Source organism: Mariniflexile sp. (assembly GCF_052728615.1).
In genome coordinates, this window is record NZ_JBFVFE010000031.1 from 1 (window position 1) to 49,507 (window position 49,507).

43 protein-coding genes and 1 pseudogene are annotated in these 49,507 nt (G+C 36.2%); 26 read left to right on the plus strand and 18 right to left on the minus strand.

Annotated features, from left to right (window positions below):
- Positions 1-26 precede the first annotated feature (26 nt).
- The 3 genes and pseudogenes from ACU1LP_RS12190 to ACU1LP_RS12200 all read right to left on the minus strand — a co-directional run.
- Positions 27-644, minus strand: a pseudogene (locus tag ACU1LP_RS12190) (FeoB small GTPase domain-containing protein); the annotation flags it as partial.
- An 83-nt stretch (positions 645-727) separates the two neighbouring features.
- Complete coding sequence (locus tag ACU1LP_RS12195) at positions 728-1,759, minus strand: metal-dependent transcriptional regulator (protein WP_445736391.1); 1,032 nt, start codon at positions 1,757-1,759, stop codon at positions 728-730.
- A gap of 1 nt (position 1,760) precedes the next feature.
- Positions 1,761-2,414 (minus strand): metal-dependent transcriptional regulator, encoded by a 654-nt coding sequence (locus ACU1LP_RS12200; RefSeq protein ID WP_445736392.1) that lies wholly within the window; start codon positions 2,412-2,414, stop codon positions 1,761-1,763.
- Positions 2,415-2,683: 269 nt separating this feature from the next.
- On the opposite strand from ACU1LP_RS12200, the gene ACU1LP_RS12205 reads away from it, so the two are divergent.
- The 3 genes from ACU1LP_RS12205 to ACU1LP_RS12215 all read left to right on the plus strand — a co-directional run bounded on the left by ACU1LP_RS12205 (position 2,684) and on the right by ACU1LP_RS12215 (position 5,568).
- Entirely contained in the window at positions 2,684-3,520 is an 837-nt protein-coding gene (locus ACU1LP_RS12205) for a TdeIII family type II restriction endonuclease (protein ID WP_445736393.1), read from the plus strand.
- 99 nt (positions 3,521-3,619) lie between these two features.
- On the plus strand, positions 3,620-5,158 hold the full coding sequence (locus ACU1LP_RS12210; RefSeq protein WP_445736394.1) for a DNA cytosine methyltransferase: 1,539 nt from the start codon (positions 3,620-3,622) through the stop codon (positions 5,156-5,158).
- A gap of 50 nt (positions 5,159-5,208) precedes the next feature.
- A complete protein-coding gene (locus tag ACU1LP_RS12215; RefSeq protein WP_445733667.1) occupies positions 5,209-5,568 on the plus strand; it encodes a YraN family protein in 360 nt (119 codons plus the stop codon).
- Between the two features lie 88 nt (positions 5,569-5,656).
- Here the strand turns inward: ACU1LP_RS12215 and ACU1LP_RS12220 are convergent, their stop codons facing one another.
- From ACU1LP_RS12220 to ACU1LP_RS12230, 3 genes are all read right to left on the minus strand, one after another.
- Positions 5,657-6,985: a TlpA family protein disulfide reductase gene (locus ACU1LP_RS12220; RefSeq protein WP_445733666.1), complete on the minus strand. Its 1,329-nt coding sequence runs from the start codon at positions 6,983-6,985 to the stop codon at positions 5,657-5,659.
- Positions 6,986-7,096: 111 nt separating this feature from the next.
- Positions 7,097-10,444, minus strand: coding sequence for a transcription-repair coupling factor (gene mfd / locus ACU1LP_RS12225; RefSeq protein WP_445733665.1), 3,348 nt, complete (start codon positions 10,442-10,444; stop codon positions 7,097-7,099).
- Between the two features lie 191 nt (positions 10,445-10,635).
- Positions 10,636-13,086, minus strand: coding sequence for a helix-turn-helix domain-containing protein (locus ACU1LP_RS12230; RefSeq protein WP_445733664.1), 2,451 nt, complete (start codon positions 13,084-13,086; stop codon positions 10,636-10,638).
- A gap of 313 nt (positions 13,087-13,399) precedes the next feature.
- On the opposite strand from ACU1LP_RS12230, the gene ACU1LP_RS12235 reads away from it, so the two are divergent.
- Positions 13,400-14,431, plus strand: a complete 1,032-nt coding sequence (locus ACU1LP_RS12235) for an aldo/keto reductase (protein ID WP_445733663.1) — start codon at positions 13,400-13,402, stop codon at positions 14,429-14,431.
- 246 nt (positions 14,432-14,677) lie between these two features.
- The gene (locus ACU1LP_RS12240; RefSeq protein ID WP_445733662.1) at positions 14,678-15,949 is read left to right on the plus strand and encodes a DUF2254 domain-containing protein; all 1,272 of its coding nucleotides are present in this window, start codon (positions 14,678-14,680) and stop codon (positions 15,947-15,949) included.
- 93 nt (positions 15,950-16,042) lie between these two features.
- Here the strand turns inward: ACU1LP_RS12240 and serS are convergent, their stop codons facing one another.
- A complete protein-coding gene (serS, locus tag ACU1LP_RS12245) occupies positions 16,043-17,314 on the minus strand; it encodes a serine--tRNA ligase (protein ID WP_445733661.1) in 1,272 nt (423 codons plus the stop codon).
- Positions 17,315-17,549: 235 nt separating this feature from the next.
- Positions 17,550-18,482, minus strand: a complete 933-nt coding sequence (locus ACU1LP_RS12250) for a bifunctional riboflavin kinase/FAD synthetase (protein ID WP_445733660.1) — start codon at positions 18,480-18,482, stop codon at positions 17,550-17,552.
- Between the two features lie 156 nt (positions 18,483-18,638).
- Between ACU1LP_RS12250 and ACU1LP_RS12255 the strand changes: the two genes are divergently transcribed.
- Positions 18,639-21,692, plus strand: coding sequence for a reprolysin-like metallopeptidase (locus ACU1LP_RS12255; RefSeq protein WP_445736395.1), 3,054 nt, complete (start codon positions 18,639-18,641; stop codon positions 21,690-21,692).
- A 117-nt stretch (positions 21,693-21,809) separates the two neighbouring features.
- Here ACU1LP_RS12255 and pth read toward each other — a convergent pair whose 3' ends face one another.
- A complete protein-coding gene (gene pth, locus ACU1LP_RS12260; protein ID WP_445736396.1) occupies positions 21,810-22,376 on the minus strand; it encodes an aminoacyl-tRNA hydrolase in 567 nt (188 codons plus the stop codon).
- Between the two features lie 915 nt (positions 22,377-23,291).
- On the opposite strand from pth, the gene cyoE reads away from it, so the two are divergent.
- The 15 genes from cyoE to ACU1LP_RS12335 all read left to right on the plus strand — a co-directional run bounded on the left by cyoE (position 23,292) and on the right by ACU1LP_RS12335 (position 35,488).
- The gene (gene cyoE / locus ACU1LP_RS12265) at positions 23,292-24,185 is read left to right on the plus strand and encodes a heme o synthase (protein ID WP_445736397.1); all 894 of its coding nucleotides are present in this window, start codon (positions 23,292-23,294) and stop codon (positions 24,183-24,185) included.
- Between the two features lie 2 nt (positions 24,186-24,187).
- Positions 24,188-24,769: a cytochrome c oxidase subunit 3 gene (locus tag ACU1LP_RS12270; RefSeq protein ID WP_445736398.1), complete on the plus strand. Its 582-nt coding sequence runs from the start codon at positions 24,188-24,190 to the stop codon at positions 24,767-24,769.
- A 139-nt stretch (positions 24,770-24,908) separates the two neighbouring features.
- Complete coding sequence (locus ACU1LP_RS12275) at positions 24,909-25,892, plus strand: cytochrome c oxidase subunit 3 (protein ID WP_445736399.1); 984 nt, start codon at positions 24,909-24,911, stop codon at positions 25,890-25,892.
- Between the two features lie 64 nt (positions 25,893-25,956).
- Positions 25,957-26,337 (plus strand): cytochrome C oxidase subunit IV family protein, encoded by a 381-nt coding sequence (locus tag ACU1LP_RS12280; protein WP_445736400.1) that lies wholly within the window; start codon positions 25,957-25,959, stop codon positions 26,335-26,337.
- Positions 26,338-26,485: 148 nt separating this feature from the next.
- Entirely contained in the window at positions 26,486-27,202 is a 717-nt protein-coding gene (locus ACU1LP_RS12285; protein ID WP_445736401.1) for a hypothetical protein, read from the plus strand.
- Positions 27,203-27,347: 145 nt separating this feature from the next.
- Positions 27,348-27,584 (plus strand): hypothetical protein, encoded by a 237-nt coding sequence (locus ACU1LP_RS12290; protein ID WP_445736402.1) that lies wholly within the window; start codon positions 27,348-27,350, stop codon positions 27,582-27,584.
- 2 nt (positions 27,585-27,586) lie between these two features.
- Positions 27,587-27,904, plus strand: coding sequence for a type II toxin-antitoxin system RelE/ParE family toxin (locus ACU1LP_RS12295; RefSeq protein ID WP_445736403.1), 318 nt, complete (start codon positions 27,587-27,589; stop codon positions 27,902-27,904).
- A 294-nt stretch (positions 27,905-28,198) separates the two neighbouring features.
- Positions 28,199-28,942: an SCO family protein gene (locus ACU1LP_RS12300; protein ID WP_445736404.1), complete on the plus strand. Its 744-nt coding sequence runs from the start codon at positions 28,199-28,201 to the stop codon at positions 28,940-28,942.
- On the plus strand, positions 28,935-29,474 hold the full coding sequence (locus tag ACU1LP_RS12305; protein ID WP_445736405.1) for a DUF420 domain-containing protein: 540 nt from the start codon (positions 28,935-28,937) through the stop codon (positions 29,472-29,474). Before ACU1LP_RS12300 ends, ACU1LP_RS12305 begins: the two co-directional genes overlap by 8 nt.
- 7 nt (positions 29,475-29,481) lie before the next feature.
- Entirely contained in the window at positions 29,482-29,703 is a 222-nt protein-coding gene (locus ACU1LP_RS12310) for a hypothetical protein (RefSeq protein WP_445736406.1), read from the plus strand.
- 90 nt (positions 29,704-29,793) lie between these two features.
- Positions 29,794-30,495, plus strand: coding sequence for an ABC transporter ATP-binding protein (locus tag ACU1LP_RS12315; protein ID WP_445734957.1), 702 nt, complete (start codon positions 29,794-29,796; stop codon positions 30,493-30,495).
- Complete coding sequence (locus ACU1LP_RS12320; RefSeq protein WP_445733319.1) at positions 30,488-31,717, plus strand: ABC transporter permease; 1,230 nt, start codon at positions 30,488-30,490, stop codon at positions 31,715-31,717. The genes ACU1LP_RS12315 and ACU1LP_RS12320 overlap by 8 nt, the downstream gene beginning before the upstream one ends.
- Before the next feature lie 2 nt (positions 31,718-31,719).
- Positions 31,720-32,964, plus strand: coding sequence for an ABC transporter permease (locus ACU1LP_RS12325; RefSeq protein ID WP_445733318.1), 1,245 nt, complete (start codon positions 31,720-31,722; stop codon positions 32,962-32,964).
- Positions 32,965-33,018: 54 nt separating this feature from the next.
- Positions 33,019-34,143: an efflux RND transporter periplasmic adaptor subunit gene (locus tag ACU1LP_RS12330; protein WP_445736407.1), complete on the plus strand. Its 1,125-nt coding sequence runs from the start codon at positions 33,019-33,021 to the stop codon at positions 34,141-34,143.
- A 16-nt stretch (positions 34,144-34,159) separates the two neighbouring features.
- Positions 34,160-35,488 carry a TolC family protein gene (locus tag ACU1LP_RS12335; RefSeq protein WP_445736408.1) on the plus strand — a complete coding sequence of 443 codons (1,329 nt, stop codon included), beginning with the start codon at positions 34,160-34,162 and terminating at the stop codon, positions 35,486-35,488.
- An 80-nt stretch (positions 35,489-35,568) separates the two neighbouring features.
- On the opposite strand, the gene hemL is transcribed toward ACU1LP_RS12335, so the two are convergent.
- The 4 genes from hemL to ACU1LP_RS12355 are packed head-to-tail and all read right to left on the minus strand — an operon-like array spanning position 35,569 to position 39,110.
- Positions 35,569-36,855 carry a glutamate-1-semialdehyde 2,1-aminomutase gene (hemL, locus tag ACU1LP_RS12340; RefSeq protein WP_445736409.1) on the minus strand — a complete coding sequence of 429 codons (1,287 nt, stop codon included), beginning with the start codon at positions 36,853-36,855 and terminating at the stop codon, positions 35,569-35,571.
- A gap of 5 nt (positions 36,856-36,860) precedes the next feature.
- The gene (locus ACU1LP_RS12345; protein WP_445736410.1) at positions 36,861-37,871 is read right to left on the minus strand and encodes a glucosaminidase domain-containing protein; all 1,011 of its coding nucleotides are present in this window, start codon (positions 37,869-37,871) and stop codon (positions 36,861-36,863) included.
- The gene (locus tag ACU1LP_RS12350) at positions 37,871-38,782 is read right to left on the minus strand and encodes a 1-aminocyclopropane-1-carboxylate deaminase/D-cysteine desulfhydrase (RefSeq protein ID WP_445734927.1); all 912 of its coding nucleotides are present in this window, start codon (positions 38,780-38,782) and stop codon (positions 37,871-37,873) included. Before ACU1LP_RS12350 ends, ACU1LP_RS12345 begins: the two co-directional genes overlap by 1 nt.
- A complete protein-coding gene (locus tag ACU1LP_RS12355; RefSeq protein ID WP_445734926.1) occupies positions 38,760-39,110 on the minus strand; it encodes a hypothetical protein in 351 nt (116 codons plus the stop codon). Before ACU1LP_RS12355 ends, ACU1LP_RS12350 begins: the two co-directional genes overlap by 23 nt.
- A gap of 117 nt (positions 39,111-39,227) precedes the next feature.
- On the opposite strand from ACU1LP_RS12355, the gene ACU1LP_RS12360 reads away from it, so the two are divergent.
- The 3 genes from ACU1LP_RS12360 (at position 39,228) to ACU1LP_RS12370 (ending at position 42,305) form a co-directional block, all read left to right on the plus strand.
- The gene (locus ACU1LP_RS12360) at positions 39,228-39,398 is read left to right on the plus strand and encodes a DUF5522 domain-containing protein (RefSeq protein ID WP_445734925.1); all 171 of its coding nucleotides are present in this window, start codon (positions 39,228-39,230) and stop codon (positions 39,396-39,398) included.
- Positions 39,399-39,489: 91 nt separating this feature from the next.
- Positions 39,490-40,077, plus strand: coding sequence for a DUF4136 domain-containing protein (locus ACU1LP_RS12365; protein WP_445736411.1), 588 nt, complete (start codon positions 39,490-39,492; stop codon positions 40,075-40,077).
- A gap of 467 nt (positions 40,078-40,544) precedes the next feature.
- Positions 40,545-42,305: an aromatic amino acid hydroxylase gene (locus ACU1LP_RS12370; protein WP_445734758.1), complete on the plus strand. Its 1,761-nt coding sequence runs from the start codon at positions 40,545-40,547 to the stop codon at positions 42,303-42,305.
- Positions 42,306-42,388: 83 nt separating this feature from the next.
- Here ACU1LP_RS12370 and ACU1LP_RS12375 read toward each other — a convergent pair whose 3' ends face one another.
- Positions 42,389-43,141 (minus strand): enoyl-CoA hydratase/isomerase family protein, encoded by a 753-nt coding sequence (locus ACU1LP_RS12375; protein WP_445736412.1) that lies wholly within the window; start codon positions 43,139-43,141, stop codon positions 42,389-42,391.
- Positions 43,142-43,411: 270 nt separating this feature from the next.
- Here ACU1LP_RS12375 and ACU1LP_RS12380 point away from each other — a divergent pair, with 270 nt between their 5' ends.
- On the plus strand, positions 43,412-43,723 hold the full coding sequence (locus tag ACU1LP_RS12380; RefSeq protein ID WP_445736413.1) for a rhodanese-like domain-containing protein: 312 nt from the start codon (positions 43,412-43,414) through the stop codon (positions 43,721-43,723).
- Positions 43,724-43,761: 38 nt separating this feature from the next.
- Here ACU1LP_RS12380 and ACU1LP_RS12385 read toward each other — a convergent pair whose 3' ends face one another.
- The 3 genes from ACU1LP_RS12385 to ACU1LP_RS12395 all read right to left on the minus strand — a co-directional run bounded on the left by ACU1LP_RS12385 (position 43,762) and on the right by ACU1LP_RS12395 (position 45,171).
- A complete protein-coding gene (locus ACU1LP_RS12385; RefSeq protein WP_445733190.1) occupies positions 43,762-44,376 on the minus strand; it encodes a DUF4230 domain-containing protein in 615 nt (204 codons plus the stop codon).
- A gap of 113 nt (positions 44,377-44,489) precedes the next feature.
- A complete protein-coding gene (locus tag ACU1LP_RS12390) occupies positions 44,490-44,645 on the minus strand; it encodes a hypothetical protein (protein WP_445736414.1) in 156 nt (51 codons plus the stop codon).
- Between the two features lie 340 nt (positions 44,646-44,985).
- Positions 44,986-45,171, minus strand: coding sequence for a hypothetical protein (locus ACU1LP_RS12395; protein ID WP_445733188.1), 186 nt, complete (start codon positions 45,169-45,171; stop codon positions 44,986-44,988).
- A gap of 1,343 nt (positions 45,172-46,514) precedes the next feature.
- Between ACU1LP_RS12395 and ACU1LP_RS12400 the strand changes: the two genes are divergently transcribed.
- Positions 46,515-48,809 carry a TonB-dependent receptor gene (locus ACU1LP_RS12400; protein WP_445736415.1) on the plus strand — a complete coding sequence of 765 codons (2,295 nt, stop codon included), beginning with the start codon at positions 46,515-46,517 and terminating at the stop codon, positions 48,807-48,809.
- A gap of 131 nt (positions 48,810-48,940) precedes the next feature.
- Here ACU1LP_RS12400 and ACU1LP_RS12405 read toward each other — a convergent pair whose 3' ends face one another.
- Positions 48,941-49,405 (minus strand): hypothetical protein, encoded by a 465-nt coding sequence (locus ACU1LP_RS12405; RefSeq protein WP_445733083.1) that lies wholly within the window; start codon positions 49,403-49,405, stop codon positions 48,941-48,943.
- Between the last annotated feature and the right edge of the window lie 102 nt (positions 49,406-49,507).

Sequence of the window (49,507 nt, forward strand, 5' to 3'; positions counted from 1 at the left end):
GTTTTAACCGCATTTTAAATATTGTTTGGAACGCTTTTGATGCGATGCGGTTTACACACAATGTTTCCATTGGCTATGTCGCTAATGGTATGGATCAATTCAGGAATTCCTTGACTGAACCTGGCACTGGTAGCAACCACAGGAATTCCTAGATCGCGTGCCAAAGTCCGTTCGTCTATAGTGATGTGGTTGCGTTTGGCTTCATCCATTAAATTCAAACACAACACCGCTTTATCGGTAATTTCAAGAATTTGAAGCACCAAATTTAAGTTGCGTTCCAATCGGTTGGCATCAGCAACAATAACTGTTACATCAGGTTTTCCGAAAAGGATAAAATCCCTTGCCGCCTCTTCATCTTCAGACGTTGAAAGCAATGAATAGGTGCCCGGTAAATCGACCAACTTGAATGTTTGTTTGTTGTATTCAAAACCACCTTCGGCCCGGGCAACGGTTTTCCCTGGCCAGTTTCCTGTATGTTGCCGCAAGCCCGTTAACGCATTAAAAACCGTGCTTTTTCCTGTATTGGGGTTGCCCGCCAAAGCCACCACAAAATCGACATTCGTGGTATTGATGCCCAGTCTTTTTAAGCCATCGGCATTAAAATGGGCGCAGGTTTCGCAAGCACTTTTTACTTTTGTATCCATGGTTTAATTTTCATTATTTTGTATTACTTATTATGCTTTATTGCCAAGACCTGTCAGGTTTTAAAAACCTGACAGGTCTCACTTCAATTTACTAAGTCTTTTTTAATCAGAATTTTAGCCGCTTGATCTTTTCTTAAGGCAATGGAAGTTCCCTTTATTAAATAGGCATGGGGTTCTCCTAACGGGTTCATTAGATCTATTTTGATGTTGGCGCCTTTTACAAATCCCAAGTCCAATAAACGCCTTCTGCTTTCTCCTCTGCTTTCTCTGGACATGCCTATTATTTTGGCAGATTCATTTTCTTTTAAACTCGATAATCTAGCAATATTATCTTCCATAACCACTTCTTTTTCAATAGGAGCGACCGTTAAATTGGCTGCAACAATAGGAGCGAGTCTAAATTCTTCACCTTCCGATTGAAATACAATGCGGGTGGCGTTATTTTCCACCACTTTAATAAGGGAACCAATATGAATGTTTTCAGCTAAAATCTGTTTGTAGATAATTTCTGGCTCATCTTCAATATGGGTAATTCTTCCCAACGAGTTTACTGGCAATAAAGGCAATTCAACCCCATTAACTGGTGCTATTTTACCCGTTTTTGTGGGTATCGGGTCGCCATGTGGATCAAATTTGGGATTTCCCAATCGCGCAGCCAAGGTATTGGTTTCGTCATGACTTAGTTTATGCTCCATCATTTCCGCTCTATCGTGCCATTCTTCTTTGCTAAAGCCTGTTTTATCGGCCAAATAGCGTTCCCAAAGCCTGTGGATACGAACAATTCTTAAGGCATAATCGCGTCCGGCATCTGTTAGTTTCAACACATCCGATTCAAAATAAATCAAGTTATTGATGGTCATGTTTTTTATGACTTCTATAATTTGATGGTTGCTGAATTTCAACACTTGAAGCAGGGTTTTTGTATTCACTTTATTGCCAGAATCTTCAAAATGGTACAATTGCTTTAAAATATCTTCGGTAATTACTTTTTCGTTGCCTTTAAAATTGTTTTTTATAATCCAGAACCAGCCTTTTGTGGGTCTGAAAAGCACAAAAATAATACCTGCTATTATAAAAAACAGCACGAGCGCGTTTATGGGATTATAGGTGTTCATATTACTGGCTTAAGAATAAATTTTTTGCAACTTCTTTAGAGATAATGATTTGTTTGGTTTTTGTTTGAATGGTGACCGAATCATCAAAAGGCTCAAAATCCAATACTTTTATGGTGTCGCCCAAAGCCAAATTGTTTTTGTTCAAATATTTTAGGAATATATCGGATGAATCTTTAACTTGAGCTAACACACCTTCGTTACCCGTTTGCATTTCCAGTATATTAACACTTTTTCTCAAAGCATAGTTCCCATCTCTATCTGGAATGGGATCGCCATGTGGGTCGTGCGTCGGGAATCCTAAAAAAGCATCCAATTCGTTTACCAATTTCAAGGATTTAATATGCTCCAATTGTTCGGCAACATCATGCACCTCATCCCACGAAAAGTTAAGCTTTTCTACTAAAAACACTTCCCAAAGGCGGTGTTTTCTAATAACGGATGCTGCGGTTAATCGTCCTTCGTTCGTTAAACTAACCCCTTGGTATTTAATGTAGTGGGCCAAATTTTTATCTGCTAACTTTTTAACCATATCGGTAACCGAAGATGCCTTGGACTCAATTTTTTCAGCAATGGCGTTGGTACTAACAGCATCGGTTCCTTGTTTACCCAAATGGTAAATGGCTTTTAAATAATTCTCTTCGGATAAGGTTGTCATACGTTAACTTTAGGCTACAAAGATACTTAAATTTACTTAAAAGTAAATATTTTTTTAGGGATGGCTAAAAATAAAAATGAAGTATAATTTATGTATTTTTGTTTTAGATAAAGATTGGTATATCAAAAACGGAACGAACTCGATAAAATGAGGACAGTTATTGGATGATTTCTATAGAAAAACGTTTACATTAATGTTGAGTTCGATTATAATTATGAGAAAGCAGAAGTTATTTTTTTTGAATATCTTACACCAAGTTAAAACCATTTATGAATAAGCAAGAACGCATATCTTTGGCAATAAAAGAGGTGATTTCCAACTTAATGGAAAGAGTTATGGATAGAGTTTTAATAACAGATCCATTTATAAAGGAAAAGCATCATTCCAGAAAACCGCTTTATGCAGCCTTAGTTCCAGATGAAATATTTAAAGGCTCTCATTTTGAAAGAAGATTTGTTACACCATTTGGAAGTGTTTGGGAAGAATTGGCAAAAGTAGTTGCTTTTGAAGCTCATGGAAATTGCACAATAGGGCATACTATTCATGGTACTGTTGGGCATGAAAGTTTAAGACGAATTCAAGAAGTATTGAATAAGTTGGAACATAGAGGAAAAGGGAAAGAAAGAATTTTACCTGATTGGAAAACAGAACTTGACTATATAAAAAAAGGAGGTGGAGCATTAATACCAGTAAGTGTAATTTGCGATGTTTTCATTAATAATGAAGACACAAATATAAAATACGCATTTGAATTAAAAGGACCTTTGCCTAATAGTGACCAAACGAAAGTGAGTAAAGAGAAAATGTTTAAATTATTAGCAATGAGTCCCAAACAAGTTGACTTTGCTTATTATGCTTTGCCTTATAATCCTTTCGGAAAAAGAGAAAATTATAAATGGGGTTTCCCAATGAGATGGTTTAATATGCACACCGATGAATCTGTATTAATTGGAGATGAATTTTGGGAACTTATCGGAGGAGTTGGTACATATAATAATTTTATTAAAGAAATAAATTTATTAGGGAAAGAGTACCGAGAACGTATCTATAGAGAATTTTTACAAATTGAACCACCTCAAAATTTTAATGAAAACCTCCTTAAATAATCCAACAATGAAACATCCATGACTAGATTTTTGTCACACAGAGAAAATTATTATATGGATGTAACATCTGACCGATGAAAAATCAATAAGTATAAACAGATGAAAAACAACAAATTTACTTTTATAGACTTATTTGCTGGTATTGGAGGTTTTAGAATGGCTCTCGATAATGTTGGGGGTAATTGTCTTGGTTTTAGTGAAATTAATAACGATGCTATAAATACCTATTGTCAAAATTTTAGCGAAAATCCAGATAGTAATTTTGGAGATATAACAAAGCTACAAAGTTTACCAGAAAGTGATTTGATTACGGCAGGAGTTCCATGTCAGAGTTGGTCTATTGCTGGAAAAAATTTGGGCTTTGATGATGATAGAGGTCAACTTTGGAATGATACTATTTACCTGTTAAAGCAGTCAAAACCTAAAGCTTTCATTTTTGAAAACGTAAAGGGACTTGTTGACCCAAGAAACAAAAAAGCATTGCTTTATATTTTGGAAAGGATTAAGGAAGCTGGTTATTATGCAAAATATTATGTGATTAATTCATTTGATTATGGAGTGCCACAAAATAGAATTAGGATATATATAATTGGGTTCAAAGAAAAATTGTATTTAGATAAATTTCAACTTCCAAATGCACTAAACAATAACACAAAACTTGGAGATTTAATCTTTGAGACCAATATTAAAACAAAAAATGACAATCAATTTTTGGATAAAGATTTATTCGGTGAAATTTCTACACAAAGAAGCATGAGTTTGTCTAGTAAAAATGGCTTTAATGACTATTTTTTATTTAATGATTTAAGAAATGGTCATTCCACAATACATTCTTGGGATATTATCAACACTTCAAAAAAGCAAAAAGAAATTTGTTATCTATTGTTAAAAAACAGAAGAAAAAGTGCCTATGGAAAATTAGATGGTAATCCATTATCCTTAAAACATTTTAAAAATCTGGATGCCACTATAAGTAAAGAAGAACTTGATGATTTAGTAAATCTTGAAATATTAAAAGAGGTAGAATATTCTTTTTCAATCAATAAATTTGACAAAAAAGATTTATCAGATTATGAAAACGACTTATTGGAATTAACCGATTATAAGAAAATAGATTTTGATGATTTAAAAAATAATCGTGTTTTAAAATTGAAAAAAATCCCTTTAACAAAAACATTAGAATCACTAAAAATTAAAAATATTATCGAATGTACCGAAATTCGATATGACTTTAAAAACACTAAAATTAGTACAGGATTATTTGGCATTAATAGGATTTTTCTACCTACCTCAAGCATTTTCCCAACATTAGTTGCCAGCGATACGAACGATTTTATATCAACAGTAGAATTAGAACCAACAGATATGGAAAATTATAAAAGTCAATTCATAAAAGAAATTTATAACAAAAAAAACTATCGGAAAATCACGAAGGAAGAGGCTTGTGCTATTCAAGGTTTCCCTAAAGATTTTATTCTGCCCGAATCTCGTAATAGATGGATGAAATTAATAGGGAATAGTGTTTCTGTTCCAGTTATCGAAATGTTATCTAAAGCCATATTAAAAACAGATGTTTTTAAAACCAACCAAGATTTGAATCAGCAATCTAAAAGAATGGACTTGCAAACTTATCGCTAAATCAAGAATGTTTTATTCAAATCTCTGTACAGGCGAAAAAGCATGATGTTATGGCAAAACACAACGAACTCGGTAAAAAAGGCGAACAATTGGCGGTTGATTTTCTGTTGAAAACCAACTACGAGATTATGGAACGCAATTATCGTTTTGAAAAAGCTGAGGTGGATATCATTGCCAAAAAGGACGGCTTTTTAGCCATTGTTGAAGTAAAAACACGATCGACCATAGATTTTGGCAATCCCCAGGATTTTGTAAAACCCAAGCAAATTCAACGCCTTGTAAAAGCAGTTGATGAATATGTAAATGCCAACGGTTTGGATTTAGAGGTGCGTTTTGATATTATTGCTATTGTAAAAACAGGAAACAAATTTGTTATCGAGCATCTGGAGAATGCTTTTTATCATTTTTGACATTTATGTCATCCTGAACTTGTTTCAGGATCTCATCTTAATTTTAATCTAAATATGTGAGATGCTGAAACAAGTTCAGCATGACAGATTACCTAATTAATAAAGCCTTTAAAGCTTCAATATCATCAGGTTTTCCAATAATGTGCTTGTCTTTATCGAGTACAAAATAAGTAGGTGTTGCTGTAACACCATACTTATTGCCAATTTTGTTATCCCACTTGCCCAAACCAAGCACATGGATAAATTCTGGATAGCTTTTAATTTTTTCTTTCCAAACTTTATTGTCATCTTCAAGTCCGACGGCAATGACCTTAATTTTCTCCTTTTTATAAGATTTTAAAAACTTTTGCAATTTCGGGATTTCATCAAGGCAATGCGAACAGCCACTGCTCCAAAAAACAATGATGTATTTTTCTGCATTCCCTAATTCACTTAATTTTTTAGTCAGTTTCTTGTCGTCTTTTATTATTTCAAAAGAAAAATCGGGTGCTTTACTTCCTATTGAAAGGTTTTTGTATAATGTTAAAGCATCTACAAGTTCGTTGTCTTTTAAAGATTTCGCAATCTCAATCAACTGTTTTTTGGAAATATAATTGGCGACTGCTTCATAATCCAAATCGACCATTTGCTGCCATAAACTGACCAGTAAAATACGCTTAATAGCTACAGGTGCGTCTTTCATGGCATTGCAAAATACATCGATATTGTTTTTGTAGTTGGTGGTTTCATCGACTCCTTCAGAGGACATCCCAAAAACATAATTGTTCATGCGTTCCTCTAAAAAACTAGAGCTTTGAAGTGTTTTGTTATTAAAATCGACGTAATCAAAATAATGCTTTTTTAAATTGCTGACATAGGTTTTTACGTCTTCATATTTTTTGGGGATGTAGGGTCTGTTGGCTTTTATAAATTGAAGTGCGATGGTCTTTTCAGCTAGTTTTTCAAAATTGGATTGTGCTTCCCGTTGTGTTTTAAAAATGGCATTTAACGCCATGGTGTCTTTTTTGTTTTCCCTAAAATAATTACTGATGCTTTGGGTAACGGCAGACATACTTTTGGTATAGGATTTCAATAATTTATTTTCGGAAGAGGACTTGAATTCAACGCCTGTTTCTGTGTTGAACGAAAGCATAATGTCTTCCTTTCCGTTATAAATAACATCAAAATTATAGTCTTCTTGTGGTACCGCATAAACAATTCTGTACATGCCACTGGTTACGGCCGAATCCAATTGAAATTGAAAACTTCCATCCTTTTGTACTTCGGCATTGGCAATATACTCCGATACCGTTGGCGTTACTTTATACAACAATGCTACCTTATAATCTTTAGGCGGAGAAAACATGCCCGAAATAGTATGTTGCGCTAATAGAATGTTTGGTAATACTATTAGTAAAGAAATTAGTTTAAATAACATGGTTTTAAAGTTCAAAAGTTTAATGTTTCAGTTTTTTTACGCAATTATTTGGTTGTAAGTTTATCAGGCTATGGGTTTATAACCTCATTACCTTATAAACAAATAAACTTTTTACCCCACAAGCGGTTGCAACACTTTTAAGGCCTGTTTTACCGATTTGATATTCTCGAAAGTCAGCAAAAGCCGTAAGCCGTTACGGGTTTGCTTCTCTTTCATTTTGCAAGTGTTTGGGTTGGTTTGTACAAACTGCAGCACTTTGGTAAAGTTACTACTTTGATAAAAACGACTTTGTTGGTCGTTAATAAAATAACCTATCAGCTTGCCTTGTTTCATCACAATTTTTTCGAAACCGGCTTTGGTGGCAATCCATTTTATTTGAACGCTGTTCAACAAATCGGCCACTTGTTTGGGCAATTCGCCAAAGCGGTCTATTAATTCGGTTTCAAATTTTTGTAGCTCTGCTTCGTTTTTTAATCCGTTAAGTTTGGTGTATAAACTTAATCGTTCGGTAATGTTATTTACGTAATTGTCCGGGAACAGCAATTCAAAATCAGAATCAATCGTTACATCTTTAACATACACTTTATCTTCTTCATTTTCGTCATACAACTCTTTAAACTCATTTTCCTTGAGTTCTTCAATGGCTTCATTCAATATTTTTTGATAGGTATCGAAACCAATATCGTTGATGAATCCGCTTTGTTCGCCACCCAATAAATCGCCGGCACCACGAATTTCAAGATCTTTCATGGCAATATTGAAACCGCTGCCCAATTCAGTAAATTGCTCTAAAGCCGTGATACGTTTTCTGGCATCATCGGTCATTGTGGAATGTTCCGGTGTTATAAAATAACAAAATGCTTTTTTATTGCTTCGCCCCACACGACCGCGCATTTGGTGCAAATCACTCAATCCGAAATTATTGGCGTTATTGATGAAAATGGTGTTGGCATTCGGCACATCGAGCCCGCTTTCAACAATGGTGGTACTTACCAACACATCAAAAGTGCCGTTTATAAAAGCCAGCATGAGTTCTTCCAACTTTTTGCCTTCCAATTGCCCATGACCGATACCTATTTTAGCATCGGGGACCAACCGCTGGATCATGCCTGCCACTTCCTTGATATTTTCTATGCGGTTATGAATGAAGAAAATTTGTCCGCCACGTTCAATTTCATAACTCACAGCATCGCGAATGGTTTCTTCGCTAAAACGAATGACGTGACTTTCAATGGGATACCTGTTTGGTGGTGGTGTGGTAATAACCGATAAATCGCGCGCCGCCATCAAGCTAAACTGAAGGGTTCTGGGTATGGGTGTTGCGGTCAATGTCAACACATCTACATTGTCTTTCAACGTTTTTAGTTTTTCTTTTACTGCGACGCCGAATTTTTGCTCTTCGTCAACAATAAGCAATCCTAAATCCTTAAACTTTACGTTTTTGTTTACCAGTTGATGCGTGCCGATAATGATATCAACAGTACCGTTTTCCAACCCATCCAAAGTGTCGCGTTTTTCCTTGGCGGTTCTAAAACGGTTCAAATAATCTACCGTAACAGGAAAATCCTTTAAACGGTCCCTAAACGTTCTGGAATGCTGATATGCCAAAATAGTGGTTGGCACCAAAACGGCCACTTGTTTCCCATTATCAACCGCTTTAAACGCAGCACGAATAGCGACTTCGGTTTTACCAAAGCCCACATCGCCGCATACTAAACGGTCCATGGGGCGTTCGCTTTCCATATCGGCTTTGATATCGGCGGTGGCGGTACTTTGGTCGGGCGTATCTTCATAAATAAAAGAGGCTTCCAATTCGTGTTGCATATAACTATCGGGGTTGTACTGATAGCCTTTTTCGGTTTTACGTTTTGCGTAGAGTTTTATAAGGTTGAAGGCAATATGCTTAACCCGTGATTTTGTTTTTTCTTTTAAAGTTTTCCAAGCGGTGCTGCCCAGTTTGTAAATTTTAGGCGGCTTCCCATCTTTTCCATTAAACTTGGTGATTTTATGTAACGAATGAATACTTAAATACAGCACATCGCGCTCGCCATAAACCAATTTAATGGCTTCTTGTTTTTTGCCTTCAACATCTATTTTTTGAAGGCCGCCAAATCGCCCTATACCATGATCGATATGGGTTACGTAATCGCCAATATCTAAATTGGTAAGTTCTTTTAAGGTTATGGCTTGTTTTTTAGCATAGCCATTTTTAACATGGAATTTGTGGTAACGTTCAAAAATTTGATGGTCGGTGTAGCAAACTATTTTGTTATCGTGGTCTATAAATCCCTGATGCAGCGATAATACAATGGTTTTATAAGGCTTTACTTCTAGGTGCGAATCATCAAAAATATCGTGAAAGCGTTTAGCTTGTTGTTCGCTAACACAGGCTATATAAATAGAATATCTTTTCTCGTAATTGGCGTTTATATCTTCAATTAATAAATCGAATTGTTTATTGAAGGCGGGTTGGGGCGTGGTGTTAAAGGCAACAGTATTGCCCGATGGATTATTGAAAAATGCTGTAGTACCAAATTCAATAATTGAAAAATCGAGTAATTGTTTTTTTAAGGCTGTTGAATTACAAAACAGTTCATTGGGTTCGGCATGTTTTATTTCTGAAGAAAGTGTTTTAAAAGCATCCTCGGCTTTGGAATAAAAATCGTCTATTCTTGAAAAGAACAAATCGACATTTTTAAAACATACCAGCGTTTTTTGAGCCATGTATTGCAAAAAACTTTGTCGGCTGTCTTGCAATAGTTTATTGGCAACATTGGGAATGATGTTGATTTTTTTAATCTGCTCGATGGAAAGTTGGGTTTCCACATCAAAAGTTCTAATACTATCCACCTCATCGCCAAAAAATTCAATTCTGTAAGGTTCGTCGTTTGAAAACGAAAATACGTCCACTATACCACCACGTACCGAAAATTCACCGGGTTCGGTAACAAAATCGACGCGTTTAAATTGGTATTCGAACAACACTTCGTTTACAAAATCGATGGATAATTTATCGTTTACCGACACTTTTAAGGTGTTGCGTTCCAACTCTTTTCTGGTTACCACTTGCTCGAACAACGCATCGGGATACGTAACGATGATGGCGGGTTTTTTACGGGAATTGATGCGGTTTAAAACCTCGGCACGCAACAACACATTGGCATTATCGGTTTCTTCAATTTGATATGGTCTGCGGTAACTTCCTGGGTAAAACAGCACGTCTTTATCGCCACAGAGTTGCTCTAAATCGTTTAAATAGAATGCTGCTTCTTCCTTATCGTTAAAAACCAGGAGGAAAGGCAATTCGTTTTGATTAAAAATACTTGAAATTACAAAGGAAAATGACGAGCCTACAAGGCCTTTTAAATGTATTCTCGCTTCATTTTTGGCAATGGCAATTTGCAGAATTTGCGTTTGCAAAGTCTGTGCATAGGTTTGAGACAGGATTGATTTACTCACCTAAAATTCGGTTTTGAAGTGCAAATATAAGCCTTAGAATTGTTTTTTAATATGGAGATCATTTAAACTTTTTCAATTGGCTAAAAACAGGAACTTTTATTTTGATGCGTTTGCCCTGTCAGTAAAGTAAAAATTAAAATGGATTAAGTATTTTGGATGATTATGCGGCGAACACGGGAAGCAGGTTTTTTTTATGTGTTCATTTCAAGCGTGTTGGCTACCAATCGTATTTCATTATACGAGAATTTCGCATCAATTTTACTTTTAAGCTCAGAAAAACTCTCAAAAGTTTCTTTCTGCATGATGGTTCTAAGCTCCTCGTATTTTTCTACAGGGATGATGTCGGTAACTTTAATGGCGCCCGTGGGAATAAAATGGGCCAAATGCCCTTCAATAGTGCCTGTTGTAAAATTTCGTTCTTTGGCAATTTCAACAATGGACAATCCATTTTTAAACAGTTGGAGCGATATGTTTTTGGTATCTTCTTTATTCGATTTTCCTTTTTGGGGCTTTTCTTTTTTACGGACAATGGCGTTTGGATCAATGGCGTTTTCGGCACAATAATTTTTTATGATATCAATAATTTCGGTACCATATTTTTCTGCACGTACTTTTCCCATGCCGTTTACAGCGAGCAATTGTTTTTCGGTTACAGGTAACATGTCGCATAAATCGTATAATGATTTTTGGTTAAAAATAATGTAGTGCGGCAGGTTTTCCGCATCGGCATAGGAGGCACGTAAGGCTTTTAATCGTTCAAAAAGTATGGGATGCTCGGTGGTATCCTGGCGTTCTTTTTTAACGGGAGTTGTTTTGGTTTTTTGTAAAACCGCTTTGGCACGAAGCTCTAAATACTTTAAGCTGCTATAGGTGTTTTTCAAACCATTCAAACAGTATAATTTAGTCGCCAGTTGCTCTTCAAGTATATCTAATTGTTTATTGAATTCTTTATCTACTTCTTTATTTTCTGTGGCAAATGTTAAGGCATCAAAAGGGGCTTTTATAAAATCTGAAGTGTGTTTTATAAAATATTCCAAAGCCTTATGGATCCTTTCTTGAATTGGAGGACTTTTTTCTGGCGCCATCACATCTGCACTCATCATTTTTAACTGTGCCATAAAACTGGTATTTAGCTTTAACAACTTGGTAATGCCTTCTTCTTTTATGGTGGTTAAAGGCTCCAGAATGTTTCCTTTTAAACTGCTAGGGTTTTTGTAATAAAGATCTAAAAGCCTATTTACAGGTTGTAATAATGCATAATAATTAAGAAGTTCTTCAATTAAGTTTAGCTGATATATTTTTTGCGATTCATTTAAAACAGTTTCATTGGGCGGGTTGTTTTCAACCGATTGGTTAAAGGAGGTTACGCGCATATCGTTAATAATACTGTTTCCGCTGATCGGGTTTTTTAAAACAATGCCTTCAAGGGTTCTGCACCTGCTTAACGCCACATACGTTTGCCCATGTGCAAAAGACGCTTGTGCATCAATAATGGCTTTATCGAACGTAAGTCCCTGGCTTTTATGTATGGTTATGGCCCAAGCCAATCGAAGTGGCATTTGCGAAAACGCGCCCGCCACATGTTCTGATATTTCCTTGGTTTGTTGGTTGATGCTGTAATTTATATTCTCCCAAATTTCGGGCACCACGGTAATATCAAACGCATCGCCTTGGCATCGAACGGTGATTTCCTTTTTATCCAAATGAATTATTTCGCCTATTTTCCCATTAAAATAACGTTTTTCCGGGGCGCTGTCATTTTTAACAAACATTACCTGTGCACCTTTTTTTAATTCCAGTTTTTCATGGGTTGGATATGAATACTCCGGAAAATTGCCTTCAACTTCCGCTTTATAGAAATAACTTTTGTCTTTAATTTTTTGCAACTCCAAATCGTTCATTTGGTTGGCTCTGTTGTTATGTGTGGTAAGGGTGATGTAACCATCATTTTTAGCAGGGGAAAAATTGGTAAGATAGCGTTCATTTAAGAGTGCCGCCGAACCATTGTACAGTTTATTGTTTCTAATTTCATTCAGAATTTTAATAAAAACCTCATTGTCTTGCCTGTAAATATGCTTTAGTTCAATACTAATAGCGTTACAGCTTTGAAAGACCCGGCTACTAAAAAAGTATGGCGTTTCATAATAAGGTTTTAGCAATTCCCATTCGTTGTCTTTTACCACGGGCGAGAGTTGTTGCAAATCGCCAATCATCAACACTTGCACGCCACCAAAGACCTTGGTTCGGTCTTTATAACGTTTTAAAACCTGATCGATACCGTCCAATAAATCGGCACGGACCATACTGATTTCATCAATGATCAATAAATCCAACGACTTAATAATATCGATTTTTGTTTTATTGAATTTTCTCTGAAACCCAGATTCTTTATTCTGAAACCCCGCTTCCTCGGGTAAAACCGGACCAAAAGCCATTTGGAAAAACGAATGGATAGTAACGCCTTTAGCATTAATGGCCGCCACACCCGTGGGCGCAACAACTACCAATCGCTTAAACGATTTTTGTTTTAAACTATGTAGAAAAGTGGTTTTTCCGGTGCCTGCTTTTCCCGTTAAAAAAACATTTCTGTCTGTTTTTTCAACAAAATTCCAGGCTAACTCAAGTTCTTGGTTTTTGGGCATTGGGTTTTTCAAATCAAAATATTACTCAAAAACAAATATAGCAAAAACCTTTAAAATCATTAAGCCTATTGCTGCACCAAAGCGAACCAGTGAAATTAAGATTTAGTTTATGGGGAGCGAATACAAATGGCTGTTCCCAATGCATTAAAAACATTTAAAAGGTTTTACAGCTATGAAAGTTTTTTATCTTTAACGTTTAATTAAATGATTTTATGAAACATCCATGACTACATTTTTGTCACACAGCAGAAATGATTATATGAAGTCCCGATAGCTATCCGGGATGACCATTAAAAAAAATAGAAATAAACAGATGAAATACACAACATTACCAAATACCGATATTAAAGTTAGTAAAATATGTTTGGGCACAATGACTTGGGGAAACCAAAACACGGAAGCTGAAGGCCATGCGCAACTGGATTATGCCATCGAAAAAGGCATTAATTTTATCGACACCGCCGAAGCATACCCTGTGCCGGCCAATGCCGAAACACAAGGTAAGACTAGTAAAATTATTGGTACCTGGTTAAAAAAAACAGGCCATAGAGATCAAGTGGTATTGGCCTCCAAAATTGCTGGACCGGGCGATTATACAGCCCATATACGCACCACAGGGTTTAGTAAAAGTGCCATACAGGATGCCGTAAACAATGAATTAAATAGATTGCAGACCGATTATATCGATTTGTTCCAACTGCATTGGCCAGAGCGCGATACCAACAGGTTTGGCGTACGGGATTATAAATTGGACACAAAATGGCAAGATAATTTCAATGACATTCTCCATAGCCTAGGTGAAGTAATTAAGACCGGTAAAATTAGAAACGCCGGCATATCAAACGAAAATGCTTGGGGCACGATGCGGTATTTGGAAGAATCGAAACACCATAATCTGCCAAGGATAAAAACCATCCAAAATGCGTATTCATTGATAAACAGGGTTTTTGAAAATGATTTGGCCGAGGTTGCTTTACGCGAAAACGTTGGGCTATTGGCGTATTCGCCCATGGCCTTTGGAGTCCTTTCGGGGAAATACATAAAAGGCACTGCAGCAGATGGTTCCAGACTAAAATTATTCCCAAGGTTTTCAAGGTACAGCAGCGAACCCTGTACCGAAGCTACAAAAAAATATTTAAAAATAGCAGAGGGGCACGGAATGGCCTTGGCACAGATGAGTTTAGCATTTGTAACCCTGCAACCTTTTGTAACCAGTACCATTATTGGCGCTACCAATTTAGAGCAACTTAAAGAAAATATTGGAAGTATGGATGTAACGTTGAGTGATGAGGTGTTGACGCAGATTAACGAGGTGCATAGTTTGATTCCTAACCCAGCGACTTAATAGTCCATTTAGTTATTATTTTTTGTGATTTGCTAAACGTTATGTTCTAAAATTGTTGGTTAGCAATACACCCGCAATAGCGATTGAAACGGCATCCTTTTTTGCCATTAAAAGCAAAAAAGATATAGTGGAAAGCGCGGTGCTTTAGCAATTGCCCAACTTCTCTATGTGATTGTTATAACCATCGGAGTTGGTGGAAAATTGGTTGTTAAACGGCCTTATCATTCATCTGAAAAAATCAATTATATGAAAGACAAACTGCTTTTTTTCTTCAGAAAAATGTATCGCCTAAAAGATAAAATTGCATTCTATCCGTCGCTTTTAGCTGTTTTAGGTTTTGTTTTCACCTATGTTATGGTTTATTTAGAAGAAAGAGGCATTTCCAAATACCTTCTCGAATCATTTCCTGCACTGGTTATAAATAATACCGAAACGGCAAGAAGCCTTTTAACAACCTTTATTGGCGGCCTTATTTCCATTATGGTTTTTAGTTTTTCCATGGTAATGATATTGCTCAACCAAGCATCGAGTAATTTCTCCCCTCGACTGTTACCAGGTTTGATAAGCAATAGAAGGCATCAAATGATTTTGGGCTTTTACATTGCCACGATACTGTATTGCACCTTCATTTTAGTTTACATAGAACCAGACGGCGACAAATACCAATTACCGGGTTTTGCCGTTCTTTTTGCCATCTTCTTCATGGTAAATTGTCTTGCGGCCTTTATCTATTTTATCCATTCCATTTCCCAGGAAATACAAATCAATAACATCATGGATAAGATTTTCAATATCTCGAAGCAGCGCATGCTGTATTTAATTGATAACGAAAAATATAATAAAGATGATTTTCCGGAAACCGATATATGGAAAAAACACTCATCGAAACAATCAGGTTACTTGCAAAATGTTTCATTAGAAAACATTGCAAAAATAGCCAAGGAACAAGAAGTAAAAATAGACGTAGTTGTTATTAAAGGCCTGTTTGTTTCTGAAGGCATCACGCTTTTTAAAAGTGAAAAGGCATTGGATGATGAGGTTATAGATAACATTACGGAACACTTTGATTTTTCTAAAAGTGAACTGATTGAAGACAACTATGTGCTGGCATTCAAGCAAATTACGGAAGTTGCCGTAAAAGCGATGTCGCCGGGCATCAACGACCCTGGAACAGCTTTAAATGCCATTGATTACTTGGCCCAATTATTTTCTTTGCGTATTAAGAAGAACGATAAAAGCCTTATTTATATAGACCATGTAGCGTATGTTTCCATGGCGACCATTGATTTTAAGACCTTGATTTTTCAGGTAATGGCAGAATTAAGAACCTATTGCAAGCAGGATGTGGTTATTGTAGAAAAGTTGGTAATGATGCTTTTACATTTAAAAAACGTTGCAAAGAAAGAAAACAAAAAGTATCATGATATTTTAGATGAAGAAATAACAAACTTAATTTTAGACGCCGAAGAGGCGATTACCAACAAACGTGATATAAATTTTATTAAATCCATTTCTTAAAATGGATTATAAGGAAAAGCACTCGTTGCAAACGAGCGCTAGCGGAGGTTTTAAATGTAGATTAGAGCAATTCGTGTCTAAAAGAAATACTGATTAGTCAATAATTTTAAAACCTGTATATGCCTGTAAAACTTCAGGAATTACAATGCCATCCTCTGTTTGGTAATTTTCTAAAATACCTGCCAAAACCCTTGGCAACGCTAAAGAACTTCCATTTAAAGTATGTGCCAATCCGTTTTTACCTTCGCTATTTTTAAAACGCAGTTTTAAACGGTTAGCTTGAAAGGTTTCAAAGTTAGATACCGAAGATATTTCCAGCCATTTATCCTGGGCGGTTGAGAACACCTCAAAATCATAAGTCAATGCCGAAGTAAAACCTAAATCGCCACCACAAAGTCTTAAAATTCTGTATGGTAATTTCAATTCTTGCAAAATGGTTTTCACATGTTCTACCATACCATCCAAAGCTTCATAAGATTTGCTAGGATGCTCCACCCGTAAAATCTCCACTTTATCAAATTGGTGCAACCTATTTAATCCGCGAACATGCGCACCATAACTTCCAGCTTCCCTGCGAAAACATGGGGTGTAACCTGTAATGCCTATTGGCAATTCGCTTTCATTCAGCACCACATCTCTAAAAATGTTGGTTCCGGGAACTTCGGCGGTGGGAATTAAATACAGATTATCTTCGGTTACATGGTACATTTGCCCTTCTTTATCTGGCAATTGCCCGGTGCCAAAACCAGAAACTTCATTTACTAAATGTGGCAATTGATATTCGGTGTAACCCGCCGCGGTATTTTTGTCTAAAAAATATGCAATCAACGCACGTTGTAATCGGGCGCCTTTTCCTTTATAGACCGGGAAACCCGCACCTGTGATTTTATTGCCTAATTCAAAATCTATAATGTCGTATTTTTTTGCCAGTTCCCAATGGGGTAAAGCACCATCGTACAATACAGGAATAGTACCTTCCTTATAAACCTCTAGGTTATCGGTTTCAGAATTCCCGTTTGGCACTATCTCATTGGGAACATTCGGTATTTTATAAAGCAATTGGTTTAATGCTTCCACTTTATTAATGAGCGCGTTGTTCAATTCTTTTGAAGCGTCTTTTAACTGACCTGTTTTCTCTTTTAAGATATTTGCTTTTTGTGTTTCGCCCGATTTGTATAAGTTGCCAATATCTTTTGAAAGCGTGTTGGATTCTGCCAAAATGTTATCCAACTCGGTTTGGATGCGTCTTCTGTCTTCATCTAAAGAAATCACGTTATGAATCATTTCAGTGGCATCTATATTTCGTTTTGCCAATCGTTCTATAACCAACTCTTTATTTTCTCTAATAAAAGGGACTTGTAACATGTCTTGAAAATTTAAGTGGCAAATTTAATGAATTGCGAAGATATTTAGCGCGCTATTATATGTAAAATCTAGTTTAGTAATTGACAAAAATAATTTTATATCAAAATAACTATTAAAGCTGACCCCTCCGCCTATCGGCACCTCCCCTTGAAAAAAGGGGAGGAATTATTTAAGGAACTTTTTTAATAATTTGATGTTAATAAATTTTTGTCATGTACATACAAAATCTAGTTAATCAAAAATGGGATTTTATAAAGCGTATCGAGGTTTCTTTATCCTTTAATAATTGTTGTTTTAAAGCGTTGACCGATTCAAATTTTTTCTCATCGCGCAATCGATGCAATAAATCAATCTGAATGGTTTTTCTGTAGATATTTTTGTTGAAATCAAAAAAGTGCACTTCAATGGTTTCTTGGTTTCCTTCTACAGTCGGGTTAAAACCAATATTCATCATGCCATAAACCAATTCATTATCAATCAAGGAACTAACAACATAAGAACCGTGCTTGGGGATTAACTTATAATCTTCCGCAATAAAAATATTGGCAGTTGGATACTCCATTTGTCTGCCCAAAGCTTTACCCTTAACCACTTTTCCGGTAAGCATAAAATGGTATCCCAAATAAGCATTTGCCTTTGCTATATCCCCTTCGTTCAAAGCTTTTCTGATTTTTGTGGAACTTACGGAAACATCGTTTATATCCTGCGCCGAAATCTCTTCCACTTCAAACCCATATTTAATGCCAAAAGCTTTTAAATCGTTTATATCGGCATTTCGGTTTCTGCCAAATCTATGGTCATACCCAATGATTACTTTTTTGGCGTTCAGTTTTTCGACTAAAATTTTATTGACAAAATTTTCGGCCGACAGACGGGAAAATGCTTTGGTAAATTTTTTAATGAGCAAATAATCCAATCCCAAGGCTTCTAAAATAGTGCGGCGCTCGTCAATGGTATTTATTAATTTAATCCCAGAATCTTTTTGCAACACCATGCGTGGATGCGGAAAAAAAGTAAGGATTACAGATTTTAAGTTGGCGTCTTTTCCGTTATTAATCAAACGTTTAATAATTTTTTGGTGCCCAATATGTACCCCGTCAAAAGTGCCAATGGTAACTATGGTAGGCTCTAACGAGGTGTATGCTTTAATATCCTTTATTTTGCTCATAACAAGCGTTTAATTGCTAATTTGATTGAAAACAGTTAGATTTGTTTTGTGTAAACTAAAATAGTCCCCCAATATGTTTATGGAATCGCCATTAAAAAACACCGGTAAATAAAAGGCGATACGATATGTGCATTGAAAAACAATAATCATCTACTTATGAAAGCAAAACTACATTATGTTTTATCAATGGCACTATTTTTATTTGTCTTTTCGGTTTCTGCACAAGATTCTTCATGGAAAAAAATGGAATCCATTAAAGATACCCAAATAGTTTCAAAATTAAATTTAGAGAAAAGTAAAATACACGTTTTCAAACTTAATACCGCTTCATTGAAAGAATCGCTATCATCTGCTTCTTTAAGGAGCGATAAGGCAAAAAAGAAAGTAACTATCATTAGTATTCCCGGTAAAGATGGAAAACTGGAGGCTTTTGAAGTGTATGAAGCGGCTGTTTTTACGCCCGAGTTGGCTGAAAAATACCCCAATATCAAATCGTATGTGGGTGTTGGGTTGGATAATTCTGGAACCCGTTTACGGATGAGTATGTCGCCACAAGGCGTTCAAACCATGATTTCCTATCCCGATAAACCAACGGTTTTTATGCAGCCTGCTTCCAAAGGTTCTAATGAATATGTTTTATATGATAGAAAAGACAAAAAGAGATTTGCCGACAAATTTGAATGTAAAACCGTTGAAGCCCTAACTGGATCTTTCAACAAAAGCAATACCATTTCAAAAACTAAGCTTAATGAAGGCGGAGCGAATAACCAAACGCTTCAAATATTTAAGATCGCCATATCTGTAACTGCGGAATATACAGCATATCACAATGATGGAAACCCTGTAAATGGCGATGCGGTTGCCGATGCTTTGGCTGCCATAAACAATACGCTTTCTAGAGTTAATGAAATTTTTGAAACCGATATGGCGGTTACTTTCCGACTTATAAATGCCCCACAATTAATTTACACCAATGCAGCAACCGATCCTTATTCTGATGCTAGTATTGGTGCTGATACCGATAACTCCAGTAGCAGCAGTTGGAGCAATCAACTTCAAAACAATTTAAATAGTGTTCTTAATAGCACCGATTATGATTTAGGCCATTTGTTTGGCGCTACAGGTGGTGGTGGCAATGCCGGTTGCATTGGTTGTGTTTGTGTGGATGGTTCAAAAGGAAGTGGGTTTACTTCGCCTTCCAATGCCACACCCGAAGGTGATACTTTCGATTTGGATTTTGTGGCACATGAAATTGGGCACCAAATGGGCGCTAACCACACCTATGCTTATGATGATGAAGGGAACAACGTAAGTTCTGAACCTGGCAGCGGCTCTACCATTATGGCATACGCAGGTATTGAAGTGGCCAATAATGTGGAGTTAAACAGCGACCCCTATTTCCATTACCATAGTATTAAACAAATATTGAACAACTTAACTGGGAAAGCTTGCCAAACCACGGAAGTAATTGCCAATAACCCGCCCATTGCAAATGCTGGAAGTGATTTCAATATTCCTGCAGGCACCGCTTATGTGTTAAAAGGCGCAGCTACCGATGCTGATGGGGGCGATAACCTGGCTTATTGTTGGGAACAAACCGATAGCGGCCTGGTTAATTATTTGAATTTCGGACCGGATTTGGCTTCGGGGTCCATGAACCGTTCTTTGCCACCATCTAGTTCTCCAGAAAGATACATTCCTAAATTTAGTAGCGTGTTGGCAGGAAACACCCTGCAAACCAACCCGACTTTGGGGAGCGATTGGGAAACGGCACCATCTGTTGGAAGAACTTTAAATTGGGCGTTGACCGTTAGGGATAGAGCACCTGCTAGTTTTACTGGTGGGCAAAGTAGTTTTGATACCATGAGAATTACAGTGGAAAATGTTGCACCGTTTACAGTTTCCAACCCCGTGTCTTGGGTTCAAGGCAGCAGTATTACTATTAACTGGATAGTTGGGCAAACCAAGAATGCCACCATTAACTGCCAGAATGTGAACATAAAATTATCGACTGATGGCGGTTTGACATTTCCAATAACCATCGCATCCAATACCCCAAATGATGGAACGCATACTTATACGGTGCCTGCAATTCCAAATACAGCCACGGCAAGACTGTTGGTTGAAGCAGCCGATAATATATTTTATGATGTTTCTAATTTCAATTTCTCTATTTCACCTGCCTCCGATTTTTTTATGGTGGAAGAAACTTTAGATCCTATTGCATGTGCGGAAACCACCGCAACTTTCCATTTTAATTATGTTACAGCAAATGGTTTCCCAGAAAACACGGTGTTTAGTGCATCTGGAAACCCGGCAGGATCATCGGTTTCTTTCTCACCAACCAGTTTAAGTGCTTCTGGAAGTGTAACGATGGCCATTACTGATCTAAACGGTGTTCCATTGGGCAATTACCCCATTACCATTACAGGAACAGCCACTTCTAAAACAAAGGATAAAAATGTAACCCTGCCTTTTTTTAATAGTAATTGCGTTTCTGTTGCCAGTACAGCTTATGAAACCAGTACTACTTTAGTACAGTTCAACACCATTAACAAAACCTCGGCAAAACCTGCTGGGTACAATAATTACACAGCTATCTCCACAAATGTAAACAGAAACAGTGCTTATGGTTTAACGGTTAAGGTAAATACCGACGAAGACTTTACCGTAGCCACAAAAGTGTGGATAGACTGGAACCAAAATTGTAGTTTTAATGATGCTGGCGAAGAATATAATTTAGGCAATGCCACCAATGTTTTAAATGCCACCACTTCAAACTCGCCACTTTCCATTACCGTTCCTGTTGGGGCCAATTTAGGGAATACTTTAATGCGCGTGTCCACCAAGTTTCAAGGTAATGGTAGTGGCCCGCCAACGGCATGTGAGAATGGATTTGATGGTGAAGTGGAAGATTACTTCCTTAATATTATGCCTGCTCTATCCATTGAAGAATTTGGTTTCGAGAATTTTATGGTCTATCCCAACCCTAACAGCGGCACATTTACAGTTCAATTGAATGGGTCTTTGGATCGCGGTATCTCTGCTGCTGTTTTTGATATTAGAGGACGCATTATTTATAAAAAAGATTTTGAAGGTGTTGGAGATTTTAGACAGGAATTACAATTGAATACCGTACAATCGGGCATGTATTTATTGATTGTGAGCGACGGTGTAAAGAAATCCACTAAAAAGATTTTGATAGAATAAGGCTTATGTTTTTTCTTTGTGAAACTTTGTGTTTAGCTGTTTCACCAAGTTGCACAAAGTAGCACAAAGGTTCACAAAGTTGTTTTATGAAAACACATCAAGAAAAAAATAATCTTTTTACTTCCCATTAAAACCATTCATGGTAATATGGATTCCTGCCATACCAAAGGATTTTATAAGTTCAACGGATTTTTCTAAACGTTCTTTTAGTTTTTGGTTTTCTTCATCGGTCCATTCACCCAATACATAATCAATTTGTTGCCCTTTATTGAACGCATCGCTAATGCCAAACCTAAATCTATTATAATTTGTGGTATTTAATTTATCTTGAATATCCTTTAAACCATTGTGTCCGCCGTCGCTTCCTTTTGTTTTAACACGAATGCTTCCAAAAGACAGGTTTAAATCGTCGGTTACTATCAATAAATTTTCTAACGGTATATTTTCTTTCGTTAACCAATAGAGGACTGCTTTTCCGCTTAAATTCATGTAGGTGCTTGGTTTTAAAAATATAAAAGTCCTGCCTTTTAATTTAAAGGTAGTAACGTCGCCTAGTTTTTGGGTTTCGAAGGTTAGGTTTTCTTGTGAAGCAAAATGATCTAAAATTTTGAATCCTATATTATGACGTGTATTAGCATATTGTTCACCAATATTTCCTAAACCCACTATTAAAAACTTTTTCATGTGTTTATATTATTATTTTTATAGGTCACATGGTTCTTCCATACAATCATTCCCTTGGGTATCGAAATTTAGTTATGGAAGTTTCATGGTATCTTGTTCGTTCCGATGGCTTTTCTTTTTAAATAGCTGTGAACTCATTTGAATTTTTTGTATTGAGGCGAAAATTAATCGTTTTGTGACCAGTTGAAGGCTTTTTTTTAGTTGCATAGCATCGCTACGGAAATGAAAAAAGACAAAAAATGGGTGCAAAAGGATAATTTTTTAGCCAATTGAAAAAGTTTAAATGAGCTCTATCATAAAAATTGCCACATGATGCTATTTATGCGTTAAAATTAAAACAAAAATACTTCATAGATGGCAAAAAACTAAATACCGGTTTTTATTATTGGGGAAAGTACTTTGTCTAACTGCCTTTGGGGGTTGAGACAGATTTAATTTAGAACTCATCTTGACCTTGTTGGTATTAGAGTTAAAAAAAATAAACCTACAAGGTAGGATGTCAAATATTAAGTACATAAAATTTAAAACTTCGTTTTTTTTTAATCAATAATGATTTTTTAAAATAACAGAAAGTCTTATTTTACTAAGTCTGTCAGGGTTTTGAACCCTGACAGACTTAAAATGTAAACAAAAAACAGAACGAACTATTTTTTATTAAATGTCCTATATTTGACACCCCACCTACAAGGTTTTTAAAACCTTGCAGTAGTATAATAACTAACTGAAAATTCATTAATTAAACCTGATTTAAAAAGCCCCGTCCAAATTAAAAGCATTCCTTTTCCTAAAAATCAAGAACCTTGGCGTATATAAACCCACTGGTGGGAATAAATTTACCATAAAAAAGCATTGCTCAAAATGCTTTAATAAAGTATCTTTGCACTCGCTATATAAAGCGGTTAAGTAAATATACTATTGGGCAATTCAAAAACGGCGGTAACAGCACCTTCTATCATTTCAGATTTTAAGGAAATCACGAAAATGCGCTTATCTGTAAGCGTTGTATTTTCGTCGCTTGCAGGCTATTTGTTGGGTGTTGATGTGGTGGATTTTAAAATATTGGTTTTACTTGCTTTAGGTGGTTATTTTATGGTGGGCGCATCGAATGCGTTCAATCAAATTATTGAAAAAGATCTGGATGCCTTAATGGATCGCACTAAAAACAGGCCCATTCCTGCGGGCCGTATGTCCATTACCACCGCATTTATAATTGCCTCTATTTTTACGCTTTTAGGTATTATTATTTTGTACACCATCAACAAGCAAACCGCTATGTTTGGTGCCATTTCCATATTTTTATATACCTGCGTTTACACGCCTTTAAAAACAAAAACACCTTTGGCGGTTTTTGTTGGCGCTATTCCGGGAGCCATCCCATTTATGTTGGGTTGGGTGGCTGCCACCGACCATTTTGGTATTGAACCCGGCACCTTGTTCGCATTGCAGTTTTTTTGGCAGTTTCCTCATTTCTGGGCCATTGGTTGGTTTTTATATAGAGATTATGAAAAAGCAGGATTCTTTATGTTGCCAACAGGAAAACAAGATAAGGGCACCGCGGTACAAACCGTTATGTACAGTATTTGGACGTTGTTAGTATCCATTATTCCAGTTTTTGGTTTTACAGGATCGTTGAAATTATCGATAGTGGCAGCGGTTTTGGTTTTTTCACTTGGTTTGGGCATGTTATATTATGCCATTAGATTGTTTAAGGACATGACCGAAAAAGCGGCTAGACAGTTAATGATAGCAAGTGTTTCATATATAACATTGGTACAAATTGTGTACGTAATAGATAAATTTATTAGATAGCCATGGATTTAACGCAGGGTACTTTAGAAGAAAAAAATAGCAGAGCAAAAAAAATGATGCTTTGGTTTGGTATTATCTCGCTTATTATGTCGTTTGCTGGCTGGACAAGCGCTTTTGTGGTAAGTAGTTCAAGACCAGATTGGTTAAAGGACTTTCAATTGCCCAATGCGTTTTTAATAAGCACAGTGATAATAATTTTAAGTAGTTTTTCATTCATTTTAGCAAAAAAAGCCTTAAAAACCGGAAACAGAAAGGCAACCACGCTTTGGTTGTTCGTTACTTTAATTTTAGGTGTTGTTTTTATATTTAACCAATTTTCTGGCTTTCAGCAAATCATAGATTTAGGGTATAATTTTACGGGTCCCACCAGTAATGTAACCATGTCTTACATCTACTTAATAGCAATTGTGCATATTTTACACGTTATAGTGGGGTTGATTTGCTTGTTGGTAGTAATTTATAATCATTTTAAACAGAAGTACACACCAGCAAAAATGCTTGGTTTTGAATTGGCAGCAACTTTTTGGCATTTTGTGGATATACTTTGGGTGTATCTGTTTTTGTTTTTATATTTTATAAGATAAAATTATTGCTTTTCAAATGACCCATATCATAATTTGACATAAGTTTCTATTTAGCGTCCTTTAAAATTTAATGATGTATATTTTATTAAATAGATAAATTGACTATTTTTGTCCAACTTTTAAACAACAACCATAATATATGAGTACTACTACAGTTGTAAACGCTGGAATCGAAGAAAAAGCTTGGAGCGGTGGCAATAGGCCACTAAATGCAAGTTATGGTAAAATGATGATGTGGTTTTTTATCGTTTCTGATGCCTTGACGTTCTCCGGATTTTTGGCAGCCTACGGGTTTTCAAGATTTAAGTTTATAGGCTCCTGGCCCATTGCCGATGAAGTGTTTACCCACGTGCCTTTTTTGCACGGGCAGGAACTTCCCATGATCTATGTGGCGTTCATGACGTTTATACTTATCATGTCTTCCGTAACCATGGTATTGGCGGTAGATGCTGGCCATCATTTAAACAAAGCCAAGGTAACCATATATATGTTGTTAACGGTTATTGGAGGTTTAATATTCGTAGGTTCCCAAGCATGGGAATGGGCCACATTTATTAAAGGCGATTTTGGCGCTGTGCAAACAAAAGGAGGTAATATTCTACAGTTTGTAAATGCAGAAGGACACCGCGTGGCTTTACGGGATTTTGTGGTAGCTGCCCCTAATGAAAGAGTACAACAGAAACGGAACAATGGTATTTGGTTTGTTGAAGAAGGAAGCTTGCCAACCTATACTTTTGAAGATGTGGTACGTGGTTTGGAGTCGCACCCTGAGGTTTTGGTAAGAACACAAATTCTTAACGAGCATGGTCGTAAAACAGTACTTTCAAGAGGAGAATCTTTAAAGCAATTAAAAGCCAACGGAACACATGTTGTTGAAGGAGCCAACTTGCACGAAAACGAATATGGGACACCATTATTTGCAGATTTCTTCTTCTTTATAACTGGTTTTCATGGGTTTCACGTATTTTCAGGGGTCATTATTAATATCATTATTTTCTTTAATGTGATATTAGGCACTTATGAAAAGCGTAGAAGCTACGAAATGGTCGAAAAAGTGGGGTTATACTGGCACTTTGTAGATTTAGTCTGGGTATTTGTGTTTACATTCTTCTACCTAGTTTAATTGAGAATTATATATTTTTATCCCGATAGGAGACATCGGGGTCTTAAAAAAAACATATTTAAAAATGGCACACGCACATAAATTAGAAATATTCAGGGGTTTGGTTAAGTTTAAATCGAACACCCAAAAAATTTGGGGAGTATTGATTTTCCTAACTATTGTAACCGCTGTTGAGGTTGGTTTGGGTATTTACAAACCAGAACCTTTATTGCATAAGTTTTTAGGAATGAAAACCTTAAACTGGATTTTCATTATATTGACTCTGGTAAAAGCATATTACATTACTTGGGATTTTATGCACATGCGCGATGAGGTAAAAGCTTTGAAACGTATGGTGGTATGGACCGCGATATTCCTTATTTTATATTTAATTTTCATCTTATTGCAAGAAGGCGGTTATATTGAAGGCATATATTCCACAGGATATATAAAAAGGGATTTTTAACTATATTTATTGAGCCTGTACCGAGTCTTTCAACTGAGCTCAAGATAAACCAAAGGCGAAGTGTTAAATAGAGATATTAAGGCGGTTTTTAAACCGCCATTTTTTATTTTTGCAGCACATTGGTTTTAAACGATATCAAAGATTTTTAATGGATTACAAAAAAGCAGGCCGGTATTTGGTTTTAGGGATTTTATTCTTTCTTCCGGTTACATTTTTATTGTTTTTATACCCTGCGACACATAATTACAAACCACTGGACATTGTAAATGATTCGGTGGTGGATTTGAACGGGTTCCATTCAAATTCCGGAGAAAAAATTGTTTTAAAAGATCACATTACGGTTTTAGGGTTTTTGGGAACACACCCTATGGACTATGCCATTACAGCATCTAATTTAAAAGAATTGGTTTATGATAACTTCAAGGGGTTTAAAAAGTTCCAAATAGTAATTGTCATGCCAATAGGCACCGAAACTGCGGTTGAGAAACTAAAAAGTGAAATAAATTCGTATGAAGATTTACGATTTTGGCATTTTGTTTTTGGCGAACCAAGTGAAATAAAAAAGATGTACACTAGTTTAAAAAGCAAAACAGATCTAAACGAAAACTTAGCAACCAATCAGGTATTTTTGATTGATAAAGATTTGAACCAACGTGGGCGCTTGGACGATAGAACCGATAATGAAATTGCAAAGAAAAAACCCGCCTATATTTTGAGTTCGTATGACTGTATTGAAGTAGCCGAAATTAAAAACAAAATGAGCGACGATTTGCGTATTTTGTTTACTGAATACCGACAAAAACGAAAAGGCGAATTTAATTCCGAAACCAGAAGAGCTAATGATTTAAAAGAACCGTCAAATTAAGTACACTCTTTATTTCTTTGTCTAGCTTCGTGTAAACCCAGTTAAAATAAGTGTAATAGTTATAATACAGCAGAAATACAATAAAAATTGTTTTTCAATTTAACCTTTGTCAAAAAAAATGTAATTTTGATTAAATACATGGATTATGGATTTACAAACTAGAAAACTCAACTTAATAACTTATTTAGCTCAAATTAAGGACGAATTATTTTTCGATAAATTGGAAAATTACATCCTAAAAAAAGAGATTGAACATAATACTGATTTAAAACCTTTTACTATTGAAGAGTTAATTAATAGAATTGAGAAATCTGAATTGGATTTTAAAAATGGAAAGATTAAAAGTCAGGAGGATTTAGAAAAAATTTCCGCCAATTGGTAAGAATGAAAATAGTTTGGACGGATTTTGCAATCACTAATTTAAAAGCCATTTTTGACTATTATGCAACTAAAGCAAATAAAAAAGTTGCCCATAGGATAAGAAAACGGATACTGAAATCTTCTAAACAATTGATAAATAATCCGAATTCTGGTCCGATGGAACAAAATCTGATAGGACTAAAGAAACACCACAGATATTTAGTGAGCGGAAATCACAAGTTGATTTACAGAATAATAGATAATCAAATCGTTATTAATGATGTTTTTGACACAAGACAGAATCCTTCAAAAATGATTGATGAAAAGCGCATTACGGAATAAATAGCTTCTGCTTGCTTGCTCGCTTACGAAAATCTTAGTGAATTTTCTATTTGGTTGTTATTTGATGAATTCCGTGTTTAACCATGCAACTAAATATTCACACGTTGAAGAAAGTTGAAAAGAGTTACACAAAGTGTTTTATGAAAAACATGGACAAAATATAAAAGATTCCTTCCTTCGAGGAAATGAAAAAAAATTAATTACATGAAACGAGCATGCTAAAAAGTTTATCACCCATGAGAATGCCTAATGGCGAACAGCATGTGACCGTTAAAAAACAAATATTATAGACACATGAAAAAAACTAATTATTCATACATAGGGATTGCATTGGTGATTCTGGTTTTTGGTATTTATTTCATCCCGAAAATTATAGACAGAATTGTTAATGATGATGTTGTTAGAAATGAAGGAGGCACCAAAATAACCAAAGATGATGCTCCAAAAAAACTTTCAGATTTGGCATTCATTGAAATTAACGATGCACCGAAAAAAGTACCGGCTTTTTCATTTACAAACCAAGATGGAAAAACCATTACCGATAAAGATTATGAAGGCAAGGTGTATGTTATAGAATTTTTCTTTACTACCTGCCCCACCATCTGCCCACGAATGAACGCCAACCTTATACAAATACAAAATGCATTTAAGGAATTTGAAAATTTTGGGGTGGCATCGTTCACCATAAATCCAGAAAACGATACGCCCGAAGTTTTAAAAACTTATGCCAATAAATACGGAGTAACAAACCCAAATTGGAATTTAATGACCGGGAATCAAACGGAAATATATAAACTCGCAAATGAAGGGTTTAATTTATACACAGCCAAAAACGGAACGGTTGAAGGCGGTTTTGAGCATTCAGGGAATTTTGCCTTAATTGATAAAAATGGCTATTTGCGTTCCAGAGTGGTGAATGGAAACCCCATTATTTTTTACAATGGTATGATTTCAGAAACTGAAAAAACAGATGAACAAGGCATGACAGAAGAAATTTCCGCCTTAAAAGAGGATATTAAAAAATTGCTCAATGAATGATCGAAACGAAATAATGGACGACAAAAAATACAATAAACTAATTGTAGCTTTGTCCGTTATCATACCAATTGCAGTGGCCATTTTATTTGGGGTTAGAATACCAAATGTAGAACCTTTATCTTACTTACCGCCCATTTATGCAACTATCAATGGATTGACCGCAGTGATCTTGGTCATTGCTTTTTTTGCCATAAAAAATAAAAACATTGTACTTCACGAAAATTTAATGACCACAGCTATTTGGTGTTCGGCGGTGTTTTTGATTTTGTACGTAGCGTATCACATGACGAGCGATTCTACAAAATTTGGCGGTGAAGGTGTTATTAAATACATTTATTATTTTATTCTGTTAACCCATATCTTGCTATCCATTATTGTTATTCCATTTGTACTTATAACGTATGTTAGAGCGATTACCAATAATTTTGAGAAGCATAAAAAAATTGCAAGAATAACATTTCCGATATGGCTTTATGTGGCAGTAACGGGTGTTATCGTTTATATTATGATTTTGCCTTATTATGTTAAGTAATAAAACCATGAAACACAAAACCCTCTTTTTTCTATGCTCTCTTTTCTTTTTTCTAGAAAAAGCAAACGCCCAATGCGCCATGTGCAGGGCGGTATTGGAAAGTGAGGAAGGGCAAACCGCTGCCAAGGGCATTAATGATGGCATTGTTTATTTAATGGCCATTCCGTATATATTAATTGCCGGCATCGGCTATTTTATTTATCACAAATACAAGACGTTAAAGAAATAATAAAAAGTTTTTTAACCCAAATATGTAACATTTCTTTGTCTTGTTAGTCTAACTTCTAAGCTTTAACGCTTTATTAACCAACCAAGAATAATGTTAGAAATAAATCAACTTCACAAATCCTATCCTATAGGAGATTCTAGTTTACATGTTTTAAAAGGTATTGATCTTTCAGTCAAGGAAGGAGAAATGGTCGCCATTATGGGCTCATCAGGTTCAGGGAAATCCACATTATTGAACATTATAGGCATGTTGGATGAGGCCGATTCTGGCGATTATATTTTAGATGGTTTGCCCATTAAAAACCTTACCGAAAAAAAAGCGGCCGTTTACAGGAACAAATTTTTGGGGTTTATCTTTCAATCCTTCAATCTTATCAATTATAAAAATGCGCTTGAAAATGTGGCACTTCCCTTGTATTATCAAGGTATGAAGCGTAAAGAGCGCCAAGAACTCGCCATGTTCCATTTAGAAAAAGTAGGTTTGGCAAATTGGGCGCACCATCTACCAAAGGAACTTTCAGGGGGTCAAAATCAGCGTGTCGCCATTGCCAGGGCATTAGCGGCAAACCCGAAATTATTGTTGGCCGATGAGCCTACCGGTGCATTAGACACCACCACGTCGCATGAAATTATGGAATTTATCCAACAATTGAATGATGAAGGGAAAACCATTCTAATAGTAACCCACGAAGAAGATATTGCCAACATGTGCAAGCGTATTGTGCGTTTGCGCGATGGGGTTATTATGGAAGACAAAAAAGTAGAACAAGTAAGGGTTAAACAGCATGTTTGATTTAGATCTTTGGCGCGAAATATTTCAGAGTATTAATAAAAACAGGACCCGAAGTTTGCTTTCTGGGTTCACCGTGGCATTTGCTATTTTATTGTTTACCATTCTTTTCGGCATTGCCAACGGACTTCAAAACACCTTTAAAGAAGCATTTGGCACCGATGCAAAAAATTCCATTGTCATATATCCTGGTACTACTACCAAAGCGAATAAGGGATTGCAGGCAGGAAGACGCATTCAATTTAAAAATGAGGAACGCACGTATATAAAGGAAGAGTTTGGAGATAAGGTCCAATTCATTACTTCAAAAGTAAACCTTACGGTGAACGCTTCTTATAGAGGGAAAAAGAACAGCTATCAGCTAAGAGGAATTCATCCGGAGTATATGTTCATTGAAAAAAATGAAGTAAAGGAAGGACGTTATATAAACCAAAACGATATTGACCATAAAAAAAAGGTAGTGGTTATAGGGAAAGTGGTTGATGATGATCTGTTTTCAAAAACAAGTGCCGTTGGTAAGTATATCAACCTTAGTGGCATTCCCTATCAAATCGTAGGAGTTTTCACTGATGAAGAAGGTTATAATGAAGAGAACGTTATCTACATGCCGCTTTCAACGGCGCAACAAGTGTACGGAAAACATGAAGACATCGATTTTTTACATTTAACCTATAATCCAGAAATGGATTCGGATGCAGCGTTGTTATTTGGTAATCAAATTACCAATAAATTAAAGGAACGTTTTTCTATAGCCAGTAGCGACCAAAGAGCTATTCGAGTCCAAAATATGGCACAAGGCACTAAGCAGGTGGATATTATGACTTCTGGTTTAACGGTCATTATTCTGGTAATTGGCTTCGGAACCCTCATCGCGGGTATTGTTGGCGTCAGTAATATTATGATTTTTATTGTAAAAGAGCGCACCAAGGAAATCGGTATCCGAAAAGCATTGGGAGCTTCGCCCAAATCGATCGTTTCCATTATCTTGATTGAATCCATACTTATCACCGCCATTGCAGGTTACATAGGTTTATTGATTGGTGTTGGGGTACTCGAACTTGTGGCCCCTAGTTTGGAAACGTATTTTATAAAAGACCCTGGGGTAAGCAATGGTTTGGTAATAGGCGCCACGGTTACGCTTATAAGTGCGGGTGCCATTGCGGGTTATTTACCTGCGGTAAAGGCATCAAAAATCAAACCCATAGTAGCTCTAAGAAACGATTAAGTATGTTCAGATTTTTAACAGATAGAGATACCTGGCAAGAGGTTTTTGATAGCTTTAGTAAAAACAAACTAAGGTCTATTTTAACCATGGTAGGTGTTTGGTGGGGTATTTTATTGTTGATAGGTTTGCTTGGTTCTGCGCGCGGTTTGGAAAATGCTTTTAATAGGCTGTTTGGCGATTTTGCAACCAACAGCATATTCATTATGGGAAATAGTACCAGTATGCCCTTTAAAGGGTTTCAAGAAGGCAGGCGGGTGCAATTGACCTTAACCGATATTAAAAAGGTTGAAGAGAACGTGCCCGGTATTGAGTTTGTAGTGCCAAGAAATATGAACCAAAGCCTGGTTGTTAGAAATTTTCTGTCTGGCAGGTTCAATATCATGGGCGATTACCCTATTTTGGATAAAGTCCAAAAGAAGAAATTGATACATGGAAGATTCATCAATCAAAACGATATTAAAGGCAGAAAAAAAGTAGCGGTCATCTCAGAGGATATTTATAAGCAACTCTTTGAAAAGGATGAGGATGCCATGGGCAAGTACATCCAAATAAACAGTATCAACTATAAAGTTATAGGTATTTTTCAAACCGGCGATGCTAATTTCGGGCCTTCTGAAGATATCCATATTCCGTTTTCTACCTTTCAGCAAGTTTATAATAGAGGGGATAAAATCGGCTTTTTAATGATAACGGGCAATCCGGAGTATGATATAAAACAAATAGAAGAAGATTCAAAATTACTCCTTAAAAACCTAAACAGCATCCATCCAGAAGATTCCCAAGCGTTTCGCAGTTTTAACTTAGGCAAAGAGTTTGCCAAATTAACAGGATTTTTATCGGGCATGCAGTTTTTAACCTGGTTTGTGGGCATTGCTACCCTTATAGCAGGCGTATTCGCCATTGGCAACATCTTGCTTATTGCCGTAAAAGAGCGGACGAAAGAAATAGGCGTACGCCGCGCCTTGGGAGCGACCCCTTTTGAAATTAAAAGACAAATAGTAGTGGAAGCGGTTTTTTTAACACTGGTTGCGGGTGTTTTCGGCATCATAACAGGTGGGTGGATATTGATTGCTTTAGACCATTTTTTCGGTCAAGGCGATGAGGCAACCTTGGTCAACGCATCGGTATCCATTGGTGTGGTATTTATTTCATTGGTAATATTAGTGGTTTTAGGAACTTTAATAGGATTGATACCAGCATTTAAGGCAACAAGCATAAAACCAATTGAAGCATTACGAGAAGAATAAACAATCAAAAAACCATGAACCTTCTATCACATTAGAAATAATAAGAATAACCAAATGAACAAAACAGTAAAAATCATTTTAGTATTAGTAGTTATCATACTATTGGCATTCGTATTAAAATACTTTAAGGATGCCAACTCCAAAGCCATTGAAGATTTTAAAGTGGAAGAACCTTTTTATACTTCAATAAGAACCAAAGCAGTGGCTACGGGAAAATTAAACCCAGAGGAAGAAATTGAATTAAAACCACAAATTTCGGGCATTGTCGATAAAATTTTGGTTGAAGAAGGTGACATCGTAAAAAAGGGCGACTTAATTGCTAAAATCAGGGTGGTGCCAAACGAGCAAAGTTTGGTAAGTGCAAAAAGTAGAATTGCATCTACTAAATTGGCGTATGATAATGCCAAGATTTCCTACGATAGAAATAAGACCTTATTTGACAAAGGGGTTATTTCAAGGCAAGATTATGAGAACAACGAACTGGCATTCAACCAAGCAAAGGAAAATTTGGCCCAAGCACAAAACGACTATCAAATTATTAAGCAAGGGTCCATTTCTCGCGGAAGTTCTGCAAATACCAATATTATTGCACAAATTTCAGGAACTATTTTGGAAATTCCTATTCGTGAAGGCGATCAAGTAATACAAAGCAATACTTTTAATGCAGGTACCACCATTGCCACCATTGCCGATATGAGCCACATGATTTTTGAAGGAAAAGTAGATGAGGCCGAAGTGGGCAAATTAAAAGAAGGCAAAGAAATAAAAGTGATACTGGGCGCCATTGGAGAAAAGGAATTCCCTGCTAAACTCACATTTGTGGCACCTAAGGGGCAAGAGGAAAATGGGGCGGTCCAGTTTACCGTGAAAGCCAATGTAACCATCGATTCCACTACCAATATTCGCGCAGGATACAGTGCCAATGCCGAAATAGATATTGAAGGTAAAGACAGCGTATTTGCTATTAAAGAAGCATTGTTGCAGTACAATAGAATTACAGAAAAACCTTTTGTTGAAGTACAAACCAGTCCTGGTAAATTTCAAAAAAAAGATGTAACCCTTGGTTTATCGGATGGGATAAATGTGGAGATTACCGATGGCATTAAAAAAGGCGACAAAATAAAAGTTTGGAACAAAGCTTCAAAAGATGACGAAGATAAAGATAAGAATGGTAAATAATTTCAGAAAGGTTCAGATGAAAAATTATAGTGCACTAATAGGGTTTCTGTTCGTATGCTTGTCCGTTTCTGGCCAAAACAAAAAATGGACCTTGCGGGAGTGTATAAATTATGCGCTGGAAAACAATATTACAGTAAAACAGGCAGAAAACACCTTATTGATTAACGACCAAGATATTATTGCTTCCAAAGGGCAGTTCTTACCTTCGGTAAGTGGTAGTATGGGGCAGCGAATGAGTATTGGTTTTGGAATCGATCAAACTACAAATGAAGTTGTTAACAACAATACAATTCACTCATTTAACTATAATTTAGGGATTAACCAAAACATTTTCAACGGCTTTAGAACCTTGAATCTATACAAACAATCGTTCTTAAACCAGAAAATCAACAATTTGGAATTGGCACGTATCAAAGATGATATTTCATTAAATGTAGTTAATGCGTATCTCAATATATTGTTCAATAAAGAGAATTTACAAACCGCCATGTCCCAATACAGTTTCTCCGAAAAACAATTAAAACAAGTTAAAGGTTTGGTAGATGCAGGCGTGCAACCAAAAGCCAGTTTTTTTGATGCAGAAGCCACTTTAAGCAGAGATGTACAACAGGTTACCATTGCTGAAAATAACGTGGACTTAGCATTGCTTAATTTGTCGCAATTGCTACAGATTGAATATGGGGGTTTTGATGTGGCCATCATTGATATTGATAACCCTGCTTCCGAACTATTGTACAGCAATATTAAGCCCATATTGAATTTTGCTTTACAAAATAGAGTTGAAATTAAAATAGCTGAAAAGAATATTGAAAATGCGGAATTGAATACCGAAATCTCAAGATCAGGGTATTTACCATCGGTAAATTTTGGCTATGGCTTTGGTTCTGTGTGGAGCGAATCGAAGAATGATTTTGTTAAACAAGCCTTTTTCAGGGAATTGGATTTGTTTAAAGGGCATAATCTTAATTTGAATGTTTCCATTCCAATCTTCTCCAGATTCCAAAATAAAACGGCCGTAGCAAAATCCAAAATCCAGGAAGATAACAGTAAGCTTAGTTTGGATCAGGCAAAATTGACTCTCGAATCCAATATCCAACGCGCCTTTACCGATGCGAAAGCGGCATTTAAAGCGTTTGAAGCAGCAAAAAAATCGTTGGCAGCCCAAGATCTGTCGTTTAGAAATACGGAAGAACGCTATAATATTGGTACGATGAACAATTTTGAATTGGAACAAGCCAGAATACAATTAATAAACGCTGAGGCTTCATTGATAAACGCTAAATATGATTTTGTTTTTAAAACAAAAGTTTTAGACTTTTACATGGGAAAACCTTTAACTAATTGATGGTATTTGAGTCCGTTCAGACCTGTCAGGTTTTTAAAACATAAGAGGTATATAAAAGCTTAGCACAAAAAAGCAATAAATTATAAGGTTTTTGAAACTTTATCAACAGTTTTTATAGTAAAATCTAAATCTTCATAAGACAAAGCATCGGTAATAAACCAAGTTTCAAAAGCACTTGGTGCAATATAAATACCTTCGTTGAGCAACCCATGAAAGAATTTTTTAAAAGTGTCATTATTACCTTTGGCCGCTGTTTCAAAATCCACCACTTCTGCTTCGTCAAAATGTACCGAAATCATGGAACCCACTCTATTTATAGTGTGTACAACCTTGTTTTCAGTTAAAACCTTGGCAATTCCTTTGTGTAAATAGGCGGTTTTTTCAGCTAAACGATTAAAAATTTCGTTGTCATTATTCAACTCGGTCAACATCGCCAAACCTGCAGCCATTGCCAGCGGGTTGCCGCTTAAAGTCCCTGCTTGATAAACAGGGCCTACAGGCGATAAGTGATTCATGATTTCACTTCTGGCAGCAAAAGCGCCCACGGGCAAACCGCCACCTATTACTTTTCCAAAACAGACAATATCAGCGGTTACACGAAACAATTCTTGTGCGCCTCCTTTTGCCAAACGAAACCCCGTCATAACCTCATCAAAAACTAACAATATATTGTTACTATCACACAACGTTCGCAAGGCTTGCAAAAAGCCTTCTTTTGGTGGCACACAGCCCATATTACCAGCTACGGGTTCAATAATGATACACGCTATATCGTTTTTGTTCGCTTCTATTACTTGCTTCAGGTTTTCAATATCGTTAAAACGTGCCAATAACGTATCTTTTGCAGTACCTTGTGTAACGCCTGGGCTATTTGGTGTTCCAAAAGTAACCGCGCCACTACCCGCTTGTATTAAAAACGAATCGCTGTGCCCATGATAACAACCGGCAAACTTGATGATTTTATCCTTTTTTGTAAACCCCCGTGCCAAACGAATGGCGCTCATACAGGCTTCGGTGCCGGAATTCACAAAACGTATTTTATCAATATTTGGCACCATCGAAACTGCCAATTCTGCAATTTGCGTTTCAATTTCGGTGGGCATACCAAAGGATGTCCCTTTTTTGGCTTTTTCAACAACCGCATCCACCACAGGTTTGTAGGCATGACCCAAAATCATGGGCCCCCAAGAATTTATATAATCAATCAAGCGGTTTCCATCTTCATCAAATAAATAAGCGCCTTTGGCTTCTTTTACAAAAATAGGCGTTCCTCCCACGCTTTTAAAAGCTCTTACGGGCGAATTCACCCCTCCGGGAATTACTTTTTCAGCTTCCAAAAACAAGGCACTACTTCTACTATAATTCATGAATTTTATTGATTTTTAATTTTAAGTCTTTGACCGACACTTAGCCCAGTATCGTTCAATCCGTTCAGTTGCTGCAACTCGTTTATGCTTATATTATATTTTTTTGAAATGGAATATAAGGTTTCGCCTTTTCCAACAATGTGTACGGTATTTGTTATGGGTGATTTAGTACCGGAAACCACTGCAATGGTATCTTCAGAGTTTCTATTTATTCTCAATTCCTGACCAATACTGAGCGATGAGCTTTTTAAATTATTCAAATCCTGTAGCTCCTTAACGGTGAGGTTAAACTTTTTTGAAATAGAATACATAGAATCGCCTTTTTCAACAAAATAAGTGGCCCCGGAATAAATGGGCTCTTCAAATTTTACGTAGGTATTTCCAAGAACTTCTTCGTCAAATTGGTTCAAACCATAGCGTTCTATCAAATCGATCAATTTGTCCGGATATTTTTTATCGGTAGCATATCCCGCTTTTCTCAGCTCTTTTGCCCAGCCTTTATAATCTTCTTTTTTAAGTTTGAACAATGCCGCATACCGCGAACGCTGGGATAAAAACAAGGAATGGTCCCTGTATGAATATTTAGCATCATTGTATTTTCTGAAACATTCCTGATCTGCATCATCATCATGGAAAATCCGCTCTCCCGTCCAGTCGTGGCACTTGATTCCGAAATGGTTATTAGCCTCTACAGAAAGCCTCCCTTTTCCAGAATTCGACTCTAAAATCCCTTGTGCAATGGTAATGCTTGCAGGAATACCGTACAAGCGCATTTCTTCTTGGGCAACGGTTTTAAAAGCAGCAATATAATCTTCGGTTGAAGCAATTTTAACGGCAACCCCATTTACCACCTCCTCAACTTCTTCTCCCACCTTTCGAGTTTCTTTTGGTAATTTCCGAATGGAAACTTGTTCCGTTCTTTGTTTGTTTGAAGTTTTTTTCTTTACGGCTACTTTTTTAGTGCCACAACTAAAAACGAAACAGGCCAACAAGCACAACATTATTATTCTTTTCATTACTCAATTATTGGTACATTTTTCTTTCTTAAAACAGCGTTCATTCCAGAGATGCCTTGTAAACCCCCTGTATGGATGGCCAATATTTTTGTTCCTTTCAGAAAATATCCCTTTTCAATCAAATCGAAAATGCCAAACATCATTTTTCCTGTATAAATAGGGTCTAACGGTATATTGTTATCCTTTTTAAACTGATTGATAAACGCCACTAATTCGGTATTTATTTTTGCATAGCCACCAAAATGATAATCGGCAATCAATTTCCAATTGTTTTTTGTTGCAAATTTAGTGATATCTTCTTGTAAAAAGCCCCCTTTTAACGCTGGAAATCCCAAAACTTGTTGACTGGGTTTTGAACAATTTATAAGTCCGGAAATAGTTCCGCCCGTTCCAACAGCACAACATATATATTCGAAATTTTTATCGTCTGCGTTCAAAATTTCCTCACAACCTTTAATGGCTAAATTATTGGTTCCCCCTTCTGGAATTAAATAAAAATCGCCGAACTCCGCTTGTAATTTTTCGATAAATTCGGTAGATGTTTTATCTCTATAATCTTCCCTTGAAACAAATTTGAGTTGCATGCCACATTGTTGCGCAAAACTTAAGGTTGGATTGTGGTTTGTGGAATCTTTTAATTCATTACCTCTTATGATGCCAATGGTTTTAAATCCTGAAATTTGACCAGCAGAAGCTACCGCAGCAATATGGTTTGAATAGGCACCGCCAAACGTAAGCACCGTTTTAAAACCCAGTTTGTTGGCTTCCAAAAGATTGTACTTTAGTTTTCTATATTTATTGCCCGATATAAAAGGATGTATTTTATCCTCGCGTTTTACAAACAACTCTATTCCTATGTTTTCAGGCAAACGTATCTTTTGATTTATGCTATGTTCCAGATTGAAAACCATGACTGCGAAGATACTTTAAAAAACTCCAAAATGTTCGTTGTTTTAAATAACCTAAATGCATTTCATTCAAATAAGCTTCCCGCTCAAATGAAATATTCCGATACGCCAGATGCCAATTTTTATATTGAAACAATCGTATTAAAAACTCAGTGCCGTAAATCAAATAAAAAGGAATTACCAATAGCTCCATCTGCTGTTTCAAATGGATCTTTTCATGGTTAATCAAGATTCTATTCAACTTTAAATCCTTCGATTTTAAAAAAACAAAAGGAAAAATGGTTAAACCCCAATAGCCTTTTGGCACCAAATATTTTGAAATAAAGATCATGTTCTGTAGCTTTCAAAAACCAATCCAAAATACATTATCTTTGTGTAAAGTGCCACAAATACACGAATAATTTCTATGGAAATACAATTGGTAAATTCGTGGCTTAAAAGAATAAAATTGAAAAAAATAATTCCCATTGAAGCAGGCGACTACTACTTAACCCACGAAGGCTACCGCTGTTTTACCGAGCAATACCATTTAAAAAGAGGCTATTGTTGTGAAAGCGGCTGCCGACATTGCCCGTACGGCTTTGATAATAAAACAAATAGTGTAAAGAACGCTACGTAATCAGCCACTATTTTAAAGTCTCTTGGTACGATTATTGCGGCTATATAATTAAAAAAAAAACGTATTCTGAACTAATTAAATTTATACTGCTATGAAAAATTTATTAAAACCCTTACTATTTTTAGCTTTGCTTCTTGCGGTAACCTCTTGCAGCTCTGTTAAAGTTGCAGCTGATTATGACAAAAACGCCAATTTTGGAACCTACAAAACCTTTGCGTTCTTTAAAACTGGCATTGACAAAGCCGAAATTAGCGATTTAGACAAGCGTAGAATTTTACGCGCTATTGAGGCAGAACTTTTAGCTAAAGGCTTCACAAAATCTGAAAACCCAGATTTATTGATCAGTCTGTTTACAAAATCGCAACAACGCGTGGACGTTTACAACAACTCTTGGGGCTACGGCGGCTGGGGTTGGGGAGGCTGGGGAGGCTACTACGGCCTAGGCTGGGGCTGGGGTGGCTACGGACCAGGTTGGGGCTGGGGCTGGAACCAACCTAGCGTGTCAACCACTACAGAAGGCACTTTATACATAGACCTTATTGATGCCAATAAAAAGGAATTGGTTTGGCAGGGTATGGGCACTGGCTACTTAAGTAAAAATATGGAAAAGAAAGATGAACGCATTAAAGAGTTTGTTTCTCAAATAATGGCAAAATATCCTCCGGGGATGACGAAATAATATATTTTTGAAAAGCAACTTGAGAGAGTTGCTTTTTTATTTAAAAACCGGAGCAAACACTTTCAGACACTTTCAGTAATTTAAGAACCTTTGTGCAACTTCGTGGAAATTTTGTGAATCTTTGTGGAATGATCATGGCACAAAACACACAAAGAAGGCACAAAAAATCACAAAGAAAAAACCACATCAAAAAAGAGTCCTTCAAAAGCAACATTACAAGCGCTTGCCCTAATTTAACACCACTTTTAAAAACCATTATATGTAGAATTTTATAGTACATCAGATGAATATCCCATAGTATAAAAACAAGTAATCCTGTTGACCCCTCCGCCTATCGGCACCTCCCCTTGAAAAAAGGGGAGGAATTATTCTGGAGTTTGTTTTTTAATCATTTGAGCTTAATTATATTTTTGTCATGTACTTAAATAGAATTCGTATTTTTACTTAAACCAAGTTTTATAAAAATAATGTCCAACTCCATAGAATCAAACCCTATATTAAATCGCTTGCCCAAGCATTTGTTGCAGTTTATCAAACCTCAAAACTATGCCGATTATTCAGCAATAGACCAAGCGGTGTGGCGTTATGTGATGCGAAAAAATGTCGATTTTTTAAAAACCGTGGCACACGAATCATATATAGATGGTTTAAAACAAACAGGTGTTTTGGTTGATAGCATCCCGAATATGTATGGAATGAACCGTATTTTAAAAGATATAGGTTGGGCGGCAGTAGCGGTTGATGGGTTTATTCCCCCAAATGCGTTTATGGAATTTCAGGCTTATAATGTGCTGGTTATTGCCAGTGACATCAGGCAATTGGAACATATTGGATACACGCCTGCTCCAGATATTATTCATGAAGGCGCAGGACATGCACCCATTATAGCAAACCCAGAATATGCGGAGTATTTACGCCGATTTGGGGAGATTGGTTGTAAAGCCATATCATCGGCTAAAGATCATGAACTGTATGAAGCTGTTAGGTATTTATCCATTATCAAAGAAGCACCCAATACAGATGAAAAAGCTATCGCTTTCGCAGAAAAAAAAGTGGAAGACTTACAAAACAATATGGGTGAACCCAGTGAAATGGCACTCATTAGAAATTTACATTGGTGGACGGTGGAGTATGGCTTGATTGGAACTTTGGAAAACCCGAAGATTTATGGTGCTGGTTTATTATCATCCATTGGTGAAAGTGCTTGGTGCATGACTGATGACGTTAAAAAACTGCCTTATACTATTGAAGCGACTTATAAAGATTTCGATATTACAAAACCGCAACCCCAACTTTTCGTTACACCGGATTTTGCACATTTAAGTTTGGTCTTGGAAGAATTTGCCAACACGATGGCAGTGCGGAAAGGTGGACTTTCCGGTGTTACAAAATTAATTAGATCTGAAGCCTTGGGAACCGTTGAGTTAAGTACCGGACTTCAAATTTCAGGTGTTTTTACCCATGTAATTGAAGCTAAGGGAAACCCTATTTATATTCAAACCAGTGGCGAAACCGCTTTATCATACCGAGAAAAAGAACTGGTTGGCCATGGCAAAAGCACGCATAAAAACGGCTTTGGGTTGCCCATTGGAAAGCTTAAAGGCATTAATTTGGCAATTGAAGCCATGAGTCCGCGCGATTTAAGAGCTTATAACATTTACGAAGAAAAAAACGTCACTTTGGAATTTGAAGGTGGCATTACGGTTTCGGGAGATATTATTACAGGCAAAAGAAATCTACAAGGAAAAATAATCCTTATCAGTTTTAATAAGTGTACGGTTAAACATGGCGATACCGTTTTATTTAAACCAGAACAGGGTATTTATGATATGGCGATTGGGAAAAATATTGTTTCAGCTTTTTCTGGACCTGCCGATTTAAATAGTTTTGATTTAATTACGCATGTCCCTTCATCAAAAACCATTCACATTAAAAAAACGAGTGGGCAACAAAAATTAGAAACCCTTTACCAACAAGTTAGGGATTATAGAGAAGGTAAAAACAGAACCATTTCAAGAACCAAAGTATTGGAAGCGCTCATTGAAAACCATCCAACGGATTGGCTATTGCCAGTAGAATTATATGAATTGGCATTTATAGGCAATGAAACTAAACTTTGTGAAGCTATTTTAAATCATTTGGAAACCATAAAGCAGAACAAACCCGAAGTAGGGAGATTGATTGATGATGGTTTGGGGATTGTGATGAAAAAGATAAAAGTTGATTGAGGTATTTGGTTATTGGGTTATGAGGTTATAAGCTTATTTCACTAAATAACTCAATAACAATTAACCTTATCACTTTTTTAAAATTACCTAAACCGCTTCAAGGTATTTTTAGTAAACTTACTCAGCACCAAAGCACCACTAATTTTGGCGCGTTCGCTTAAAAGCGTATCCCAGTGCTGCGTGCCTTCCCAAAAAACAGATTTCATTTGTTTTAAAGCTACTGGATTATAACCGCTTAGCTTTTCAGCCAATTCTTTTACGGCTTCATCCAATGCCTCAACCGTTTCAAAAACATCGGCGTACAATCCTTTATTTTTTGCCCATTCCGCAGAAAAAAAAGTTTCGGCATCTATAGTCATTTGCGACATGGCCGTTAGACCGATTTTTCTTGATACCGCAGGCTCGATTACAAAAGGGCCGATACCAATACTTAATTCACTTAACCTAATGGAAGCATATTTAGTTGCCAAACAATAATCGGTTGCAGCCGCTAAACCAACACCACCGCCAACGGTTTTTCCTTGTACACGCCCGATTATGAGTTTTGGACAAGTTCGCATCGCATTGATAACATTGGCAAAACCAGAGAAAAAAGCTTTTCCTTGTTCCGCATCATTTACCGCCATTACCTCATTAAAACTGGCACCGGCACAAAACGTGCGGTCGCCACCGCTTTTTAAAACGATCACATGAATGGCTTCGTTATTGCCAGCCTCTTCAATGGTTGTTTTTAGCTGTAGCAAAATAGCACTGGGCATGGAGTTTCTATTCGGATGGAAAAACTCAATATATCCCACGCTGTTTTTAATGTTTAAGGTCACGTAAGGTTCAATCATTGTAAAGCCATTTTACTTATTTTTTAAAGGTTGAATATACATAAAATTATAATGACATATAAAGCTGCTTATGTTACTTTCACATTAAAAATTTTAAAGTAATTTGCATGATGGCTCATCTCCTGCAAGGTTTTACAGACAAAAGTGTTCGGAAGTTAAAAAACCTAGCCGTATATTTAAGCCCTCCTAATTTCGATAAATCGAAATTTGTCCTCCCTTGAAAAAAGGGAGAAAATTAGATACGGGTAAATTTTTAGAAAAAATAAAATTATGGGATTATTGGATTTTTTATTTGGAAACAAAAAAGATCGTATCAAAGACTTTCAATCGAGGGGCGCTATTATAATTGATGTACGCACTAAAGCTGAATATGAACAAGGTGCCATTACTGGTTCTAAACACATTCCGTTGCAAAGCATAGCATCCAAAATAGCTGAAATTAAAAAAATGAATAAACCCGTTATTACGTGCTGTGCCAGTGGGATGCGTTCTGGCAATGCGGCCCGTATTTTAAAAAGCCATGGCATTGAAGCTATAAATGGTGGCGGTTGGCAAAGTCTAAAATCAAGAATTTCGGGGTAAGCCCAAGGGTATCAAAACCCACTGGCGGGAACAAAAAATTACAATTTTAACGATTGTAACGCTTCCTCATTTTTAATTTGCACTTGGTTGTATTGCAAAGTCCAGCCCAAAGAATTTGTGAGAATATAGAATTTGGATAACTCGCTTATCAATCTGTTTTTAGCATTTGATTTAATTTCGGAATTTTCCAGTTTTTTGATCAGGGATTTTTTTATGGTTTCTTTAATGTCGTTATAATCCTTGGCTTCAAAAGCATTGAAATAATCAGCTTGAATATCATAATACTCCAAGTCTGGATTTATTTTTATCTCTTCCTTCGGAATACTTAAAATAGTCAATGTTTTGGTTTTCTCATCAATTTTGTATTCAATAAGACTTAAGTCATACGACACAAACACATCGGCATTTACCACTACCAAGGCTTTCTTTTCCGAAGTAAAAAAAGGCCCTAAAATGGCTTTGGAGTTTCTATAATTAAAAACCTGACTAAAATGCCCTTCGGTAACGATGAGCTTTCCAACATTCTTTATTTGTTCTTGGATAAGTGCAGAACTTTCTTGAAGCACTATTTTGTCTTCTCTCTTAGAATCGCAGTATTTAAACGTGAGCACCAGCACTATGGCCACTAATGCTCCCAATAGAATTTTTCGCATGGTGCTAATGTAAATAAAAAAACATTAGTTTGCTTCGACATTGAAGCCATTTATAGCCGAAAACTTCACGGTAAGATCTTTAAAAAAAGACAACTTTTCTTTTACCGCGTTTATTAAAAACGTATTGTCATCTTGTTATCTGCAATGGTAATATCTCTGGTTATTTTGAAAAGACGGTTAAAAAGTGTTTTGTACAAATCTTCAACCAACAACAATTTTTCCTTGGCTGTTTGTAGCTTAAGGCTTTCGTTGAATATATTTTTTTGCAATAAAAAATTTCTTGAAACCGACTATCCTCGAGGCAGTCCCGATAGAGTTATCCGGACATAGAGGTATTTCGCCGTCCCGAAAGCTATCGGGATTATATTTTGCCCCACCCGGAATTGCTAAAAAGCAATTCCAACCTCCCCAAAGGGGAGGTAAATTCGGAAACCCCACCATTAAAAAAATAAGCGGATTTAAAGCTGAAATTGAACGTATAAAAAAAACACCAACCACCAATCTTTTTATGGATTGAGTGCGTTGATGTTTTTGATATGAACTGATTAATAGCATAATAAATTTAACTTAATAACTTGAACCTCAACCAATTTTTTCGATAAAACGTTATTAAAAAAGATTAAGCGCAATAATGTTGTTTATCACGCCCAATCTAACAAATCTTAACAACAAGGTTTGTTTTTGAAGGCTATAAGCGTAAATGGTTTTGTTGTTTGCCTTGTAATATAATACAGCCACAATCTCATCCACTTGGTATTCTGGCTTTTTATCTTTAAGCAGAATTTCTTTGTCCACTTTACCAGTTTACTGGTATCTTTATTTGCTTTAACCAATCCAACATTAATATTTGCACCTGGATTATAGGAAAGCTCTGGTGCTTCTGTTTTTTTGAGCTATTGCTATGTTCGGCGTTAAAATCCTACTAAAAGTAAAATACATTGGTTTAAATTTCCCATTGTTGATTTTATTTTATTAACAATCAAAAATTGCAACTTTAATAAAATGAAACCCATACGGCGAATGACATATATTTTAATGAAGTGGTACTGAAAAAAGAAAGGTTGCCTTAGTTAAGACAACCTTTAACCAAGACAACCTTTTAAAAAATGTAATAGAATAACTTTCTTGCAAAAATTAATCCCTCAATAATTGAATTCCAATACATTATGATATTAAATATGCGCAAAACTCTATTTGAGAGTTATAGAGTATGCTATTTAATAATTAGTTATGTAAACATATTGATAAAAATCCAAAGCTAGCTGATACACAGTATGTCTCAAATATTTTTTTAAAGGAATCAATAAGAATTTAAGCAAATCAGTAAGATTTAAATGGGGAAAGTAAAATTGATTTTTAATGCTATTTTTTTAAATCTACATATAAATATGCGCCGTTTAAAAATAGGCAAATAAAAAAAGGTTGCCTTTTTCTGAACTCAGGAATCTTTGTGATCCCGAGCCATTGGTACCATTAATAACAAAAAGAGGCAGAGTATCAGGAGAAATAAAAAATCATTAAAAATAAGCCCCTTCAATGACTTCTCTCCTTTTTTTAAGGAGAGAGCCTGTACCGAATTTTCGGTATGCCGATAGGCAGAGGGATTGAACGGGAATAATTATTTTGATAATGTGGGATATGTTTTTTGTGTACTGACCCGAAAAAGATTAAAAAAATTGTCAATTATCAATCGCAAACCAAAAATCTAATATATATTTGCACCGTTCTCAAAAAAGGGGTGCTTTTTTTGATTGACGATTATTAGATTGACGAATTACGATGTTAAAATCCGTAAATCAACAATTGTAAATCGTAATTAAAAACGGCTGAGATCATACCCATTGAACCTAGAACAGGTAATGCTGTTTAGGAAAGGCGATAATCGCCACTTAGATATAATAGCGTCAATGCAAGAAGTTTAAAATACAACAAAGCAATCTTTCGATATTAATTCTAAAAAATCATTTATTAACAACGAAGAATAATTACCTCTTTTTATTCGATTATAACATCATAATCGTATGAAATCGACTTTAAAAAAGTTATTCTTAAATTCCACAAACAATAAATTTTTTAAAAAAAGATTCAGTTTTGGCTTTCAAAATAGCATCTTCAAAATTAAAAATTTATTCGCATTTTTGTCATTCCTTCGAATCCCGATAGCTATCGGGAAGGAATCCTATCAAAAGAAAGCACTAAGTTTATTTGCTTTTTCAATCTTATTAAGTGCAAACGCACAAAATCAAGTTCAACAAGATTCAACCAAAGTCCAAACATTAGACGAAATTCTTTTGTCTGCCACAAGGGCAAAACCCAAAACACCTGTGGCGTTTTCAAACATCACAAAAAAGGAATTGGAATCTCGAAACCTAGGGCAAGATTTACCTATTTTATTAGACCAATTGCCCTCTGTGGTCACCACCAGTGATGCTGGCGCAGGGGTTGGTTATACGGGCATACGCGTTCGTGGTACCGATGCCACCCGTGTAAATGTTACCATTAACGGTATTCCTTATAACGATTCGGAAAGTCAAGGCACTTTTTGGGTAAATATGCCCGATTTCGTATCGTCCGTCGAAGATATCCAGTTGCAGCGTGGTGTGGGAACCAGTACCAATGGTTCGGGAGCGTTTGGGGCGAGTTTAAACTTAAAAACCTTGGAACCATCGTCTGATGGCTATGCAACTACCACTCATGCCATTGGGTCCTATGGCACCCGAAAGCATACTATAAGTTTGGGTTCTGGTTTAAAGAACAATTTTTATGCTGAAGGGCGTTTGTCTAAAATCAATAGTGATGGTTATATAGACAGAGCCTTTTCAGATTTATCGTCCTTTTATGTCGAAACGGGCTTTTTAGATAAAAAAACCGCTGTGAAGGCGATTGTTTTTGGAGGAAAGGAAAAAACCTATCAATCGTGGTACGGTACGCCCGAAGCCGTTGTTAATGGCGATGCCGATGCGATCCAGGCATTTATAGACAGAAACTATTCCACGCAGGCAGAAGCCGATAATCTTTTAAATTCCGGCCGTACTTATAATTACTATACCTATGATAATGAGGTTGATAATTATGGGCAAACCCATTACCAATTACATCTTTCACATCAATTTGATGCGCATTTTTCTGCCAATATCTCTGGCAATTACACCCGTGGAAAAGGATACTTTGAGCAATATAAAGACGATGAGGAAGTGGGTGATTATTTTCCTGATAGTCCCGACGCCTCGGAAGCAGGCGACGTGATTAGAAAGCGTTGGTTGGACAACGATTTTTATGCCATTGTTACCTCGTTTAATTATAAAAGGAACCACTTAAACCTGTATTTAGGAGGAGGTTTTAATAAATATGACGGTGACCATTTTGGTGAATTGATTTGGGATTCCTTTCCCGTTTCCATCCCAATCCGTAGCGATTATTATAGGAGTATAGGGAAAAAACGCGACTACAATACCTATTTAAAAGCCGAATATACCATCAATTCCAAATGGTTTGCTTTTGCAGATGTGCAATACAGGCTTGTAGATTATAAAGCCAATGGGCTAAGTTCAGATTTATTAAATATAGCTGTTAACCAAACGTATGATTTTTTCAACCCAAAAGCAGGGTTGACCTACACAATTAATAATTATAATTCCATATACGGTTCTTTCGCAGTAGCCAACCGAGAGCCAAACAGGGACGATTTAACCAAAAACCCTGTATTGCCAAAACCAGAGCGGTTATACGATTATGAGTTTGGATATAAATTGAAAACACCTATGTATTATGCCACGGCAAATGTGTATTATATGGACTATAAAGACCAGTTGGTTTTAACAGGTGATCTTGATAATGTGGGCGACCCCATCCGTATCAATGCAGATAAAAGTTATAGATCAGGAATAGAATTACAATTGGGTTTTAAATTTTCCGATAACCTTAGAATAGACGCCAATGCTACATTCAGTGAAAACAAAATTAAAGCGTTTGATTATGTGGTGTACGATACACAGTATGACCCCGTTACTTTTGAAACTATTTCTTATAATGCTATCACAACAGCTTACAAAAATACGGATATTTCATTTTCCCCAAGTACCATTGCCGGAGGAACGCTAACTTTTTCACCTATCACAAACCTAAATCTTGGTTTTATTTCTAAATATGTGGGCAAGCAATATTTAGATAATACGTCCAGCGACAGTAAAAGCATGGAAGCGTATTTTGTAAATAACTTGAGTGCCTCATTCAAATTACAACCTTCGTGGATAAAAGAGATGGCATTCCATCTTCTGGTCAATAATATTTTTAATAGCGAGTATGTGTCAAATGGTTATACATACAGTTATTTTTATAGGCCCCAAGGTACAACCGATGGTGCCATTACCGAAAACTTTTACTACCCACAGGCAACCACAAACTTTTTAGTTGGGGTTACGCTGAAGTTTTAATTAGTAATTTACAATTTAAAGAAAGATAGCGATTCCCAAAAGAGTCGCTTTTTTTTTTGGCTGATTACTATCGGGATGGAATTTTCATTTTTTGGAATTTTACTACCTTGAAGGCTCAGTCCCCAGGTATTTTAATCGTTGTAAACCCTAATTACAGAACCCATTACTTCAACATTATAACGTATTAATGGATAATTGCCCGTGGTTCCTTCTCTTTTTATACCATTTAAAATGTCATACGAATTACCATCATCACAATCACAGGTAGCTATAATGCCTGCTACACTTAGTTTCGAGCAAGTACTAATGGCATGGTTGGGATCTGTTATCTCAAAAGCATTATAATTGGTGCCCCCAGCATAATAAAGAACCAGCCCATTAATTCCATAAGGACTGTCCAATATCACAAAATTACCCGCAAATTTTAACTGACTGAATTGTGGTAAATTAGTATTGATCAAACTACCCGTATTAAATTTATAATTTGGCAAATAGGGGTTCTTTACAATATCATCATTGGCACTGCAACCCACTAAAAAAACGACGCAAATAGTGTATAAAAATGACTTCATATTTAATAATATATTAGTTTTCATGTGTTTAATTTTATTGTTTTTTTATTGGTCATCCCGATAGCTATCGGGACTGTTCGCTATTAATCATTTCGTTGGGTGATAATGCTTTTAACATGCTCGTTT

Coding starts and splice junctions, on each gene's coding strand:
- ACU1LP_RS12195 (WP_445736391.1), bottom strand. CDS start 1,759: ATGAACACCTATAATCCCATAAACGCGCTCGTGCTGTTTTTTATAATA.
- ACU1LP_RS12200 (WP_445736392.1), bottom strand. CDS start 2,414: ATGACAACCTTATCCGAAGAGAATTATTTAAAAGCCATTTACCATTTG.
- ACU1LP_RS12205 (WP_445736393.1), top strand. CDS start 2,684: ATGAATAAGCAAGAACGCATATCTTTGGCAATAAAAGAGGTGATTTCC.
- ACU1LP_RS12210 (WP_445736394.1), top strand. CDS start 3,620: ATGAAAAACAACAAATTTACTTTTATAGACTTATTTGCTGGTATTGGA.
- ACU1LP_RS12215 (WP_445733667.1), top strand. CDS start 5,209: ATGGCAAAACACAACGAACTCGGTAAAAAAGGCGAACAATTGGCGGTT.
- ACU1LP_RS12220 (WP_445733666.1), bottom strand. CDS start 6,985: ATGTTATTTAAACTAATTTCTTTACTAATAGTATTACCAAACATTCTA.
- ACU1LP_RS12230 (WP_445733664.1), bottom strand. CDS start 13,086: ATGCCCAAAAACCAAGAACTTGAGTTAGCCTGGAATTTTGTTGAAAAA.
- ACU1LP_RS12235 (WP_445733663.1), top strand. CDS start 13,400: ATGAAATACACAACATTACCAAATACCGATATTAAAGTTAGTAAAATA.
- ACU1LP_RS12240 (WP_445733662.1), top strand. CDS start 14,678: ATGAAAGACAAACTGCTTTTTTTCTTCAGAAAAATGTATCGCCTAAAA.
- serS (WP_445733661.1), bottom strand. CDS start 17,314: ATGTTACAAGTCCCTTTTATTAGAGAAAATAAAGAGTTGGTTATAGAA.
- ACU1LP_RS12250 (WP_445733660.1), bottom strand. CDS start 18,482: ATGAGCAAAATAAAGGATATTAAAGCATACACCTCGTTAGAGCCTACC.
- ACU1LP_RS12255 (WP_445736395.1), top strand. CDS start 18,639: ATGAAAGCAAAACTACATTATGTTTTATCAATGGCACTATTTTTATTT.
- pth (WP_445736396.1), bottom strand. CDS start 22,376: ATGAAAAAGTTTTTAATAGTGGGTTTAGGAAATATTGGTGAACAATAT.
- ACU1LP_RS12270 (WP_445736398.1), top strand. CDS start 24,188: ATGGATTTAACGCAGGGTACTTTAGAAGAAAAAAATAGCAGAGCAAAA.
- ACU1LP_RS12275 (WP_445736399.1), top strand. CDS start 24,909: ATGAGTACTACTACAGTTGTAAACGCTGGAATCGAAGAAAAAGCTTGG.
- ACU1LP_RS12280 (WP_445736400.1), top strand. CDS start 25,957: ATGGCACACGCACATAAATTAGAAATATTCAGGGGTTTGGTTAAGTTT.
- ACU1LP_RS12285 (WP_445736401.1), top strand. CDS start 26,486: ATGGATTACAAAAAAGCAGGCCGGTATTTGGTTTTAGGGATTTTATTC.
- ACU1LP_RS12290 (WP_445736402.1), top strand. CDS start 27,348: ATGGATTTACAAACTAGAAAACTCAACTTAATAACTTATTTAGCTCAA.
- ACU1LP_RS12295 (WP_445736403.1), top strand. CDS start 27,587: ATGAAAATAGTTTGGACGGATTTTGCAATCACTAATTTAAAAGCCATT.
- ACU1LP_RS12300 (WP_445736404.1), top strand. CDS start 28,199: ATGAAAAAAACTAATTATTCATACATAGGGATTGCATTGGTGATTCTG.
- ACU1LP_RS12305 (WP_445736405.1), top strand. CDS start 28,935: ATGAATGATCGAAACGAAATAATGGACGACAAAAAATACAATAAACTA.
- ACU1LP_RS12310 (WP_445736406.1), top strand. CDS start 29,482: ATGAAACACAAAACCCTCTTTTTTCTATGCTCTCTTTTCTTTTTTCTA.
- ACU1LP_RS12315 (WP_445734957.1), top strand. CDS start 29,794: ATGTTAGAAATAAATCAACTTCACAAATCCTATCCTATAGGAGATTCT.
- ACU1LP_RS12320 (WP_445733319.1), top strand. CDS start 30,488: ATGTTTGATTTAGATCTTTGGCGCGAAATATTTCAGAGTATTAATAAA.
- ACU1LP_RS12325 (WP_445733318.1), top strand. CDS start 31,720: ATGTTCAGATTTTTAACAGATAGAGATACCTGGCAAGAGGTTTTTGAT.
- ACU1LP_RS12330 (WP_445736407.1), top strand. CDS start 33,019: ATGAACAAAACAGTAAAAATCATTTTAGTATTAGTAGTTATCATACTA.
- ACU1LP_RS12335 (WP_445736408.1), top strand. CDS start 34,160: ATGAAAAATTATAGTGCACTAATAGGGTTTCTGTTCGTATGCTTGTCC.
- hemL (WP_445736409.1), bottom strand. CDS start 36,855: ATGAATTATAGTAGAAGTAGTGCCTTGTTTTTGGAAGCTGAAAAAGTA.
- ACU1LP_RS12345 (WP_445736410.1), bottom strand. CDS start 37,871: ATGAAAAGAATAATAATGTTGTGCTTGTTGGCCTGTTTCGTTTTTAGT.
- ACU1LP_RS12350 (WP_445734927.1), bottom strand. CDS start 38,782: ATGGTTTTCAATCTGGAACATAGCATAAATCAAAAGATACGTTTGCCT.
- ACU1LP_RS12355 (WP_445734926.1), bottom strand. CDS start 39,110: ATGATCTTTATTTCAAAATATTTGGTGCCAAAAGGCTATTGGGGTTTA.
- ACU1LP_RS12365 (WP_445736411.1), top strand. CDS start 39,490: ATGAAAAATTTATTAAAACCCTTACTATTTTTAGCTTTGCTTCTTGCG.
- ACU1LP_RS12370 (WP_445734758.1), top strand. CDS start 40,545: ATGTCCAACTCCATAGAATCAAACCCTATATTAAATCGCTTGCCCAAG.
- ACU1LP_RS12375 (WP_445736412.1), bottom strand. CDS start 43,141: ATGATTGAACCTTACGTGACCTTAAACATTAAAAACAGCGTGGGATAT.
- ACU1LP_RS12380 (WP_445736413.1), top strand. CDS start 43,412: ATGGGATTATTGGATTTTTTATTTGGAAACAAAAAAGATCGTATCAAA.
- ACU1LP_RS12385 (WP_445733190.1), bottom strand. CDS start 44,376: ATGCGAAAAATTCTATTGGGAGCATTAGTGGCCATAGTGCTGGTGCTC.
- ACU1LP_RS12405 (WP_445733083.1), bottom strand. CDS start 49,405: ATGAAAACTAATATATTATTAAATATGAAGTCATTTTTATACACTATT.